Here is a 49,025-nt window from a genome sequence, read left to right on the forward strand (position 1 = left end):
GCGGGGCCGCGGTGGCCAGCAGCCGGAGGTCGCCCCGGCAGCAGCAGCCGTGCACGTCCACACGGTACACCCTGACCCCTCGGACGCTGAACGGCATGCCAAGGCGGAGGCCACAAGGCTGGCCCTTGCCAACATCGCCGCCGCCGCGCATGCAGCCCACCTGCACGACGACGAAGTGGCGGCAGCCAAGCAGGCGGCCGCCGACCAGCCCGCCGCTGCCTCCGCAGCGGAGGCTGCGAAGCGCGACGACGAAGCGCGTCAGGCTGCCGTGCTGACCTTCGGCGGCGAGAAGGTGGTGCTGCCGTTCGTTGAGCACGCTGAAGAGCCGCAGCAGAAGCCTGCCCTGACCCTGGACCGGCTTGCGGAGGCCTTCGCCCACCTTGGCCAGCCGGCACCTGCCGAAGACCAGCCCGAGCAGGCAGAACCGGAGCAGAAACCGGTGGAGCCCGTGCAATCGACAGCGCCGGTACAGGCACCCGCTGCTGCAGCACCGGCGAAGGACTACAGCGACCACACGCTGGAGCAGTCCCGGCAGCGCCGGCCGCGGCGCAACCGCAGTGCCAGCCGTGCCCAAGGAGCTGCCAACGAAACCACTGTGCAGCATCACGAAAACGTGGCGGCAGCCGGCACAGGGCATACCCACGAGGCAAAGGCCCCCGAACCGGCCGGTGCCGGCGGCTCCAGTGACGGCAATGCCGGCACCAGGAAGCCGGCCGAGACGCCCATCATCCTGGGCGTCGGAGTTCCGGCCTCGGAGCTCTAAGCGTTACCGGTAAGTAGATGCCCGGCCAGCCACAACAGTGGCCGGCCGGGCATTTTCGTGTGTAGCGCCAGCCATGCGGCGACAGTCCGGCATTTCAGTGCACGGTGCCCGGTCGCAATGTGTCACCTTCGGCCTGGGCCGGGCAAAAAAGCTAGGCTGGGGAACCGACACGGGGTGCCGCGCAGAGAGCCGGCTGAGATTCACACCCGTTGAACCTGTCCGGCTAGCACCGGCGAAGGGATGTCTCTTGTCTACGACTCTTGTAATGCCCACTGCCTCCACGGCAATATTCACTGCGGCACCAACACGCCCCGGCAGGCCCGTACCCCGGGTCCTTTCCATAGCAGGCTCCGACCCTTCCGGCGGCGCCGGTATACAAGCCGACCTGAAGAGCATCGCCGCGCTCGGCGGTTACGGGATGGCTGCCATCACTGCCCTGACCGCCCAGAACACCCGCGGAGTCCGATCCGTCCATGTGCCGCCCGCAGCGTTCCTGAGCGAGCAGCTGGAGGCGGTCAGTGACGACATCGGCATCGACGCTGTGAAAATTGGAATGCTGGGCAGTGCCGAGGTGATCGAGGCAGTGGTGGCATGGATCCGGAAGGTGCGCCCCGCCGTCGTGGTCCTGGACCCGGTGATGGTGGCCACCAGCGGCGACCGGCTCCTGCAGGAATCTGCCGAAGCGGCACTGCGCGGGCTCCTTCCGCTGGCGCACCTCATCACCCCCAACCTGGCAGAGCTCGCCATGCTCGTTGGGGGCCAACTGCAGGACACCTGGACCGGGGCCCTGGAACAAGGCCGCGCCCTCGCTGCTGCCACCGGCGCCACTGTGCTGGTCAAGGGCGGCCACCTGATCGGTGACGAGTGCCCCGACGCGTTGGTCAACACCACAGGCCTTCTGTCCGACGAAGTGGTGGTGGTGCCGGGGGAGCGGGTGGCAACGCGGAACAGCCATGGCACTGGCTGTTCACTGTCCTCTGCCATGGCAACGGCGCAGGCACGGCTGGGGGACTGGGAGGTTTCCCTCCGTGAAGTCAAACCCTGGCTGGCCGGCGCGCTGGAGGCATCCGGAACACTGGAGGTGGGAACAGGCAACGGGCCGGTGCACCACTTCCACCACCAGCAGCCGCTGCTTTCCGAAGGGAGCTTCGCCGCCATACTCTGGCGTGAGGCGCAGCAGGACCTGGACGACATCCATGCCCTGGACTTCATCCGCAACCTGGCCTCGGGCAGCCTGGGCGAGAAGGAGTTCACGTACTACCTCGCCCAGGATGCCATCTACCTCAACGGCTATTCGCGCGTGCTGGCCAGGGCCAGTGCACTGGCACCCACCGAGGCGGAGCAGCTCTTCTGGGCGGCCTCTGCCCGGCAGTGCCTGGAAGTCGAGTCGGAGCTGCACCGCTCCTGGCTGAGCACGCGAACCGTGCAGCCCGGGCTTGGCCCTGTTACGAAGTCCTACGTGGACCACCTGACGGCGGCATCGGCGTCGGGCAGTTATGCGGTCGTGGCGGCGGCCGTTTTGCCCTGCTTCTGGCTCTACGCCGAGGTGGGAGCAGCGCTTTACGCCCAGTTCGTTGCCGCCGGTGAACCGCCGGCGCACCCGTACGCGGACTGGCTGCGCACCTACGCGGACGAAGACTTCGCAGCTGCCACCCGCAGGGCCATTGCGATCGTGGACGAAGCGGCACGCTTGGCCTCGGCCGCGGACCGCGCCGCCATGGTCACGGCGTTTAAGCAGTCCTGCCGCCTGGAAGTGGACTTCTTCGACGCGCCGCGCCTGTACTCCTGACGCACTGCCCGTTGCCTTGCCGGTACTATGGTGGGGCACGGTGCGGACGCCGGAGTTGAGCTGTGGCACCTATCACAGTCCACCCGCCGGAACCAGCCTCATTTGCGGCCGAAGGCAAAATTAGCGTATTCTAGATCTTCGGTGCTTACGCCAACACTTGGGTTATGACCCCACGGCGTTGAGGCACAGCGAGAAACCAGGCTTTTACAGGTCGGTTCCGCACGCAAATTTAGTAATAAACGTCGAGAGAAGTGAGTTCCCAAGTGGTGTACGCGATTGTCCGCGCAGGCGGCCGCCAAGAGAAGGTTTCCGTTGGAGACTTCGTTACCCTGAACCGCGTCGCCGGTGGAGCTGGCAGCACCATTCAGCTGCCCGCACTGCTCCTGGTTGACGGTGACAAGGTCACCTCTGCCGCTGCTGACCTGGCCAAGGTAACTGTTACGGCTGAGATCCTGAACGACCTCCGTGGTCCGAAGATTGTGATCCAGAAGTTCAAGAACAAGACCGGTTACAAGAAGCGCCAGGGTCACCGCCAGGAACTGACCAAGGTCAAGATCACTGGTATCCAGTAACCTTCGTTACTGTTCAGGTTTTTCAGCAGATCCCCAGAATTTAGAGGCAGGCATTTCAAATGGCACATAAAAAGGGCGCGAGCTCCACTCGCAACGGTCGTGATTCCAACGCTCAGTACCTCGGCGTAAAGCGCTTCGGCGGCCAGGTTGTTTCCGCCGGCGAGATCATCGTCCGCCAGCGCGGCACCCACTTCCACCCGGGCGCCGGTGTTGGCCGTGGCGGCGACGACACCCTGTTCGCACTGACCCCGGGAGCTGTCGAGTTCGGCACCCGCCGCGGTCGTCGCGTCGTCAACATCGTTGCTGCTGCAGCTGCAGAGTAACAAATAGTTCTGAAGCGGTGGAGCGGGCCAGTTGGTCCGCTCCACTGTTCTTTTAACCGCATTACAATCGTCTTGGCGCCCCGCGGCGTCCAGGAAACAGCACTGAGGAGATCCACGTGGCCAGCTTTGTAGACCGGGTAGTACTGCACGTATCCGGCGGTAGCGGCGGCCATGGGTGCGTCTCTGTCCACCGCGAGAAGTTCAAGCCGCTGGGCGGTCCCGACGGCGGCAACGGCGGCAACGGCGGCGACGTGATCCTTCGCGTGGACCACCAGACCACCACCCTCCTGGACTACCACCACGCACCCCACCGCCACGCCAGTAACGGCGGCCCGGGCATGGGCGACTGGCGCGGCGGAAAGAACGGCGAGACGCTCATCCTCCCCGTCCCGGACGGCACCGTGGTCAAGTCCAAGGACGGCACCGTCCTCGCGGACCTGGTCGGAGAAGGTGCCGAGTACGTAGCCGCAGCAGGCGGCATCGGCGGCCTGGGCAACGCTGCCCTTTCATCGCAGAAACGCCGCGCTCCGGGATTCGCCCTGCTCGGCATCGAAGGCGAAGCCAGCGATATTGTCCTGGAACTCAAGTCGATCGCCGACATCGCCCTGGTGGGCTTCCCGTCTGCCGGCAAGTCCAGCCTCATCGCCGCCATGTCTGCAGCCAGGCCAAAGATCGCCGACTACCCCTTCACCACTCTTGTTCCCAACCTTGGCGTCGTCCAGGCGGGGGATGTCCGCTTCACCATCGCCGACGTCCCGGGCCTCATCGAAGGCGCCAGCGAGGGCAGGGGCCTGGGCCACCACTTCCTGCGGCATGTTGAGCGTTGCGCCGCGCTGGTCCATGTCCTGGACTGTGGCACCCTCGAATCGGACCGCGACCCCCTCTCTGACCTCGCCGTCATCGAGGCCGAACTGGAAAAGTACGCCGTTGACATGAGCTACGCCGGGCAGGACGGCGAAGTTGTTCCGCTGAACCACCGCCCCCGCCTGGTGGCGCTGAACAAGGTGGACCTGCCCGACGGCAAGGACATGGCAGACTTTGTGCGCCCGGAACTTGAATCCCGCGGCTACCAGGTATTTGAAGTGTCCGCCACCAGCCATGAGGGCCTGCGCCAGCTAGGTTTCGCCATGGCCGGGATCGTCAAGGCCGCCCGTGATGCTGTGGCCGCTGCGCCGCCCAAGGTCCAGCCGGCCGTGCTGCGTCCGCGTGCGGTCAACGAGTCAGGCTTCAGGATCCGCCGTGAGGAGAAGGGCCTCGAGCCGTTGTTCCGCGTCATTGGCGAAAAGCCGGAGCGCTGGGTCAAGCAGACCGACTTCACCAACGAGGAAGCCATTGGCTACCTTGCTGACCGCCTCGCAAAGCTTGGCGTGGAGACGGAACTGTTCAAGCAGGGCGCCAAGCCCGGCGACACCGTGGTCATTGGCGAGGACGACGGCGTCGTCTTCGACTGGGAGCCCACCATGATGGCAGGCGCGGAGCTCCTCGCGTCCCCGCGTGGTACCGACGTCCGCTTCGCTGACCTGGGCGACCGTCCCACCCGTGGCCAGAAGCGTGAAGAGCAGCAGGAACGCAAAGACGCCAAGGCCGCCGCCCGCGCGGAGTTGGAAGCGGAACGCAAGGCCGGCATCTGGACCGAATCAGTGAGCAGCCGCAGGGTGGCCAAGCCCCTCAAGGAGAGTGGACTGGACGCAGGCAATGAGTTCTAGGGCTGCAGCCGTGGAACCGCTGGCCCGGTCCGTGGACAGGAGCGTACTCGCCAAGGCAGGCCGCATTGTGGTCAAGGTGGGTTCATCGTCGCTGACAAGCATCAAGGGCGGCATCTCCGAGGAGTCCCTGACGGCCCTGGCGGACGCCCTGGCTGCCAAGCGGAATACGGGAACCGAAATCATCCTTGTATCCTCCGGCGCCATCGCCGCCGGCCTGGCTCCGCTCGGCCTTGCCAAGCGTCCGCGCGACCTGGCCACCCAGCAGGCGGCCGCCAGCGTGGGCCAAGGCCTACTGATGGCCCGCTACACCCAGGCGTTTGGCGCACATGGCGTCACCGTCAGCCAAGTCCTGCTCACCGCCGAGGACCTGATGCGGCGCAGCCAGCACACCAATGCATTCCGTGCCCTGGACCGGCTGCTCAACCTCGGGGTGGTACCCGTGGTGAACGAGAACGACACCGTAGCCACACACGAGATCCGGTTCGGCGACAACGACCGCCTCGCCGCCCTCGTGGCGCACCTGGTACGGGCGGACGCCCTGGTGCTGTTGTCCGACGTCGACTCCCTGTACGACGGCCCGCCGTCGCTCGGTGCAAAGAGGATCGCGCTCGTTGAAGGTCCCTCTGACCTGGAAGGCGTCTCCATCGGCAGGACAGGCAAGGCAGGCGTCGGAACCGGCGGGATGCTGACCAAGGTGGAGGCGGCAACCATGGCTGCCGGCTCGGGCATCCACGCCCTGGTCACGTCAACGCCCAACGCCGCAGCTGCGCTGAACGGCGAGGACGTGGGCACCTGGTTCACGGTCAACGGGGCCCGCAAACCCGTCCGCCTGCTGTGGCTGGCGCACGTGGCGTCGGTGCATGGCCGCCTGGTCCTGGACGACGGCGCCGTGAAGGCTGTGCGCCACCACCGCACTTCGCTGCTGCCTGCGGGGATCTCCGCGGTGCATGGAGACTTTGAAGCGGGCGACGCCGTCGAGATCGCCAGTGCCGACGGCACCGTGGTGGCCCGCGGACTGGTGAACTACTCGTCTGCCGAGCTGCCCCAGATGCTGGGCAGGTCCACCAGGGACCTTGGCGAGGCGTTGGGCAGCGGCTATGACCGTGAAGTTGTTCACGTAGATGACCTCGTGCTGGTTTGAGCTTCGGGCTCGCCTAAACTTGGAACATGACTGAGGCCCTGATCCACAAGACCGCTGAAAACTCCGGAGACACTGCTGCGCCCGCAAGCGTTCCTCCCGTCGAGTCACCCACAGCACCGGTCCCGGCTGAGGTTCCGCTGTCCGCCGGTGACGTCGAAGCAGCTGTCCACGCAATCGCTGACCGTTCGCGTCAGGCAGCGCGCCGGATGGCCATGGCGAATCGTGCCTGGAAGGACCGGGCGCTCCGCGCTGTAGGCTCGGCCCTGAAGGAGAGCACAGCGGCCATACTGTCCGCTAACGCAAAGGATGTGGCAGCAGGAAAGGCCAACGGCACCTCCGCCGCCATGCTGGACCGGCTTACACTGACCGAAGCGCGGATCGCAGGGCTCGTGGCTGCCCTGGAGAACCTCGCCGGCCTGCCCGATCCGGTAGGCAATGTGGTCCGCGGACAAACCCTCCCCAACGGTCTGCGCCTTCGGCAGGTCAACGTACCGATGGGCGTTGTGGCTGCCATTTACGAGGCACGGCCGAATGTCACCGTGGACATCGCCGGGCTGGCCCTCAAGAGCGGCAACGCCGTGATCCTGCGCGGCGGAAGTGCTGCGGAGGCCACCAACCAAGTTTTGGTGCGCCTGTTGCGCGAGGCACTCGAATCCGTGGGCCTGCCCGCCGACGCCGTCCAGACAGTTGACCAGTACGGCCGCGCGGGGGCCAGCGTCCTGATGCGTGCCCGCGGCAGGGTTGACGTACTCATTCCCCGCGGCGGCCGTGAGCTGATCCAGACCGTGGTCACGAACTCCGCCGTTCCTGTCATCGAGACGGGGGAGGGGAATGTGCATATCTTCATTGACGAGTCTGCCAATGAGGACATGGCCGTGGAGATCCTCCTGAATGCCAAGACACAGCGGCCCAGCGTCTGCAATACCGTTGAGACCCTGCTGGTCCACTCCGGCTCAACGGTGCTGCCCGCCGTCGCCGATGCCCTGCGCAAGGCCGGTGTGCGGCTGCACGCCGACGAGCGCGTCCGGGCTTCGCTTCCCGCATCGATTGAATCGGAACCGGCCACCGACGAGGACTGGGGCACCGAGTACATGGACCTTGACCTCGCTGTTGCCATGGTGGACAGCCTGGACGAGGCCGTAAAGCACATCCGCACATGGTCAACCGGTCACACCGAGGCCATCCTCACCAACGACCTCGCCAACGCCGAGCGCTTCATCGCCGAAGTCGATTCCGCCGCCGTCATCGTCAACGCCTCCACCCGGTTCACTGACGGCGGGGAACTTGGCCTTGGCGCGGAGGTGGGAATCTCCACCCAGAAGCTGCACGCGCGGGGCCCGATGGGGCTGACCGAACTCACCACCACCAAGTGGATCGTGCAGGGCGAGGGCCAGGTCCGCGGGTAGCGACGCGGTAACATAGACCAGAAGTCAGAAACGGCGGAGCTTTCCGTTGCCACAATCGTTTGAACCCAAGGGGAGAAAATGCTGTTCCAGCAGATTGCCACGACCATCGCCGAAGGCGAAGAACATGAACTCGCCCCGCTGTGGGCCGAGCCGTGGGTCTTCGGAGTGGTCATCTTCGCCATTCTGCTGGTGATGATGTTCATTACCCTGTCCTACTCGAACCTTGGCAAGCGCCACGCTGCCACCGAGGAGCATGCGGATCCGCACCGCCAGCACCCGAACAAGCACGATCACGGGCAGGGCCACTAACATTTCCCGCGTTCTTCACCACAACGGTGCCAATGGCAGGCTGCGCCTGGGCGTCATGGGCGGGACTTTTGACCCCATCCATCACGGCCACCTGGTGGCAGCCAGTGAAGTGGCGGCCGAGTTCGACCTGGACGAAGTGGTTTTTGTCCCCACGGGCCAACCGTGGCAGAAGTCCCACAAGCAGGTCAGCGAACCCGAGCACCGCTACCTCATGACTGTCATCGCCACGGCGTCCAACCCGCGGTTCACGGTCAGCAGGGTGGACGTTGACCGTCCCGGCCCTACCTACACCATCGACACGCTGCGTGACCTTCGGGCCCAGCGCCCGGACGCGGATCTCTTCTTTATCACCGGCGCCGACGCCCTTGCGCAGATCCTGTCGTGGAAGGACATCGACGAGTTGTGGTCACTGGCCCACTTCGTTGGGGTGACCAGGCCGGGGCACGTGCTGGACGGTATGGGCCGGAAGGACGTCAGCCTCCTTGAGGTGCCCGCCATGGCCATCTCATCGACGGACTGCCGTTCACGGGTGGCCGCGAACAACCCTGTGTGGTACCTCGTGCCGGACGGGGTGGTCCAGTACATCGCCAAGTACGGCCTTTACCTGGACGCCCCGGCGGCTGCCAATGCTCCAACCTCCGAAGCAAGCGAACCAGCCAGCACTGAATGAGTTCTCCATGAGCCAGGAACAGCCCCCCATCCGCAGCCGCCGGGAACTCCGGCAAGCCAGGGATGCGCAACAGCCATCCGTGTCCACGGCCACGGATCAGCTTTCCCCTGCCACGAAAAAACCCACGGCGAATCGTCCTGCCCCAGGCGCTGCAGCGCCGGCTCCTGAACAGACGCACACCCAGCGTTCCTCGCAGATCCGTGCGCGGGACCGGGCGGCACTGCGCACCATCAAGGAATTGGAAGAAAAAGAGGGCCAGCTGGCAGCCGGAGGTCCGCCCACACGGCGCCAACTCCGCCTGCAGCAGCTCAAGGAACAGGCGCTTACCGCTGCCAATCCCATCGTTGCCCCTGCCGCGCCCGCTGACCCGGGCGCCAAGATCCCCGCATCCCCGGTCTCCCGCGAGAAGGCGGCGGGGGAGCAGGATTCCCCCGCCGTAACCGGGGCGCCTTCCCTGATCTCGGATGCCCCTCACGGGATGACTGTGGAGCAGGCGCTGGCAGCGAGGGCGCTGATCGCCGAACAGGCCAAAAACCAGATCGCGAAGATGGAGCACATCGCCTCCCTCGATCCCGAAGCCGTGGATCCCGAGATCCTGGCGGAACAGATCGCCCTGGCGGAACGCGCTGCCGTGCTGAACCGGCGGGCCATGGCCAAGCAGAAACTTGCCGAGCAGACCGGCGTACCTGCCCCGGCCAACGATCCTTCGTCCGATCAGGAACCTGCACCCCAGCAGCAGGGACAGAAGGCGCCGGCCGTTCCCGCGCAGCGGCCGGCACCCTCGACAGCCAGCAACCTGGCCATGGTCACCCCACTGGAATTCGTCCAGGTGCCGGGCGTCGACCGGCCGGTCATGAAACCGCCGGCCACCAGCCACGTTCCGGTCACCACCCGGCCCGGCACAAAAGTCCCGCCGCCCGCCACCAAGAAGCGGCGCCCCGCCGGCGGACCCCGGCCGGCAGCGTCCGACGCCGGATCCGGCCGTTCGCAGGTCATTGCCCGGGCTGAGGCCGCCGCCAAGGCTGCTGCCCGGCCCAAGCCTGCTGTCCTGCCACCGGCAGTGGTGGCGGAGAGCCACGCCGAGGAGGCCTTCGAGGACCTGCCCCGGGTCCCGGCCCGGTCGGCCCACGGACTGGACCCGCTGGACGCGGCCACGGCGGGGCTGGCCCGCGCCACGCGCAACCGCATCCTCCAGTTTGCTGTCCTGGCCTTCGGGATTTTGGCCCTCGTCGCGGGCATCTTCCTGATCATCAGCGGAATGTCCCGCTAACCGGCGCTGCCGGCACCACAAGCTTTTTAACCAACAAGGAGTCCCGTGACTGCATCAGATTCATCCATCATCACAGCCCGTGTTGCCGCCAAGGCAGCTGCGGACAAGATTGCCCAGGACATTGTGGCCCTGGACGTGAGCGAACGTCTCGCCCTGGCCGACGTTTTCCTCATTGCCTCTGCTCCCAGCGAGAGGCAGGTCAACGCCATCGTTGACGGAATTGAAGAAGAACTCGCGAAACAGGATCTCCGCCCGACCCGGCGCGAGGGGCGTTCCGGCGGCCGTTGGGTCCTGCTTGATTACTCGGACATCGTCATCCACGTCCAGCATGAAGAAGACCGCGTCTTCTACGCGCTGGAGCGGCTGTGGAAGGACTGCCCCGTGGTGGACCTCCAGCTCGGCGACGACACCTCGGCGAAAGCTGCCGCCTCCACCGATTCGGAGTAGCTGCGCGGGGACCAGCCCGAATATGCCCGATTTGGAATTTTCGGAATTGCTGTTCTAAGATATTTGAGTTGCTCCGGGGAAACCCGGAAGAAAAGCTCGTAGAGCGGCAATAGTTCGGGGCTGTGGCGCAGCTGGTAGCGCACCTGCATGGCATGCAGGGGGTCAGGGGTTCGAGTCCCCTCAGCTCCACCAATAATCCGCCGGAATCAACAGATTCCGGCGGATTTCTTCGTTCTGGCCGGCGACTGTATCGCTCCTGCGCCACTGGTGGCGCGCCGCCACACACCAGAACGTGCCGATTGGCGCGCGGCGCGAAAGTGCATTAAGCTGATCAGGTTGCTTCGGCGGGCCTTCTCCCACTCAAGCAAAGTCCGGGGCTGTGGCGCAGCTGGTAGCGCACCTGCATGGCATGCAGGGGGTCAGGGGTTCGAGTCCCCTCAGCTCCACCGGTCATCCTCCCGCCAGGGAGGAAGCAAAAGGGAACCATCCTCCGGGATGGTTCCCTTTTTGGTTCCTCAGCAGTTACGGCGCCCTTTCCTTACAGCCACTGCGTCCTGCGCAGCGGCGGCGGGTCGCCGCCAGGCCGCTGGACCAGAACCTGGTTGACGCCCGTCAGTCCGTTTTCAAAGCCGAGGGCACTGGAAGCCATGTACACCCGCCACACCCGGGCCCGTCCGCGGCTGGTCAGCTTCACTGCCTGGTCCCACTGCTCCTCCAGCCGGCTGACCCAGGCACGCAGGGTGAGCGCGTAATGCCGGCGTAAAGCCTCCACGTCCAGGATCTCGAAGCCAGCTGATTCCAGGGCAGTGGACATCTCGCCCAGGCTGATCATCTCGCCGTCCGGAAAGACGTACCGGGGGATAAAGGAGTGCGGGTCCGGGTCCGTGGGGCCGGCGTTCCAGGAAATGGCGTGGTTCAACAGCCGGCCGCCGGGGCGCAGCAGGCTGAACAGCGTGGCGGCGTAGCGCTGCATCTCTGCCCGTCCCACGTGCTCCGACATTCCAATGGAGCTGATGGCGTCGAAGGGCTGGTCCTGGACATCGCGGTAGTCCTGCACCCGGATATCAATTCGTTCGGTAAGGCCGGAATCTGCGGCACGCTTGCGTGCAAGGATGGCTTGCTCCTGGGAAAGGGTAACGCCCACCACCGAGACGCCATACTTTTCCGCAGCATGCAGGGCGAAGCTGCCCCAGCCGCAGCCCACGTCCAGCACGCGCATCCCCGGCTTAAGCCCCAGCTTGCGGCACACGAGATCCAGCTTTGCCTCCTGGGCGGCGTCCAAACCCTCGGCAAGCCGGTCGCCGGCTGGAATTTGGCCGTCCTCCTCTTCAGGCCAGACGGCGCAGGAGTAGACCATGGACGGCCCCAGGACCAGGGCGTAAAAGTCATTGCCGACGTCGTAATGGTGGGAGATGGCGGCGGAATCCCTGCGACGGGAGTGAAGCCTGCCTTTGCGGGCAACCCGCGCTTCCTCCGCGGGAGGAGCAGGATTGGGGCCCAACGCCCCCAGCCGCACAGCGGTACGAAGCAGCGTCCAGAGTTCGCCCACGGTGAGCGGCCGGAACGGACCGGGTTCAGCAAACTTACCGGCCGAGCTCAATGCGTTGTAGGCGGCAAACACGTCCCCGGGCGCATCAATGTCACCGGAAACATAGGCCCGGGCCAGGCCCAGCTGTCCCGGCGACCAAAGCATCCACCTCAGTGCACGCCGGGAACGGAACTCCAGGACAGGCGCCCCCTCCGGTCCTGCCTCGGAACCGTCCCAGGCCCGCAACCTCAGTGGTATCTCCTCAGTACCGAGCACGATGGCCAGGGCCTTGGCGAGCCGTGCTGCCTTTCCGGTTCTAGTGGTCATGTGGTCCTCCTGTCTCATGCGCCAAGACTAAGGCCGGAAAGCCCGGTCCGACTATCATGGGTGGGTGAATCCTGCCCGAGCCGACGTTGTTGTCATCGGCGCGGGCCAGGCGGGGCTTTCCGCCGCCTACCATCTGCAGCGCCGGGGGCTTGACTTCGCAGTGCTCGACGCCGAGGAAGGTCCGGGCGGCGCGTGGCGGCACCGGTGGAAGAGCCTCCGGATGGCAACCGTGAACGGCATCAGCGATCTCCCCGGCATCGCCAAGCCCGCCGTGGACCCCAGGGAACCGAGCTCGGAGTTCCTGTCGCGCTACTTCCGCGCTTATGAGGAGGAACTGGGCCTGTCCGTCCAGCGGCCTGTGAAAGTAAGGTCTGTCAGCCGCGAAGACACGGACCCTGCCGGCAGGCTGCTGGTCAGCACGTCCAACGGTGAGTGGAGCGCTGCCGCTGTCATCAACGCCACCGGCACGTGGACCCGGCCGTTCTGGCCCATCTATCCCGGGCAGTCGACGTTCCGGGGCAGGCAGCTCCATGTAGCCAATTACGTCTCGGCCGGGGAGTTCGCGGGCCGGCATGTGATTGTGGTTGGCGGCGGGATTTCCGCCGTCGGGCTCCTGGACGAAATTTCCCGTGTCACGTCCACCAGCTGGTTCACCCGGCGGGAGCCGGTGTGGCGGGACGCCGAATTCGACGCCAGGGCCGGCCACGATGCCGTGGCACTGGTGGAGGAGCGCGTGCGCCAGGGCCTGCCGCCGCAAAGCGTGGTGTCGGTGACCGGCCTCATCTGGACGCCCGCTCTCCGGGCAGCGGCAGCACGCGGAGCGCTCAACCGGCAGCCGATGTTCACGTCCATCGAACCCGACGGCGTCCGGCTGGCCGACGGGCGCTTCCAGGCGGCGGATGTGATCCTGTGGGCCACCGGGTTTCGGGCCGAACTTGAGCATCTCGCGCCGCTGCACCTTCGTGGACCGGGAGGGGGAATCGCCATGGACGGCACACAGGTGGCAGCCGAGCCACGGGTCCATCTGGTGGGCTACGGGCCGTCGTCGTCAACCATCGGTGCCAACCGGGCAGGCCGCGCTGCGGTAGCTGCCATTCTGAAACTGCCGGGGATCCGGCCGTCCGCCAGGACGGTAAGTTGGGGCTGACGGCGGGGCCCGGGCCAGGGACAACAGGCCAGGACAAACACTACAAGGCGGCAGGAACAGTGGCACTAAAGACTCTTGAAGACGTCCTTCCGGTACTTCGGCGGCGGCCGGATGTCGAAGCGCCCAACCTCCAGGCATGGGATGCCACGGACCGGCTGCTGCTTGATTCGGCCGCCGCGCACGTGTCCGCCGGAAGCACTGTGGCGGTCATCGGTGACCGCTACGGCGCCCTGACCCTGGGCGCCCTTGCAGTCCTCGATCCCGGCGCGGTCCGGGTGCACCAGGACCTCATCACCGGTGAGCAGGCGTTGCGGCTCAATGCCGCCACGGTGCTCGGAAATGAGGCAGGGGGTGGGCTGCCCTTTGCACAGCTTCCCCTCGGACCCGAACTCCTCGAGGACGCAGGGACGGTCCTGCTGCAGCTGCCAAAGACCCTTGCGGAGCTGGACGAAATTGCGGCAGCAGTGGCCACCTACGCCTCACCGGAGGTGGTGCTCCTGGCCGGCGGCCGCGTAAAGCACATGTCCCTGGGCATGAACGCCGTCCTCGAACGCCACTTCGGGTCCGTCACGCCGCAGCTCGCCAGGCAGAAGTCCAGGGTGATCGTGGCCACCGGCGGGCAGGGGAGCGGGGATCCGGAGCGCTTTCCCGTCGTTGAGCACTTGGCCGAGATCGATCTTGACGTTGCAGCCCACGGCGCGGTTTTTGCCGGGCCTCGGCTGGATATCGGTACCCGGTTCCTGCTGACGTTCCTGCCGTCCATGCGGCCCGCGCAGCACGCCATCGACCTGGGCTGCGGCACGGGAATCCTTGCCGCGATGTACGCCCGGCAGCATCCCCGCTCCACAGTGACCGCCACCGACCAGTCAGCCGCCGCCGTGGCCTCCGCACTTGCAACGGCCCGTGCAAACGGCCTGGCGGGGCAGGTCCGCGCCCTGCAGGACGACGCCATGGGCACCCTGCCGGAAGGGAGCGCGGACCTGATACTGCTGAACCCGCCCTTCCACGTCGGCGCCGGCGTCCATGCAGGAGCGGGGCTGAAACTGATCGAAGCAGCGGGCCGCGTGCTTGCCCCCGGCGGGGAGCTGTGGACCGTTTTCAACCGCCACCTGGCCTACCTCCCCACGCTTGAGCGGCACGTCGGCCCCACCGTCGTGAAAGGCCAAAACCCCAAATTCACGGTGACCTTAAGCACCCGCCGCAGCCTGCGGTGATCATTCTTTAGTGAGCAGGCACAGCCAGAAGAGAAGGCTCGCCAAAGCTGCGCCGCGCCGTCGGCCGCTCCTATGGGTCTGCGCCTGTGCGTAACGTACGATTCAGACATCAGTAACTATGTGCCGGAGACGAAGGGGACGCCGTGACTGAGATCCGCCAATCCTCACCAAGGCGCGGCACCAACCTGCCCCGGATGGGTGACTTCAACCTGACGGTGATCCTCGACGCCGTCCGCCGCTCATCCGGCGGGCTCAGCAGGGTGGAACTTGCCCAGATCGTGGGCCTTTCGCCGCAGACCATCTCCAACATTTCCCGCCGCCTGCTGGACCAGAACCTTATTGTTGAGGCAGGCAAGGAGGGCAGCGGTCCCGGCAAACCCCGCACCATCCTCCGCCTTAATCCGGGCGGCATGTTCGCCGTCGGCGTGCACCTCGACCCCGCAGTGACCACGTTCGTGGTCCTGGACCTCGTGGGCGCGGTGGTCCAGCACTCCCGGATCAAAACACCCGGCGGAAACGATCCTTCCGCCGTCATTGCCACCATCGCCGCCGAGATCTCCCAGCTGGTGGAGGATTCCGGTGTGGACAGGGACAGGATCGCCGGCCTTGGCGTGGCGGCCCCCGGCCCCATCGACCTTGATAACGGCACCGTGGTCGACCCGCCGCTCCTCCCGGGCTGGGACCGGGTGGAACTGCGCAACGCGCTGTCGGAAGCCACCGGCTACTCCGTGCTCATGGACAAGGACGTCACCAGTGCGGCCGTTGCGGAAACTTGGGCCGGCGGCGCGAGCGGAGCCGGCAGCTTCATCTTTATGTACATGGGCACCGGAATTGGCTGCGGGATCGTCCTTAATGACGAAGTGGTCCGGGGCACGTCCGGCAACGCGGGGGAGATCGGCCACATCGTGGTGGATCCGGACGGTCCGCCGTGCGACTGCGGCCTGCGCGGGTGCGTAAAGTCTTCCTGCATCCCGCAGGTCCTCGTGGCCGAGGCCGAAGCCGCAGGCATCCTTGACGGCTCCCGGTCGGGCAACAGCGGGGCCGAGATCCAGCAGAGCTTCTCCGCGCTGTGCGACCTTGCCGACCAGGGTAATGAACAGGCGCTTGCGATCATCGACAAGTCCGCGGTACTGGTCGCACGGGCCGCTTCCGTGGTGACAAATACCCTGGACGTGGAGCGGGTGGTGTTCGGCGGACCGTTCTGGAGCCGCCTCGCAGAACGCTACCTTGAAAAAATCCCGGCCCTGCTCGACGCCAACAGTGACACCCGGCTGATCCATCCCATCGAGGTGGTGGGGACCGGCGTGGGGGAGGACGTGGGGGCCATTGGTGCGGCGTCGTTGGTTTTGGAACACACGCTGGCTCCCCGCGCCCAGAGGCTCCTGCTGGAGAGCTGAGGGGGTGCCTTGCCCTTGCCTGGGGCCGGGCACGGATCTAGCATTTGCGTATTGCCGCGGCTGGGGGGCCCGCAGACAAAGGGCCCCGCAGCCATTGATTGAATGGAGCACCATGCGCCGCCCGGCCCTGAAGACCTTGTCCCTGATCGCTTCCGCACTGGTCGTTTTGACGGCATGCACCCCCGGTGCTTCCGAGGATGGATCAAAAACGCTCAAGGTGGTCTATCAGAAGACCGACTCCTTCACCGCCCTGGAGACCATGTTCCAGGCAGCCAAACAGGAGTTCGAGGCTGCAAACCAGGGAGTGACGGTTGAACTGCAGCCGATCCAGGGGAACGACGACGACTACGGCACCAAGCTGGCCCTCGCCCTGAGGTCGCCCGCCACCGCGCCGGACGTCTTCTACGAAGACACCTTCAAGGTCCGTTCCGACGTCGACGCCGGCTACCTCCTGAAGCTGGACAGCCACCTTGAGGGCTGGGAGGACTGGGACAAATTCGACGACGGCGCCAAGGCGGCGGGGCGGGCGGACGACGGTGGGACGTACGCGGTGCCGCTGGGAACCGACACCCGGGCCATCTGGTACAACCGGAAGGTCTTCGAAGCCGCCGGGATCACCCTCCCCTGGCAGCCGCGCACCTGGCAGGACATCCTGGACACTGCACGGAAGATCAAGGCGAACGATCCCTCGGTGGTCCCGTTCAACATGTATGCCGGCAAGGGCACAGGTGAAGGCACCGTGATGCAGGGATTCTACGAACTGCTCTACGGAACCGGGTCCTCGCTGTACGACGAGGAAACAAAGAAGTGGGTAGTGGGTTCCGCCGGTTTTACCGACTCCCTGGCTTTCCTCAAGACCCTCTATGACGAAGGACTCGCCGTTACCCCGGCAGAGGCACTGGATGCGAACGTCTGGAAGAAGGTGTTCGGGGAATGGTTCCCGAACGCGAAGCTGGGCGCCACCGTGGAAGGCTCCTACGCGCCGTCGTTCTGGCAGGACGGCGGCAGCTACGAATGGCCGGGCTATGAGCAGGACATGGGTGTCGCCCCGTTCCCCACGCAGGACGGCGGTGACCCCGGAGCGGTGAGCATGTCCGGCGGTTGGACGTTGGCCATCGGCGCCGGGACGAAGGAGCCCGACCTGGCGTTCAGTTTCCTCAGCACCGCGATGAACCGCGATAACTCGCTGGCCTTCACGCTCGACAGTTCGCAGATCGCCGTCCGCAGTGACGTGGCGGAGGACGCCGGCTACCAGTCCGCAAACCCGTTCGTGAAGGACGTCTCCGAACTCGTCTCGGTGACGCGCTACCGCCCTGCAACATCCGATTACCCTCGAATTTCCGCGGCAGTCCAGGAGGCAACGGAGGCCGTGATTACCGGTGCCCGGTCACCGGAACAGGCGGCGGCGGATTATGATGCTGCGGTTGCGGATATCGTGGGTGGCGACAACACCGTCCGGAAGTAAGCGGTGGCGGCCCAAAGCGGGGGACGCGGGCTGCTGCGCTACCTGCCAGTCCTGCCTGCCGCCGTGCTCCTGGCGGTTTTTCTCGCCGGTCCCGTGCTGTGGGCTTTCCACGCGTCCTTCACCAATGCGGGCCTGACAGGCCGCAACGCGCGCAATCCCGACTGGATCGGGTTGGAGAACTACCAGCGGCTCCTGGTGGATCCCGTGTTTCCCCTTTCCCTGGGGCTGACCGTGCTGTTCGTCCTTGGCTCCGCGGTCCTGGGACAGAACCTGCTGGGGCTGGCACTTGCCGTGCTTATGCGCCGCGCGCGCCGGGCCGTGTCCGCCCTGGTTGGAACAACGGTGGTGGCCGCCTGGGTGCTTCCCGAAATCGTCGCTGCCTTTGCCGCCTATGCCTACTTCAGCCGGGACGGGACGCTTAACCAGCTGCTGGGCGGCCTGGGGCTGGACCAGCCCGACTGGCTCTATTCCTGGCCCATGGTGGCGGTAGTGCTGGCCAATATCTGGCGCGGTACGGCCTTTTCCATGCTGGTGTACCGGGCGGCCCTGAATGACATTCCGTCCGAAGTGGCCGAAGCAGCGCAAATGGACGGCGCCGGGGGCTGGCAACGGCTTGCCTACATCACCCTGCCCATGATCCGGGGGAGCATCGCCACCAACCTGATGCTGATCACGCTGCAGACGCTGGCGGTGTTCACCCTGATCTGGGTGATGACCGCCGGTGGCCCGGCCAATCTGAGCAGCACGTTGCCCATCCTGGCCTACCAGGAGGCCTTTAGGTTCGGCGACATCGGTTACGGCACTGCCGTAGCTACGGTGCTGATCCTCATCGGAGCGGTCTTTGGCGCCGTCTACATCCGGCTGCTCCGGGAGTCGAACCGATGACCGCGCCCGCCAAAGCCTCAAGGGTTGTTCCTCCCGGCGAAGCCACCGGCCGGACGCGTACCCGTGGGCCGTACCGCAGCAGTACTCCCGCAGATGTGGCCCTGCTGCTGCTTGGTGCGTGTTTCCTTCTGCCGCTGCTCTGGCTGGTCCTGGCCTCACTGGACGCCGACGCCAGCCACGAAACCCGGGTGCCGGCCCAGGCCGGGCTGGAAAACTTCGCCGCCATCATGACACCCGCGCTGCTGCTCCAGCCGCTGTGGAACAGCCTGGTGCTCTCCACCGGCACCGCCGCCGTCACCCTTGTGGCAGCCGTGCTGGCCGCCTATCCGCTCTCCCGCTACCGGTCCAGGTTCAACACTCCGTTTATGTACACGGTCCTGTTCGGCACCTGCCTGCCCATCACGGCCATCATGGTGCCGGTCTATGGACTGTTCGTCCAGCTGGAACTGCTGGACTCGATGCCGGCCACCATCCTTTTTATGGCCAGCACAGCCCTTCCCATGGCTATCTGGATGACCAGGAACTTTATGGATGCGGTGCCGGCATCCCTGGAGGAAGCGGCGTGGGTGGACGGCGCGTCGAGGATGACCGCACTGCGCACCATCGTCCTGCCGCTTATGCGGCAGGGCCTGGGCGTGGTGTTCATCTTTGTGTTCATTCAGGCCTGGGGAAACTTCTTTGTCCCCTTCGTGTTGCTCCTGTCCGAGGCGAACCAGCCCGCCGCCGTGTCCATCTTCAGCTTCTTCGGACAGCACGGAGCAGTCGCTTACGGCCAACTGGCCGCGTTCTCCATCCTGTACTCACTGCCGGTCCTGGCCCTGTACGTCATTGTTGCCAAGGGTGCCGGCAGCCCGTTCGCCCTCTCCGGAGCGGTGCGGGGCTGAGCACACGCCACAGCACAAGCCCGGCGCCTTCCTAGTCGATATCCTCAAGGACCACCCCGAAGGGGATGCTGTCGTCGAGGTGGGCCTGGTGGCCGGTAGAGCCGGGGTTGTAAACAACCCGGACGCCGTGCAGCTTGTCCGCCGCTGACTGCTGCAGGACAGGCTTGACAGTGTCGATGAACATCTCGCTTTTGTCGGCGAGATACTCCTTGTAACTGGCTGGAAGCTCGCTCATGTCAAAAGGATAGACCCGGGGCGCCGCGGTGGGGAGGGGCCGCGTTGCCGGAAGGTCCGGACCGCCCCTGGTAACGGGGTGGGCAGTGGCCGCCACGGGAAGGGCCGCCGCGGCGAATAATGTTCTGCCGCGTGAAGAAACAAGGCGTAAGACTGCGTCTTAATTCGGAGTTGAACTTGAATGCCCATCCAGCCGCTCCTAGAGTTCTATACAAGTTACCGCGGTAACGTGTCAGCGATCCTCCGTTGCGGAGGGTGTGGGTGCCCCCATGTGGGCCTGACATTTGCTCACGGACAACTTCATTCCAGGCGTAACAGTCGCGGCTGCGTCCTTGTGGAGTTCTTCCGTGTTCCCCAAACTCAATTCATTGCCGGCGTTCCGTAAAAAATTCTTTGCGGGCAGCCCTCAATGGCCCAAAGCCAAGGACGCAAATGTCACCACCAAGCCTTATTGACACACATCCGAATCTCTCCGACGCAGCCCCGGTTGCGCTTTCCTACGAGTTGTTCCCGCCCCGGTCGCCGGCAGCCGCGGAGACCCTGTGGACCACCATCCGCGAACTCGAAACCACCGAACCGGACTACGTCTCTGTCACCTACGGTGCCAGCGGCTCGAACCGGGACACCGCCGTCGAACTCATCAACCGGCTCGTGCTCGAAACCACCCTTCGGCCGCTGGCCCACTTGACCTGCGTGGGGAACACGCCGGAGGAACTTGCGGGAATCATCGGTCAGCTGCTGGATACCGGAGTACGCGGGATCCTGGCACTGCGTGGTGACCGGCCGCAGGACGGTGCACCGCCCGTTGCCGGGTCCCTGCGCTATGCGCAGGACCTGATAGAGCTCATCCGCCGTGTTGAACAGCGCCGGTCGGCGTTGTTGTGTGCCGGCAAAATTGCAGTGGGTGTGGCTGCATACCCCACCCGCCACCCGGAATCACCCAGCGAGGACCACGACGTGGAGGTGCTGCTGGCCAAGCAGCGCTCCGGCGCCGACTTCGCGATCACGCAGGTCTACTTCCGTGCTGAGCAGTACGCGGACCTCCTCACCCGAGCCCGTCGTGCGGGGGTAACCATCCCGATCATCCCGGGCGTTATGCCATTCACCAGCCTGCGCCGGGTGAAGCGGCTGGGCGAACTCAGCGGCGTGGAGCCGGCACCGGAGCTCGTTGCCCGCCTCGCTTCCACAGACAGCGACCTCGAACGCCTCCGGATCGGCGTCAGCGCCACGGTGGACCTGGCCAACGCCGCCCTGGATGCAGGAGCACCGGGCATCCACCTGTACACCTTCAACGAACACCAAAGCGCCTTGGACGTACTGGACAAGCTGGCTCTTCCGCGGCGCTCCCGTGCCGGCAGCCGGCGTGACGCCGTGGCCCGGCCGCAGCTCGCCAGCTGAACATCCCGCCCCCGGCCGCACGGCGATAGCCCCCGGCCACAAAACCCAAACTTTCAGACCCCGTCCCTACCTGAGGATTTGCCATGCCTAAAAGCAACACCCCTTTCCCGTCCGCCTCACTCCTCGGCTACCCGCGTATCGGCCGCCGCCGCGAGCTCAAGAAGGCCGTGGAGGCCTACTGGGCCGGCAAGATCGACGCCGCCGCCCTGGACGCCGCCGCCAAGGACATCCAGCTGACCATCGCCAGGCGCCTGCAGGAGCTCGGCCTGACCGAAGCCGCAGCCGTTCCCGGCACCTTCTCCTACTACGACCAGGTCCTGGACACCACGGCCCACCTCGGTGCGGTCCCGGCCCGCTTTGGCAAGCTCCTCACTGCAGAGGGACAGCTCGACGTCGACGGCTACTTCACGCTTGCCCGCGGCACCAAGGAACAGCAGCCGCTGGAGATGACCAAGTGGTTCGACACCAACTACCACTACCTGGTGCCTGAGATCGGCCCCGAAACCGAGTTCACCCTCGCCTCCACCGCCAAGGTTGACGAGTTCGCCTTCGCCCTGGCCAACGGCATCGAGACCCGCCCCTATATCGTTGGCCCGGTCACCTACCTGCTGCTTTCCAAGGCTTCCGACGACGCCCCGGCCGGCTTCGCGCCGCTGTCCCGCCTTGAGGACATCCTGCCCGTCTACGTCCAGCTGCTTGAGAAGCTCGCCGCCGCAGGCGCCGGCTGGGTCCAGCTCGACGAGCCTGCACTGGTGGTGGACCAGGACATCCCGGCCGGCGAAATCGAAGCAGCGGTTGCCCGCGCCTACGAGGTCCTCACCGCTGCCGCCAACCGCCCGCAGATCCTCGTTTCCACCCCGTACGGTTCGCTTGACGGCCAGCTCGGCACACTCGCTGCCACCAACATCGAGGCACTGCACATCGACGTCTTCAAGGGCGCCGTTCCCTCTGGCGCCGCCCTGGCCGGCCTGGGCAACAAGACCCTTGTTGCCGGCGTCGTTGACGGCCACAACATCTGGCGCAACGACCTTGCCGCTTCCGCCGCAAAGCTGGAGGAACTGAAGGCCGCCGCCGGCACGCTCGCCGTCTCCACTTCCACCTCTACCCAGCACGTCCCGCACGACGTGGCCGAGGAAACCCAGCTCTCCGCGCAGCTCCGCAGCTGGCTGGCGTTCTCGGACCAGAAGGCCGTGGAGGTCAAGACCCTCGCGTCCTACCTGGCCGACCCCGCCTCCGCCAAGCCAGCCATCGACGAGGCATCCGCAGTGATCGCTTCCCGGGCCACCGCCGAAGGCGTCCGCCGGGCAGACGTCCGGGCCCGCACCGGTGCCCTTACCGCCGCTGACTTCAGCCGCTCCGAATACTCCGTCCGCGAGGCTGCGCAGGAAGAGGCGCTGGACCTGCCGCCGCTGCCCACCACCACCATCGGCTCCTTCCCGCAAACCTCGGAAATCCGTTCGGCCCGCGCCCGCAATAACAAGGGCGACCTCACGGACGAGCAGTACGGGAAGCTCATGAAGGACGAGATCAAGCGCGTTGTGGCCCTGCAGGAAGAGCTCGGCTACGACGTCCTGGTCCACGGCGAGCCCGAGCGCAACGACATGGTGCAGTACTTCGCCGAGAACCTCGAAGGTTTCGACGTCACCGTCCATGGCTGGGTCCAGTCCTATGGCTCACGCTGCACACGCCCGTCCATCCTCTGGGGCGACGTCACCCGCAGTGCCCCCATCACGGTGGAGTGGGCCAAGTACGCACAGTCCCTCACCAGCAAGCCGATGAAGGGCATGCTCACCGGTCCGGTCACCATCCTGGCGTGGTCCTTCGTCCGCGACGACCAGCCGCTGGGTGAGACCGCCAACCAGGTTGGCCTCGCGCTGCGCGACGAGATCGCCGATCTGGAAGCCGCCGGCATCAAGGTCATCCAGGTGGACGAGCCCGCACTGCGCGAACTCCTCCCGCTGCGGAAGGCCGACCACGCCGATTACCTTAAGTGGTCCGTGGACTCCTTCCGCCTCGCCACCGCCGGCGCTGCGGACGCCACCCAGATCCACACCCACCTCTGCTACTCGGAGTTCGGCGTGATCATCGACGCCATCGACGGCCTGGACGCGGACGTTACCTCCATCGAGGCCGCACGGTCCCGCATGGAGGTTGTGCACGACCTCGAATCCCACGGCTTCGGCCGCGGCGTTGGCCCGGGCGTCTACGACATCCACTCGCCGCGCGTTCCCGGCACCGAGGAAGTCACCGAGCTGCTCAGCACCGCCGTCAAGCACGTGCCGTCCCGCCAGCTCTGGGTCAACCCGGACTGCGGCCTGAAGACCCGCGGCTACACCGAGACCGAAGAATCCCTGCGGAACCTGGTGGAGGCCACCAAGACAGTCCGCGCCGAACTGCTCGCAGCAGCTAAGCAGTAGCAGCCATGTAAAGCAGGCAAACGATCGGCCGGCCACCTCGACAGGTGGCCGGCCGCCGTCGCTTAATCTACGTCAGGACCAAACGATCTCGTCGTCCACTACGCCGTCCTCATCCGCTGACGCCACCAGGACCTCGTCGGTGAAATGCTCGCCCAGGGTGAAGTCCAGAACGAAGTAGCGCTCGGGCTGGCCGGGGTAGATGCGGACGTGGCCAAGCTTCAGTGCCTTGAGGAACACTTCGTTGGTGAGCTGGCTGCGCTCGGTCACCCCAAATACCTTCTGCAAGTGCTCATCCTTGAGTGCGTTGCAGTGGAAATGGAGGTACTCCTGCGGGCTGGTGCCTTCCTGGTCCAGCTCCTCGGCGATCATGTCCCGCACCTCGTCAACCAGCTCGGGCAGGAAGCGCAAACGGTAATCGACCTTGCGCAGCGCGGCCTCGTCGAAGTGGTCATGGGCGGTGACGTTCAGGTCGATTTCCAGCGGATGGCCACGCAGTTCATGCTTGGCGGCGATGAAGTGATCCCTGCCGTGGTTGAGCTCGATCTCTCCAAAGTGCTGGCTCGCTACCTTGTTCATAGTTTCAACATAGACCCGAACTGCGGTGCATTCCAGCGTTCAGGCCTAATTCACTGCGGTGCGCATCCCGGCGAGGGTCTCAGCGAGCAAATCAACAAACAGCTGCACCCGGGCGGTTTTCCTGTCATTGATCAGCAGCGCGAATACGTTGCGGGCCAGCCGGATCTCTGGAACGTCAAGGACTACAACGCCTTCGGGCCGGTGGCGCAGTGCCAGTTCTGGAACCAGCGCGGCCCCCAGCCCTGCAGCAGCCATCTCGAGGCTTGCATGGAAATCGTCACTGTAGGCGACCACACGTGGATGCAGGTTGCAGCCCGCGAAAAGGCGTTCAATGACCATCGCATCGCTGGTGCCGGGATGGTGCATGATCCACGGCATTTCAGAGAGGTGGTCCGCTGCCACCTTCGCGTCAGTCCGGAAACCCCAGCCGGCGGGCAGCACCACCCGGAAGTTGTCGTCGCCGATCCACTGCCGGTTGATGGTGTTCGGCCAGGCGAAACCGGTCTGCCCTACCTGGAAGACCACGGCCAGGTCCAGGTCACCGCCGGTGCGCAGCCCCTGGATGGTCTGGCCCGGTTCCGCCACGGAGACCTTCAGGTCAATGCCCAGGTTCTTCCATGCCGGGTTCTTCAGAATCCTCGGCAGGACGTAGGTTGCCAGGCTGGGAAAGATGCCGAGCCGTAGTTCCTGGTTGGCTGTGTCCTGCGTCTTGGAGGCTGCGGCCATCAGTGCCTCCATGTCCGTGAGTACCTTGGCGGCGTGGCGCGTCATCACGACGGCGGCTTCCGTGGGCACCACGCTGCGCGCGGAGCGCTGGAAGAGGACGACGCCGGTATCCCGTTCCAGCGCAGACATCTGCTGGGAGACAGCCGAGGCCGTGTAGCCAAGCGTTGATGCGGCGGCGGCGAACGAGCCGAGCCGCGTGACCTCCAAAAGGGTCTTCAGGTGTACCGGATTTACCACCTGCCCACAGTACTCCGCCGCCCAGCGCTGAAGAAGCCGGCAGGCACAGTACCCATCCGCGGCCGCTCCGGCGTCGAATTGCCCTCTGTATACCCACCCTTGGCAAATGTTCAGCAGAGGAGCATAAGTTGTCACCTGACCCAGCAGCATCCGGAGGCCGACGACGGCGCGTGGCCGTCATTGGCAGCGGCGTGGCCGGTTTGACCGCCGCCTACGTCCTCAACCGGGAGGACGACGTCACCCTTTTTGAGGCGGACCCGCGGCTGGGCGGGCACGCCCACACGCACGATCTTCCGCAACCGGACGGGTCCGCTGTCGGCGTCGACACCGGCTTCATCGTCCACAACGAGCGGACCTACCCCACCCTGCTTCGGCTGTTCGCTGAGCTGGGCGTTGAGACGCAGGACTCCGAGATGAGCATGTCCGTCCGCTGTGACGGCTGCGGGCTGGAGTACGCCGGAGCCCGCGACGGCGGCCGGGGAATCATTGCCAGGCCCTCCAGCCTGCTGCGGGGACGGTACCTGCTGATGCTGCTGGAGGTGACGCGCTTTTACCGGAAGGCGCGGGCCCTCCTGAAGACAGAGCCCATTCCGGCCACCAGTCCGCATGCCGCGCATTCGGAGCTGACCCTCGGTGGGTTCCTGGAACGGGAAGACTTCAGTCCGTACTTTATTTCCCATTTCATGACCCCGGTGGTCAGTGCGGTCTGGTCCTGCGACCCCACCACCGCGCTCGCCTATCCGGCCCGCTACCTCTTCACCTTCCTGGCCCATCACGGGATGCTGGGCGTGAAGGGTTCGCCGCAGTGGCGCACCGTCACCGGCGGTTCAGCCCGGTATGTGGAGAAACTCGCAGCCACGCTGACTGATATCCGGCTCAACACTCCTGTTACTGCCATCCGGCGCCTGCCGGAAGGCGTGGAGCTCGCAACAGAGCACGGGCTGGAAGACTTCAACGCCGTCGTGATTGCCACCCACCCGGCCCAGGCACTCGCGTTCCTCGCTGATGCGACGCCGGCTGAGAAGGAGGCGCTGGGCGGGATGCCCTACTCGGTGAACCACACCGTGTTCCACCGGGATCCGGCTGTCCTGCCTGCCGCCGGCAACGCGAAGGCATCCTGGAACTACCGCCTGCCGTCCTGCGGCGCCCGGCCGGACAAGGTCCTGGTCACCTACGACCTCACCCGTCTGCAGCGGCTGGACCCGGTTGATGGCCGTCCGTACCTGGTGAGCCTGGGGGAGTCGGAGCTGATTGCCGGTGATGCGGTGCTTGAGCGCATGGTGTACGAGCACCCGCAGTACACGCCGAAATCGCTGCAGGCGCAACAGGCAATAGCCGCACTCAGCGACCACCGGATTGCCTACGCCGGCGCGTATTTGGGATGGGGTTTCCATGAGGACGGTGCACTTGCCGGTGTCCGCGCGGCGGAATCGCTGGGCCGCTCCTGGCCTGGTGCCCTGGCCGCTGAGCCGCGTGAGGCTGCCGACAGTGCGGAGCGGGAGCTGCTTTCCGCCGCGGATCCCTCATGAGCGCGGCAATTTACCGCACCTCCATATCGCACGTGCGGCGAACCCCTTTCAAGAACGCGTTTACGTACCGCAGCTATAGCTGGTTCGTGGATGTCGACTCGCTTCCGCGGCTTCCGCTCCCGCTGCGGCCGCTGGCCGTATTCCGCGCCGGGGACCACCTGGGCGATCCGGAGGGCACCATCCGCGGCAACGTGGAACGATACCTGCGCACGCAGGGGATAGAGCCCGACGGCGGCGCTATCCACATGCTGGCCAGCGCCAGGGTTTTTGGCTACGTCTTCAACCCGCTGTCGCTGTTCTGGTGCTACCGGTCCACCGGGGAGCTTGAGTGCGTGGTGGCCGAAGTCCACAACACGTACGGGGAGCGCCACTGCTACCTTCTCCGGACGGATACCGCCGGGCGGGCTGCTGTCCCCAAGGCCTTTTATGTTTCGCCCTTCAACAACCTGGATGGGCAGTACCGCATGAAGCTGCCCGCACCGGGGGAGCGCCTCGGGGTCTCCATCGTGCTGGACCGTGAAGGCCACCGCCCGTTCGTGGCCACCATGGACGGCACGCGCCGGCCGGCCACGGTTCCGAACATCCTGGCAGCGGCCCTTGCTGTTCCGGCCGCTCCGTTGCTGGTATCCGCGCTCATCCGGGTGCAGGGCATCAAACTCTGGGCCAGGCGCCTGCCTGTCGTCGCCCGACCGCACCACCCCTCACCGGAGGCAGTTCAATGACACTGATAGACGACAACGCAACAACTGCAGCTCCTGTTCTCGCTAAAGCGAGGGACAAAGCTGGACTTTCGGACGTGGCCGCCACGCACTATGCCGACGCCCGGACTGCCACCGGAGTCCCGGCGTCGCCCGCCACCATCGATCCCGGCGTGTGGCCGGAAGTTGCGCAGCCGCCGTCGGGCGTCAAAGCAGCGGTGGCAGGCAAGGCCGCAGGCCTCCTCTTCAAAGGGGCCGTAAAGCGGCTGCCCCTGCGTGTTGAGTACCCGGACGGCACGGTACTGGGCACCGGCGGCGCCGGCGGCCCGGTGATGGTGATGGTCCGGCCGGAGGCGTTTGAAGCCAGGATCGGCGACAACGGCCTGATCGGGCTGGGCGAGTCGTTCATGGCCGGGGACTGGGAGGCAAGCGACCTGGCGGGTGTCCTGGAAGTCTTCGCCGCCTCGGTGGATACGCTGATTCCCGCCCCGCTCCAGAAGCTGCGGGCCCTGTACCTGCCGCGCACGCCGCGGCAGGAACGCAACGCCGAGCAGAACACGCGCAGCAACATCTCGCGGCACTACGACCTGTCCAACGAGCTGTTCTCCACGTTCCTCGACTCCACAATGAGCTATTCCTCGGCGCTGTTTCCGCTGGAAGCCGGACCGCTTTCTGCTGTTGGCTGGGAGGTTCTGGCCGAAGCGCAGCAGGCGAAGATTGACAGGCTGCTGGACAAGGCAGGGGTCGGCGCCGGGACCAGGCTCCTGGAAATCGGAACGGGTTGGGGCGAGCTGGCTCTCCGGGCTGCGGCCCGCGGCGCCATTGTCTACAGCGTCACCCTCTCCAGCGAGCAGCAGGCACTTGCACAGGAGCGAATCGCGGCCGCCGGTTTTGCAGACCAGGTGACAGTGACGCTGCAGGATTACCGGGCCGTTGAGGGCGAGTACGATGCCATCGTCTCCGTCGAGATGATTGAAGCTGTGGGCTACGAGTACTGGCCCATCTACTTCCAGACCATCGACCGGGTGCTGGCGCCCGGCGGGAAAGTGGCCATCCAGGCGATCACCATGCCGCACGGGCGCATGCTCGCCACCCGGAACGCCTACACGTGGGTCCACAAGTACATCTTCCCGGGCGGGTTCCTGCCGTCCGTCCGCGCCATCGAAGGCGTGACCCAGCAGCACACCACGTTGCGGGTGCGGGAGCGGATGGGCATGGGGGACCATTACGCCGCCACCCTGCGGCTCTGGGAGGAGCGGTTCCTGGAGGGCTCGCGCGAGGTGGGCGAGCAGGGGTTCGATGCGGTGTTCCAGCGGATGTGGCTGTTCTACCTGTGCTACTCCCGGGCCGGGTTCCAGTCCGGCTACCTGGATGTGCAGCAGATCGTGCTGGACCGCCGGGAGGTCCAGCTCTAGCAGCCGCAGCTGCCGGCGCCGTGACGGAGGTGCCGGCAGCCGCGGTCGTGAGGGTTAGTGGGATTCGTCACCACAAGGGGTTCCGAAGGTCACTTCGGGGCCCCTTCCGGCTGTCCCGGGCGGCGCGCAACCTGCCCCTTGACTGCGGGCGACACGCCGTCTTTTCCTCGACACGCTGGGCGATAAATGTGGCTAAGTACTCCACAGGATGTGGATTGCGTCCGCAAAAACAGCGGAATCACGGACATTTTGAAGACCCCTCCCTGTGGATTAAAGGTGCATTAAATGACATACTTGTAATACATCATCTTGGGGTTCCAAAGAGGCGTCTGCACTAGATGTAGTATCTAGGTACAGCTTGGGCGGGAACACCGGACGAGCAAGTTTTCAGTAAAGGGGACAGGAACCATGACCGTAACGGTTTACACAAAGCCTGCTTGTGTTCAGTGCAACGCCACCTACCGGGCGCTCGACAAAAAGGGCATTACCTACCAGAGCGTTGACATCTCCCAGGACGCCGAGGCCCTCGAGCGCCTGAAGGCACTGGGCTACATGCAGGCTCCTGTTGTGGTCACGGACCAGGACCACTGGTCAGGCTTCCGCCCGGACAAGATCGAGGAACTGGCGCTTTCCGCAGTTTCCTCCGTGGCCTAGGGGTCACACTTTTTTCTGCCGGCAATCAACAACCAGCTGAGGTGATTCCCACGGCAGCACCAGCAGCCCAGGAACTCGACACAGCATCGGAATCCCGCACTTCCCAGGATGTTCATGCGGCTCAGCGCGTGGCGGATCCCGGGGCGGTTCCGCCAGTTGTTACAAGCAGCCAACTCATCTTTTTTTCCTCGGCATCCGAGAACACCACCCGCTTTGTTTTGAAGCTTGGCCGCGAGGTGGCCCGGATTCCGTTGTTCGCCAAGGACGCACCCCTCCTCGCCACCCGGCCGTTCGTGCTGGTGGTGCCCACCTACGGCGGCACCGGGGGAGAGGGTTCTGTCCCGAAGCAGGTCATCCGCTTCCTGAACATTCCGCAGAACAGGCAGCTGCTCCGTGGGGTGATCGGCGCCGGCAACACAAACTTCGGGGACAACTACTGCCTGGCGGGAGACATCATCGCCGCCAAGTGCGGAGTACTGCACCTCTACCGCTTCGAATTAATGGGCACGCCAGAAGACGTGGCCCGCGTAAACAATGGATTGGACACGTTTTGGACACGACTGTCGCAGACACAGAAGTAACCAGGGCCCAGAAGCCCGAGATGCCCGCCGCCTATAAGGGCCTGGGTTATCACGAGCTGAACGCGATGCTGAACCTGTACGGCCCCAGCGGCGAGATCCAGTTCGAAGCGGACCGCGAAGCCGCGCACCAGTACTTCCTGCAGCACGTGAACAACAACACCGTGTTCTTCCACGACCTGGAAGAGAAGCTTGAATACCTGGTCAAGAACGACTACTACGAGCGCGAGACGCTTGACCAGTACACGATGAACTTCATCCGTGACCTGTTCAACCGCGCCTACAAAAAGAAGTTCCGCTTCGAGACCTTCCTGGGCGCGTTCAAGTTCTACACGTCCTACACACTGAAGACGTTCGACGGCAAGCGCTTCCTGGAGCGCTACGAGGACCGCGTGTGCATGGTTGCCCTGCACCTGGCCCGCGGCAACGAGCAGCTTGCCCTGCAGATGGTGGACGAGATCATCGAGGGCCGCTTCCAGCCGGCCACGCCTACGTTCCTGAACGCCGGCAAGAAGCAGCGCGGCGAGCTGGTTTCCTGCTTCCTGCTCCGCATCGAAGACAACATGGAATCGATCGGCCGGTCCATCAACTCCGCGCTGCAGCTGTCCAAGCGCGGCGGCGGCGTGGCCTTTGCGCTGACGAACATCCGCGAAGTGGGCGCGCCCATCAAGCAGATCGAGAACCAGTCCTCAGGCGTCATCCCCGTGATGAAGCTCCTCGAAGACAGCTTCTCCTACGCCAACCAGCTCGGCGCCCGCCAGGGTGCCGGTGCCGTGTACCTGCACGCCCACCACCCGGACATCTACCGCTTCCTGGACACCAAGCGCGAGAACGCTGACGAGAAGATCCGCATCAAGACCCTCTCGCTGGGCGTCGTCATCCCGGACATCACATTCGAGCTGGCCAAGCGCGACGAGGACATGTACCTGTTCTCCCCGTACGACGTCGAGCGTGTCTATGGAATGCCGTTCTCTGACGTCTCGGTCACCGAGAAGTACTACGAGATGGTGGACGATTCCCGGATCAAGAAGACCAAGATCAAGGCACGCGAGTTCTTCCAGACCCTCGCCGAGATCCAGTTCGAATCCGGCTACCCGTACATCATGTTCGAGGACACCGTGAACCGGGCCAACCCGATTGACGGCAAGATCATCATGTCCAACCTGTGCTCGGAGATCCTCCAGGTTTCCCAGCCCACCACGTACAACGATGACCTGTCCTACGCTGACACCGGCAAGGACATCTCCTGCAACCTGGGCTCGCTGAACATTGCCAAGACGATGGACTCGCCGGACTTCGGCCTGACCATCGAGACGGCTATCCGCTCACTCTCGGCCGTGTCTGACATGTCCAACATCACCTCGGTGCCGTCCATTGCCAAGGGCAATGACCAGAGCCACGCCATCGGCCTGGGCCAGATGAACCTGCACGGCTACCTTGCCCGTGAGCGGGTGCACTACGGCTCCGAAGAGGGCCTGGACTTCACCAACATCTACTTCTATTCGGTGGTGTACCACGCGGTCCGTGCCTCCAACCTGCTGGCAATCGAAACCGGACAGACCTTCGGCGGCTTCGAGAAGTCCAAGTACGCGTCCGGTGAGTTCTTCGACAAGTACACGGAGCAGGAATGGCTGCCTCAGACCGAAAAGGTCCGCGAGCTGTTCAAGAACGTGCACATCCCCACGCAGGCCGACTGGATGGCGCTGAAGGCTTCCGTTATGGAGCACGGCATCTACAACCAGAACCTGCAGGCTGTTCCGCCGACGGGCTCGATCTCCTACATCAACAACTCCACCTCCTCGATCCACCCGGTGGCGTCCAAGATTGAGATCCGCAAGGAAGGCAAGCTGGGCCGCGTGTACTACCCGGCGCCGTACCTGACGAACGACAACCTGGAGTACTACCAGGATGCGTACGAGATCGGCTACGAGAAGGTCATCGACACCTATGCCGCCGCCACGCAGCACGTGGACCAGGGCCTGTCCCTGACGCTGTTCTTCAAGGACACCGCCACCACGCGCGATATCAACAAGGCCCAGATCTACGCCTGGAAAAAGGGCATCAAGACCATCTACTACATCCGTCTCCGCCAGCTCGCGCTGGAAGGGACCGAGGTTGAGGGCTGCGTCAGCTGCATGCTTTAGTCTTCAACTAATTGTGCCAGTACGACGGCGGGTGCCCGCCCGCCGTCGTACGCTTTAACTTAGAGAAACCACCCAAAACATAGGGGATGACATGACCGAGAAGGTCAAGCTGCTTAGCCACGTCGAGGCCATCAACTGGAACCGCATCCAGGACGACAAGGACGTGGACGTCTGGAACCGTCTCGTCAACAACTTCTGGCTGCCGGAGAAGGTGCCGCTGTCCAACGACGTCCAGTCGTGGAACACGCTGACGCCTGCCGAACAGCAGCTCACCATGCGTGTGTTCACCGGCCTGACCCTGCTGGACACCATCCAGGGCACCGTCGGCGCAGTCTCCCTGATTCCGGATGCCCTGACTCCGCATGAAGAAGCCGTGTACACCAACATCGCCTTCATGGAGTCCGTGCACGCCAAGAGCTACTCCTCCATCTTCTCCACGCTGGCCTCCACCAAGGAGATCGACGAGGCATTCCGCTGGTCCACCGAGAACGCGAACCTTCAGAAGAAGGCGCAGATCGTCATGGACTACTACCAGGGCGACGACCCGCTGAAGCGCAAGGTTGCTTCCACGCTGCTGGAGAGCTTCCTGTTCTACTCCGGCTTCTACCTGCCCATGTACTGGTCCTCACGCGCCAAACTGACGAACACGGCCGACCTGATCCGCCTGATCATCCGTGATGAGGCCGTACACGGCTACTACATCGGCTACAAGTTCCAGAAGGGTCTTGAAGGCCTGTCCGAGGAACGCAAGCAGGAGATCAAGGACTACACGTTCGAGCTGCTGTTTGAGCTGTACGAAAACGAAGTCCAGTACACGCACGATCTGTACGACGGCGTCGGCCTGGCCGAGGACGTCAAGAAGTTCCTGCACTACAACGCCAACAAGGCCCTGATGAACCTCGGCTACGAAGCCATGTTCCCGGCGTCCGTGACCGACGTGAACCCGGCAATCCTCTCGGCGCTGTCGCCCAACGCTGACGAGAACCACGACTTCTTCTCGGGATCGGGTTCGTCGTACGTGATCGGCAAGGCCGTTAACACTGAGGATGAGGACTGGGACTTCTAGTCTCCTGCTGCCCGCATAGCCTCACGATGTCCGTGGCCTCCACTACGGCAGCCGCTAATTCCTTCATGTAGGCCTGCTTTCGTGCCGGATTGGCTTGATCTCATCTAGAGGGGACGCATCTTCTTTCCTATGAATAGCGCCCCGTCCGGGGCCGCCATTAGTGGCTATCCGGACGAGGCGCTTTCCTACTTCGGAGTCACTTCTTCGTTGTACGCATGCTGAAGGTGTTGTTGGAATGCTTCACTTTTTCGTAGCCGCCGAACGCGTTGGCTGAGCCAGTCTTCTGCTGGAGGCGCGCCGGAGAAACCGTGCGGGGTACGGCTCCCGCTTTAGCTGCGCCATTGGAATTCTTGCTGGTCATCATGATCACCTCCTTACGTTTTCGTAGGATTACGCACGAGCACTTCAGGCTGCTCGATAGCCGCTGGGGCTCGCGTCATGGGCGCGATCGACGACTCTGAAGATCATTTGTTTGGCCTTCTCAACGGACGCAGCACAGCCGGCCGAAACTGTCGCCATCCCAGTCCTGCCGATACTTATCCGAGAGTTCGACGCGGCCTCGATCTGGCGAATGCTAGAGCCCCCAACCCCGATGACGATTCCAGTTTGACCAGCCGGGATCTGAAACGTCTGCACTACGTCAGCCCACGCCGTCGTCTTTACTGTCGCTGCCTTTGCTGTAATCCAGGGTTCTGCCACTACCCAGACCTTTAGGATCCGTCCATCAATCTGGGCTTCGAGGCGAACGCTGTCATTATCCCGATCCGGGATCTGTCGACTGGGCTTGGCAAGAACCTCTTCGATGTGGTGCTGCTGCACCTGGCGTTCGAGCATCCGTTCCTTTGCATGTTTCGTGTAAACGGGCGGTACAGCAAATCGGGGCTGGGATGACCGTTGGCTTTTCAGGTAAGTGAATAGCCAGAGAGAAAAAGCCGCGAGAATAGCGGTTCCGATAAGTAGCGCCGCAATGGTTGTGTTCATGTCCTGCGTTCCTTCCGTTCCGGATGCGTCAGTTGACGCTGGTTCCACGATCGAACGGGGCATCGCTAGGCATCAACCGCCCGTATGCCTAGCGATGCCTTGGCGCAGATTAAGTGCGACAGGTGACAAAATCTAGTCATGGGAAACGCGGAGCTGCGTGTAAACGGCACACTCACACAAGCAATCAAAGACGTTTTGGGATACTCTCCGAACTCAGTGGAGCCAGTGGTGGTTCTTGCCGCCTATCTGCATAGTTTGGTCGCTAGATACGGCCTGACGGACAGTCAGCACCTTGACCCCATCGAGTTCGAGCGCCCCGTGTTACCCTTGGAAGCCCGAGAATTTGTCGACAACTTTCTCGATTCTGCCAACACCGAATCGCTGAGAAATTCGCTTTATAAGGCTTCCGTGAACCTCGCTGATGACGGAACGGTGCGTAGCGCTCTCAATAAGAACCGCTCCCTGAGCCAGCGTGAGGTCCTTCTCCTAGCTCAGGTGGCTTGGAATCTGGAACACAACGACCAACGCCCTTTGCTGCCGTTACTTCCGGATGAAATCCTCAAGGATGGGAAGAAGGTCAAGGCGGACATTTTCGCCCCCGGCATCGGCAAGGACTTTGCGACGATGCATTGGACGGATCGCGGAAACCAAGCAGGAGTTCAAGGTAAGTCTTCCGGTGACACTTTCCGGAGGCAGACGGCTAGGCTCGCCGTACTAGCCGCACAGTGGTTCCTCGACTCTCATACGAAGCCAGCGCCAATAGTTGGCGGAGCGAAAATGCTGAACGGCACCAAGCCCGGAATCAGAAGGCTTGTTTGGCCATCGACAGGTGCTTACCAGATGGATGATGTCGGCCTCCCCAGCTCTGCGGTCCAAGCACTAGCTGATGCGCTACCGCCAGAACCAAAAGGATCGTCAACCGAGCAGATACTTGTTGGGAACTTTGCGGAGGTGGGGGGCCACTATCAGCCTCGTGCATTTGACAGCGAGATTGACCGCGCTTGGGGCGACGGCGGCGATCGGCGTGTTTGGTTGCGTGGCGGGCCTGGTTTGGGGAAATCCTATGCGGCTCGCAAGATCATGCAGGAAGCGCTCGGGAGTTTAGACGACGAGCGCCACAACTTGCTGATTTGGGTGGAGTCCGCCGATGCCGTGGCCGTAACCCGAGAATTGGCACGGGCAGCGGAACGACTTGATGGTGGCCCCAAAAACTCCGGCGCAGCAAACGCCGGGGATCGCGAAGACCAGCTTGCGCGCGGGTTACTCGATCATCTGAGAACGACCGACATGCGCTGGCTGATCGTCTTCGACGACGCGAACGCCGCAGAGCTAATTGAGCGCAAATTGGTCCCACCCGGGAGGAATCCGAGGGGACGGGTTCTCATCACAACATTGAGCGCCTCCCATCTGATCAGCGGCTCTGGCCATCAGGTCGAAGCGGAGCTGTTCTCTCGGGACGAGGCTGAAGAATTTCTCAATACCCGCCTGCCCGAGACGTCCGTGCATGACAGGGCCGGGTTGTCCGACACAGTGAGGCACCACCCGTTGGCGCTGTCCATTGCGGCTTCCACAATTGCCGCCAACAGGATGCCTGTCTCTGACTGGGTCCAAGAGTTCCATGAGTCCCCGCGAATGGATGAAGCGGCGGATTATTCTGATGCTGGAGGCTATCCAACGCTCATTGGCGCCACTTGGAAGGTCGCACTAGACAAAGCTGCTCAAGACATGCCGAACGGTGTGGTGGAACGGACAGCAATGGTCGCGGCCCTGCAGGATCCAGATGGACACCCCACGTGGCTCTGGCAGCGGGATAGTGTCTGCGAGTGGGTTGCAGGTGAGGCAGATCTGCCGGCAACCAGGACGAGAATGCATCCCGGGGTCAAACGCCTCGTTGACTACGGAATCATCCAGCTCACAGGAAGCTGGCAGGTTGGCCGCCTCGCGATTCATCAATTGGCAGCTCGCGCCATCCGTGAGGCCTCAGCCCCCGAGGAACTTGCCCTAGCTGGCGCCGTCCTGGCCGAGCAGTGGCTGCGTGAGCTCACGTCGAATCCAGCCAATGCACAGCCCCAGAATATTCGGGCGGCCGTAGGACCCATCGCGGCGTTACCCAAGCTGAACGCTTTGACGCGAAGCATGGCAACCGCGCTTGTGGGGTTCTCCGCGCCATCGACGGACCAAACAAGTATCGAGCGAGATCTGTGGGAACTGGAACTACTGGAACCGCACCTAGTCCGTGGCGGTGCTGTAGGGCGCGCCGATCTGGCGGAGCGCTTAGCGAACATTGGACGCGCTCAACGAGAACTGGGGCGACACTCGGAGGCCCACAAGTATCTGGATGCCGCTTCCTCGATCTACCGCGACCTTGCGGAACTCCCGGATCTCAACGACAATTTGCGGGCAGAATACCTCGTCTCCCTGGCAGACATCGATGCAGAAATGGATCAGCCCGGACTGTCTCGAGAACGTCGTAGAAAGGCTGCAAAACTGCTACAACGATGGGCCGCACGAAAGTCGACGAGCGACGCCTCGATTTCGGACAGGTTGGCACTGGCCGAGATTTATCAGAACCTGTCGGACGATAACGAATCCCGGGCGGCGCTCGATAGCGCTCTGTCACTCTGGGAGAGCCGACCGCCCGCCGGCGCAGTTGAAGATAGTGATGCGGATGAGGAGGCATCAACGCTCGCAAAGCTTGGGCAGCAGCTGGCAATAGCAGGACGACTCACCGAGGCGAAGGGTTATTTGCTTCAGGCAGCCCGCCTCAGCGAAAAGACGGAATTGGGCCGCTGGGTTCAGCTCGGGCGTATCCACACGAGGTTGGCGTACGTGTGCTCCCAGTTGGGCGAGTGGCGGGAAGCTGAAAAGTGGTTCGAGCGAGCGGAAGGCGACCCTCTTCTCCTTGCCAGCGTTCAGTTGCACCAGGGGCGAGTAAGAGAGGCACAAGCCAACGTCAATTCTTCAGCGTCGAGATTCTCTGCCCGCTCAAGTCAGAACCCCGATCGGGATGATCGGGAGGTTGACTCGAAGATTCGCGAATGGATGAAGGATGAACTCCCCGTCTTGCTCGCTTTTTTGTCTGTAAGGGCGATGAAGCACGAGCGGTGGGAGGATGCAGCGGGCTTGGTAGAAGGAAGGCTCGAAATCACTCGAGCCAAGTCTGACGCCTCCCCCGGGGAAGATCCCATCGAACTCTCCAACGCCTACCTCCAAGCCGGATTTACCTCTTTAAGGGCTGGCCGCTTTCAGGTGGCTGCCACGCACTTCGCGAGTGGGGCTAACATCGCGGAATTGCTTTGCCAGATGTCTCCCGCAGACCACAAGAGACGGTTGGAGTACGGGCAATCACTCTATTGGCTGGCTTCCTCTCACGCGAGCGCTGACCGACCGGATGCTGCGGTGAGGCACGCGCGAAGAGCCATCGAAGTCCTTGAAGGGGTCGAAGGACTGGAAGATGAAGCACGGATACTCTCGAGCGCAGCTAGTTCAGTTCTCGGGCGGGCCCTCCTCCAGAAGGGCGATGCGGACGAAGCCGTCGTGTTTTTGACAAGAAGAGTGCAATCCTGCCAGGCGTCACTTGCTGAGACTTCCGATGACCACGATTCAATGAGAACGCTCGGTGATGCCCTTCAAGAATTGTGGAAGGCTCTTTTTGCCGCAGGCCGATGGCAGGATTCCATTCAACCTCTAATGGACACCATCTCGATCTATCGGGCCATGTCGAGTGGAGCCAGGGACCAACGCAACAGCATGGCGGTTGCTTTTTTCATGCTTGCCTACGCCCACACCCAGCTACTGGAGCATTCCGAAGCCGCTACCGCCGCTGAACAGTCAGCCAACGTGTGGCAGGCACTAGTTGACGGCGACCCCAGCGACAACGAACTCCAAGTCTCGCTCGCACACGCGCTTGGTCTCCTAGGAGAATCGTTAAGCGCACTCGACCGTCGTCATGAGGCCGTGCAGGCAATTACCCGAGCTGTTGGCCATCTCCAGTTGCCGGCTGAGCTAAACCCAGATGACCACATGCAACACCTCACACAACTTCTCGATCGCCTCGGAACTTACCTTCGCGACCTAGAACTCTCCGTCGAGGCAGAGGAAACACAGGCACGTCTGGACGATCTTCGACGGCGGTTCCCGAAAGCTGCCGAGGACGCGTGAGTGCCAGCCGAACCGCCTGGCCAACAAAATCAGGCAGCGCCCCTGGCAGTGGTGTAGTTTCCCGGGCTTGATGTGTCGCTCCGGCGATGTGAAAAGCCATCGTGCGAAGGTCAGCGAGAACGACCAAGAACTCACAGAAGGACACGTACGCACGATGGCCCTTAACCTCGATCGGGACCAACGAGACGAACACCGAGGCGCAGCCCGGCGAGCTCCGGCTGGAAGAGGAAGCCAGCCGCCGTCTGGCCAGTGACCGGCGCATGCCGTTCGACGACCTGGTAGCCGAACTCCGCCTCGAGTCCGATGCAAAAAGGACCAACTAGCTTGACCACGGGACGATGCGGCCGGGCTCATGCCGCCGCGTGAGCGCAGGGGAGGGGAATGGTCCTCGGGACCAAGTAGCCTGTCCATCTACATCTCGCTTGTTTCGTATGGAGCAGATGTACATCTGGTGCTAGCGGATGTACATTTGTTTCATGTCGACCATCAACATCACTGACGCGCGATCACACTTGCCCGAGCTCATCGAAAAGGCCGAGTCGGAGCCGGTATTCATTGAGCGTCGCGGACATCGGGCAGCAGTCTTGGTATCGCCAGAGCGATATGAGCAGATGCTTGATGCTTTGGAAGAAGTCGAGGACATTGCGGCATTCGATGCAGCCATGGCGGAAGAAGGCGAGAACATTCCCTGGGTACAAGTGAAGGCGGATCTGGGCTGGGCATGAGCCCCTACCGGATTGAGCTGAGACCTGCGGCCATCCGCGCACTAAAAAAAATTCATCCCGAGGACAAAGAACGCATTCAAGGTGCCATCGCGCTCCTCGGCCAGGACCCGCGGCCGCCCAAAGCAATTGCCTTGAGCGGCCGTCCGGGCTATCGGGTCCGTGTTGGTGACTACCGGATCATCTATACGATCGAGGATGACGTTTTGCTCGTTGTGGTTGTGACCGTAGGGCACCGCCGCGACGTCTACAACAAGTAGGAAACCGTCCAATTTCCCGCGGGGTCAGGACATGACCGGCCGCTGCCGGTTTACCCGTTCGACGCCCCGGATGATGAGTTCCCCGGCTACTCCTAACCCAATCAGGGCCAACAGGTTTCCATTCCGCATGGAACTTCCAGCGATGTAGCTATTCTGGGCTGCTTGAACCACCGCAATGTCGTTCAAGTACCACCCGTTGACCACACTTTGCTGCGGTGCCCCCTTGGTCTCGCCTGCGTTTAGTTCATTCGTGACGGCAGCCTCGGTAAGGTCCGCTCTCCAGTCTGACGGATTGCTGCCGCTATGAATCGCAGGGTTGTTGACGATCCACGTGATGATCAGCAGCAGACCCAGCACTGAGCCCAAAACGATCCTGGCCCCGTTGGCCGACCGGAGTTTCGATAACTTCAGACGCTTGGCCCTCAGTTGCGGTGCATGGTCCGGCGCCGGCGGCACGTCCGGAACCGCGTTCCCCTTGGATGCTTCGTAAGTAGTCATATCCCCATTTTCATCGTGCTGTTCCAACCACCTGTTGGCGGAAATTTCGTGGGCTACGCCCGTGCTTCGGCAAACCTTGGCGCCATGGACTCCATCTGCTCCATGACGAGTTTGATGGCCTCCGGCTGCTTGTCCGGCGGATAGCCGAACCGCACCAGGAGCCGCTTGATTGAGGACCGAAGCTTCGCCCGGACGTCATCGCGCACCGTCCAGTCTGTCCGGACGTCGCGGCGCATCACCGAGACAAGCTCGCGGGCAATGTCTGCGAGTACGCCTTCGCCCTGGACGTCCACCGCCGACTCGTTCTGGGCAACGGCGTCGTAGAACGCCAGCTCATCCGAGTTCAGCGGGGGAGTGAACTGTTCCCCGCGCTTACCTTCCGCTGCTACCTCACGTGCTAGCTCCACGAGCTCGGCAATAACCTCGGCCGACGTCAGCTGTTGGTTCGTGTACTTCTTCATCAGCTCCGTGATCCGCTCCGAGAACGCCCGCTGCCGGATCACGTTATTCCGGGTGGATGAAGCAGACTCATCGGCGATCAGCTTCCGCAGCGCCTCGATGGCCAGCTGCGGGTTCCGTGCCTTCTGCGTCTTGGCGATGAATTCCGGCGTCAGGTCATCCAGGGACGGCTTGGGCATGCCGGCAGCGTCGTAGATGTCCAGCACTTCACCGGAGGACGTTGCGGACGCAATCAGGTTCCCCAGCAGCCGCTGGATGTCCTCGGGAACCGGCTCGCCGCTGGCCTGCCGGTCCGCGGCGTCGTACTTCGCTATCCAGACGCGGATTTCCTCGTACACCTGAATCTCCGGCCGCAGCTCAACCAACGTCTCGGACCCGGAGCACAGCGCCCACGCACGGGACAGCTGGCTGGAGAACTTCCGGTACTTCGCGGCCAGAGAATCTTCCCCGTCCGCGGACAGGTTGCCCGGCGTCGCAGGATTGCGCAGGTAGCTGACCGCGCCGGTCACGGCGTTCAGGAACGACTTCGGCCCGCCCTTCATCAGCACGGACTTCCAGTCGTAGCCGGCCAGCAGGGAACGCAAAGTCTCCACCAGGGAAACCGTCAGCCCAACAGCCTCCTCAATGTTCTTGCCCACCGGCTTGTTCGCCCGGTCCGACTGCGTGTACTCGCCCAGCGCCTTTGCCAGGTTCTCCGCGAGCGGCGCGTACGCCACCAGCAGCCCGTCTTCCTTGCCGCGGAACGTGCGGTTCACTCGCGCCAGGGTCTGCATCAGCAGCGCGCCCTTGAGCGGCCGGTCCAAGTACAGGGTGTGAAGCGGAGGAGAGTCGTAGCCGGTGAGCATCATGTCCTTGACGATCACGAGCTCCAGCTCGTCGTCGACGTTCTTGAGACGTTCCTTGACCTGAGCATTCAGCGAATCCCGGCGCACGTGGTCGGATACCGGCGCCACGTCGGTCGCGTCGCCGGAGTACACCACCTTGATCCTGCCCTTCGAGAGATCGTCCGAATGCCAGTCTGGACGCAGCTCCACGATCGCGGAGTACAGCTTGGCGCAGATTTCCCGCGTCCCGCCCACGATCATCGCCTTGCCCGGCGCCTCGATGAACTTGCCCATCCGCTCGCGCCGGTTCTCCCAGTGCGCCACCAGATCCTCGGCCAGCGCAGCGATGCGCTGCGGCGCACCATAGACTGCGTTGACGACGGCGACACTCGCCTCGATGCGCGCACGTTCCGTATCGTCGAGCCCGAGGGTCAGTTCGTCGGCTGACTTGTCCAGGTCCTCCTCCGTGACGCCTTCGGAAAGCCCCACCTTGATCAGCCGCGGTTCGAAGTACACGGGCACGGTGGCGCCGTCCTCCACAGCCCGCGATAGGTCGTAGATGTCGATGTAGTCGCCGAAGACGTCCTGGGTGTTGCGGTCATCGAAGGAGATCGGGGTTCCGGTGAAGGCGATCAAGGTTGCATGGGGGAGCGCGTCGCGCAGATGCCGGGCGTAGCCGTCCAGGTCGTCGTAGTGCGAGCGGTGGGCCTCGTCCACCACCACGATGATGTTGCGCCGGTCGGACAGCAGCGGGTGGTCGGCGCCGGCGTCCTTCTCGGACTTGCTCCGGCCGAACTTTTGAAGCGTGGTGAAGTAGATGCCGCCCGTGGTCCGGTTGCTCAGTTCGTCGCGCAGCTCGGAGCGTTTCCTGATCTGCTTGGGCTGCTCGGCCAGAAGCAGGCTGCGGTCAAAGCCTTCAAACAGCTGCCCGTCGAGCTCGTTCCGGTCCGTGATGACCACGACGGTGGGGTTTTTCAGCTTGGGCGCGCGCGCCACCATGTTCGCGTACAGTTCCATTTCCATGGACTTGCCTGAGCCCTGGGTGTGCCAGACAACCCCGGCCTTGCCGTTGCTCTCGACCGCTTGGATCGTGCTGGCGACAGCCTTTGTGACCGCATAGTACTGGTGCGGTTTGGCGATGCGCTTGGCCAGGCCGCCGGAGCCCTGGTCGAACGCGGTGAAGTTCCGGACCAGCTGCAGGAAACGTTCCTGGTTGTAGAGGCCGTCCAACGCGGTGTCCAGCGCAGTGACCGCATCGCCGTCGAGCATGTAGCCCTGGGGGACGGGGACGCCGTCGTCGTCTACGTTCCATGGTGAGAAGTGATTAAAGGGGGTGAACGGCGTTCCGTACTTGGCCTGGATCCCGTCGCTGGCGAGCGTGAAGACGCAGAAGCGGAACGCCATGGGGAATTCGCGGAGGTAGGTCTGGAGCTGGGCGTGGGCGCCGGGGAGGTCGGCGTGGGCGCTGCCGGCCTTCTTGAGTTCGATGATGCTGACGGGCATGCCGTTGCAGTAGAGCACGACGTCGAAGCGCCGTTTGTAGTCGCCCTGCACCAGGGTGACCTGGTTGACGGCGAGCCAGTCGTTCTGGTCCGGTGCTTGGCTGAGCAGCCGGATGGTGGGGTTGGCCTCGTTGCCGTCTGAATCGATGTATGTGAGCCGGTAGCCGTCGACGAGGCAGTTGTGGATGCGGTGGTTCTCGGCCATAGCGTCGTTCGATTTGGGCGAGGCGATTTCCGCCAGGGCCTGCTGCAGGTACTGGGCGGGGACCGTCGGGTTGAGGCGCTGGAGGGCGGCGAGCAGGCGTGGCCGGACCAGCAGCTCAGCCCAAGAGTCACGTTCCCCGGAGCCGGGCGCGATGGCCTGGCCCTCCATCGGCTTCCAGTCCAGCTCGCCGAGCCGCTCCTTTGCGGCGCCCTCCCAGTCGGCTTCAGAAAAGGCTACTGCTGGTGCTGTCACGGTGATCCCCCAAAGTGATTGTTTGTTCAGCTTACTTAGACGCTTGGTCAGCAGGCGGAATTCATAGGCTCAATAGTGCAACAAGCTGTTGCACTATTGAGCGGCATCGCCCCCTCAGTTGCGCAAGAGGCACTTGCACAATTGATCCCTCGTCTTTTACAGTGCCCTCGCCTCAATAAGCGCCTATACCCCGGCGTTCTCAAGCACCTTCTCCGCGTCCTTGACCCGCAACTTGCCGGACATGAGCTGGGGGAGGAGTGCGTTGCGAGTGTCGGCCAGGGTCCGGTTCTCTTGGTCCAGCGAGTGGAGTTGTTCCCGCAGAGGTTCAGCGAGTTGCTCAAAGGAACGCTGGCTTGCGTCGTCAGCCAGTGGCACTAATGCTTCCCTGAACTTGTCGGCGCGCACGGCTGGATAAGCGCTGCCCTCGGCAACGGTCTCCAAGTAGGACGTGAACGCGGGCTGACGCGTTACCTCGTAGAGGTACGCCCAGCCAACGGTCCGCGCAGTCAGGACGGCCAAACCAGTAGAACCTACCAGTAGCGGGTCGTCGGACAGGTTCAGGGCATGAGACCGCCGATTTGGGCGCACGGTAGACCAAAGTGTGTCGCCCTTCCGGATAGCCCGGCGAGCTCGAGACGGTGCACCGTCCCAAGCTGTTGCCGGTGGGAACGTATAAGAACCGACCCCCACTGAGGCGATGTCCACATATCTGAGCTCGCCGCCAGGGGTAGGCGTCAGCGTCAACCTGTTCACGTCAGCAATCTCGCAAAGTCGAACAATTGGGGTCTCGGCATCCACGCTTGACTCAAATCTCGTCGCCAGCAGTTCATCCGCCGTGACCGAGAGTTTGGTGTTGGCAACGATCTTGTCGTCGAGGGCGCCCAGCACCTCCGCGATGGCACGCTGCTCGCTCAGATCGGGAATTTCCACAGTCAGGGATTTGAGCTGCCCAAGGTTGAATCCCGGGATTGTGCTGCCGATCGCCCGCGATTGAACTTCGAAGACCATCTTCGGTTGGTTCAGGTTGTAATACAGGAACAAAGGATCAACTTTGGACAGATCCGGCGTCAGCTTCATCTGTTTGTTCGAGACTATGTACTCCGCGAAGCTCGCATTCGAGTCGAGCAACCCGATCTGGCCGACAGTGCCCCAGCAAGTGAATATGAGGTCACCACGTCTCGCGACGGATCGTCTAAAGGTGGCAGCGAGTTCAGGATCGAGGTAAACAAGGTCGGTTTCATTGAGTTTTGTGCCGACATCTTCGCTGAGATTACTTCCGCGGAGCATCGGAACGCCATTCGGCCGGAAGTTCTTCGACGACACGGCCGACCCGAATGGGCCTGTAGCCAATGCTGATTCTTGGCCGGAAGCGATGTTTTCAATCGTCACTGTTCGCCAGGTCACGAAACCCGCCCCAGCTGCTCGCGCACAACCCCAGCCAGCCGCTCCGACTCCTCGAACTGCTCAAACAGCTCCTTGGACAACCGCGCGATCTTCTCCTCGATCGGCTCGCCGTCGTCCTCCACGTCGGCCGCTCCGACATAGCGCCCGGGCGTCAGCGCATAGTCCGCTGCCTTGACCTCGGCAAGGCTTGCCGAATAGCAGAAGCCGGCCTCGTCGTCGTACGTCAGCCCTGCCTCGACTGCCGAAGACGTGCCGCGCCAGGCGTGGTACGTGTTGGCGATCTTGGCGATGTCCTCGTCGGACAGGGCGCGCTCGGCGCGGTCCACCATGTAGCCCAGGTTCCGGGCATCGATGAAGAGCACCTGCCCGGTCCGGTCCACCGAGCCGCGCGGGCCGGCGGTCTTGTCCTTCGCAAAGAACCAGGTGCACACCGGAATGCCTGTGCTGCGGAACAGCTGGGTGGGCAGGGCCACCATGCAGGAGACGAGGTCGGCCTCCACCAACTGCGCGCGGATCTCACCTTCGCCGCCGGAGTTGGAGGACATGGAGCCGTTGGCCATGACCACGCCGGCGCTGCCGCCGGGCGCCAGCTTCGAAATGATGTGCTGGATCCAGGCATAGTTGGCGTTGCCGGCCGGCGGGACGCCGTACTTCCAGCGCGGGTCAGACTCCGAACGGGCCCAGTTCTTGATGTTGAACGGCGGGTTGGCCATGATGAAGTCCGCGCCGTTGTTCCCGGTCAGCTCCGGGTGCTGGTCGCGGGCGAACGTGTCCCCCCAGCGCGAGGCCAGGTTGGCGTTCAGGCCGTGGATGGCCAGGTTCATCTTCGCCATCCGCCAGGTGCGCTCGTTGAGCTCCTGGCCGTAGACCGAAATGTCCGAGCCTTCCAGGTGGTGGGCAGCCAGGAACTTCTCGGCCTGCACGAACATGCCGCCCGAACCGCAGCACGGGTCATACACCCGCCCGCGGTGGGGCTCCAGCACCTCGACCAGCACCCGGACCACGCCGGCCGGGGTATAGAACTCGCCGCCGCGCTTCCCTTCGGCCTTGGCGAACTTCTCCAGGAAGTACTCGTACACCTCGCCGAGCAGGTCGCGCGCCTTGCTGGCGCCCTGGCCGGTGAAGCGGGCGGAGTTGAAGAGGTCCAGCAGCTCGCCCAGGCGGCGTTGGTCCACGTTGTCCCGGTTGTAGATCCTGGGGAGGGTGGCGGCCAGGGACTTGTTGTCGGCCATTATGAGGTCCATCGCCTCATCGATCAGCAGCCCGATGGACTTGGGCGCCGCGCCGTCCACCGCGTCCAGGCCCTTGGCGTGCTCCGCCAGGTACGTCCACCGCGCCCGCGGCGACACCCAGAACACGCCGCGACCGGTGTACTCGTCCACGTCGTCGATCAGCTGGGCGATCTGCTCCTCGTTGAGCCCGTCAGCCTCCAGCTCGGCCTGGATCTGGCCGCGCCGCTCCTCGAACGCGTCCGACACATACTTCAGGAACACCAGCCCCAGGATCACGTCCTTGTACTGCGAGGCGTCCATCGAACCGCGGAGCTTGTCAGCCGCCTTCCAGAGCGTGTCCTTGAGTTCCTTCATGGTGGACGGGGCGAGGTCCGCCTTCACTTTCGGGGGCATGATGCAGTTCCTTCTTCTGGTCCGGCGGTGGAAATGGGGTCTGTCAGGGTGAGGCTTCCGCCCGCTACGCCGTCCGTAATCAGGGTAGCGAGTTCTTCCAGTTGTTTGAGCCGTTCGCGGGCTTGGGCCTGCTCGTGTTGCAGGGCCTCCAGGGCGTTGGTCAGCGGCTGGCGCTGGGCTTCCGCTGTGCGGCGCAGCCGCCAGTTGCGCCAGGCCTTGTCCTCCTGGTTCAGGGAGTTGATGTCACGGGCGACGACGTCGGGCACCAGGCCGCCCGGGTCACCGCGGTCTACCCTCAGGATCCGCGCGGGGAAGACGACGACGGCGCCGCCGTCCGCGTCGACGATGGCGGCGGGCCGCGGGCTGGTACAGAAGACCACGTCGCCTGGTTCGGTCAGGCGGCCTGCCGGGTACTTGGCGGCGAAGTCGAGCAGGGAGATGAAGCGTGCGTTGGTGTTGTGGGGATCCAGCAGTTCCTCGCGGCCCAGGATCCTGCTCCCGGCCCGGCCGTTGAGGTCGGCCTCCTCAAGGCGGACACCCTTCACGTACCTGAGGTTGCCGGTATTCATAAGCTCCTGGACCGTTGCGGACGGGAGCGGATCGCCGGCCGCCGCGGGCTGGACCGCCGGCAGTGCAGGCGGCTCGGCCTCCCCGGAGCAGAGGACCCGGACGAGTTCCTCGATTTGCAGCGCTGTCTCGATGCCGCGCGCCGCCGTCGTACTTTTGGCCGGCGGGACGCCGACAAGCGATCCGTGGCTAGCGAGCAGGATGCGCGTCTGCACCAGACGGGCGAACCGGAAGGAGTGAGCACGGATGGTGGCGCGGCTGCCCATGGAGGCGACGGCGTCGCTGATCAGGTCCTGGCTCACATCGAGGGTGAGCGGGGTGGTGCTCAGGTCCGCCACCATGGTCCAGCGGTCGGCGATGGGCACTTCCGCGAAGGACGGACCCAGCACCCACAGGGCCTGCGGTTCGCGCGGCTTGGCGCGAAGAAGACCCGGCTGGAGCCGGACGATTGCACGCACCCGGCCGGAACGCAGGAGACCCGCGCGCAGGTTCCCGGCCTCGCCCTGCAGGGGGTCGCACAGCACTCGGGCGGGGGCAATGACCACTGCCCGCTGGGAGTCGTCCATCTGCAGGACGATGTTCTCGATGCCCAGCAGGATGCCGGTGGTGTCCAGTGCAGGATCGCCCGGAGCCGGATATTGGGCCACGTGCACGGCGGGACCACTGACGGTGAAGGCGCCTTTGGCGTCAACCTTGACCGGTGCGCTGTCCGCGCCGTGCACTGCCAGGCGGCGGCGGGCAAACCGTGAGGCGCCGCCGTCGTGATCTGCTGCAAGAAAGGTGACCGTGCCTGATTCGCCGGACTGCTGCACGATGCTGAGCATCACGTCGCTGCCACCCGGCGTGGAGTCCACGAACAGCGGCTTCCGGTCCAGGGTTGCGGCGAGCTCCAGTGCCGTGTTGCTGACAAGGTTGAGCGCAGCGTCCGTCAGGGCAGTGTCCGATTGCTCCCGCAGCCCTGCCTTGAAGCGGTGGGCGAGCAGTTTCTCGAACGCTGCCGGCGCGCTGAACGCACTGTCTGCAAGCCGGTCGGCGAAGTTCGCCAGGCCCGGCAGTGCAGTACCCAGGGCCTCCAGCTCGGAGTAGAGGAAGACGTCGTCCGGGTCAGCCTCATCGGCGGAGTCCAGCAGCTCGGCGGTGCTGGTTCGGCTGAGGATCTGCCCGGTGATGACCTTTAGGGCGAGGAGCGAGGTGAGGCCATCGAAGGTCTGCCGACTGTCCCGGGGCGCTCCAGCTGCCGGGGTGGCCAGCCTCGCGAACACGGCGGCGTCGTTCGTAGCTTCCGGGTTGTTCCCGCGTCCAGTGGCTTGGAGCCAGGCGGTTACCTCGTCGGCGTCGAACAGCTCGATTCCGTTGGCGGTCGCGGCGGCCGCTGGGAATGGCAGCGGTCCTCCACTGCTTCGCCTGCGCCACATGGAGACAACCGGCCGCTGGACCTGCGCAAGGGAAGCTACGTCGGAAAGGCTCATGTGCAGTGAGCCGGTAGCTGTGTCCATGGCTGCCCCCTTCAGTCGGAATCGTTCCATCAGCCTAACGGGATGCCGTGACACTGACGCCTGTGCACTGATAACCCGGGTTATCAATCGTCTGCGGCGGCTGCGCCGCGGACGGCCCATAAGTTCGTCCTGCAGCCAAGAAGGAATCTTCCGGAGCTGCGGCGGCGGCGGGAAACCGTGCATTGGGGGATCGGTATCCCGCCGCCGTTCAGCGGTTATCCACGAACAGAGGAAGAGAAGATGTTGAACAGCGACATCGGCCCGGCAGACATGCCGGAGAGCAAGACCGTAGTTGAAACCGAGTCCGGTCAGCCCGCCCACGTGACTAAACGAAGCCGGAAGAAGCCCATTCTTGTGGCGAGCGCTGCCGTCGTACTCTTTGCCGGCGGAATTGCCTTCGGAACTGTCCTGCCGGACCCGAAAACCAGCGAGGCGTATGTGTCCCTCGCAGATGAGAAGTCGACGGTGGAGATTGAGCGCGACGCCGCACTGTCCAGCTACGCCACGCTGAAAGGCAAGTACGACACCCTCGAGAGGGGTATGGCGTCCCGCGAGTCCAAGGTTGCGGCGCGGGAGGCCGAGGTTGGAAAAGCCGATGCCGCGGTCAAGTCCGCTGAAGCGACGGTGAAGGCCCGCGAAGAGGCCGTCACCGGGGCGGAGAAGACCAAGGCCGCCAACACAGTTGGGGACGGAACCTGGACTGTTGGTACGGACATTGAGCCGGGCACCTATCGGACGGCCACCGACGTCGGCTCCTCCTGCTACTGGGGCATCTATGCCACCGGCAGCAACGGCAGCAACATCATCGACAACGACCTCCCCGGCGGAGGGCGGCCCTCCGTGGCACTCTCCGCCGGCCAGGATTTCAAATCCACCCGCTGCGGCAAATGGGAAAAGCAGTAGCCGTCTCCGCAGCATCCACCGCATCACCGAAAGGCACCACCATGACCCACCCTAACTTCGCCCCTGTCCCGCCCGCTCCTCAGGGCTCCATGCAGCGGCCGTTCTTCAAGAAGAAGCGCTTCGTCATCCCGGCCGGCGTGCTGCTCCTTGGCATCATGCTTGGCTCCTGCTCCGGCGGGGGAGCGGGCACTGCCGGCGGTGGCAGTGTTCCGGCTGCTTCCGCCGAGGCAGCTCAGCCGGCGGCAGCACCG

At 64.0% G+C, this 49,025-nt stretch carries 41 protein-coding genes, 2 tRNA genes, 2 pseudogenes and 1 riboswitch; of the genes and pseudogenes, 34 read left to right on the forward strand and 11 right to left on the reverse strand.

Going from position 1 to position 49,025, the window contains the following annotated elements; genetic code table 11:
- The 13 genes and pseudogenes from AC5RV1_RS17470 to AC5RV1_RS17530 form a co-directional block, all read left to right on the forward strand.
- Positions 1 to 763 (forward strand): annotated as a pseudogene (locus AC5RV1_RS17470) (ribonuclease E/G); the annotation flags it as partial.
- A gap of 160 nt (positions 764 to 923) precedes the next feature.
- A riboswitch (TPP riboswitch) is annotated at positions 924 to 1,021 on the forward strand.
- Between the two features lie 7 nt (positions 1,022 to 1,028).
- Positions 1,029 to 2,552 (forward strand): bifunctional hydroxymethylpyrimidine kinase/phosphomethylpyrimidine kinase, encoded by a 1,524-nt coding sequence (gene thiD, locus AC5RV1_RS17475; protein WP_493995430.1) that lies wholly within the window; start codon positions 1,029 to 1,031, stop codon positions 2,550 to 2,552.
- A gap of 263 nt (positions 2,553 to 2,815) precedes the next feature.
- Positions 2,816 to 3,124: a 50S ribosomal protein L21 gene (gene rplU, locus AC5RV1_RS17480; protein ID WP_142045052.1), complete on the forward strand. Its 309-nt coding sequence runs from the start codon at positions 2,816 to 2,818 to the stop codon at positions 3,122 to 3,124.
- A gap of 59 nt (positions 3,125 to 3,183) precedes the next feature.
- Positions 3,184 to 3,447, forward strand: coding sequence for a 50S ribosomal protein L27 (gene rpmA / locus AC5RV1_RS17485; RefSeq protein WP_009372867.1), 264 nt, complete (start codon positions 3,184 to 3,186; stop codon positions 3,445 to 3,447).
- Between the two features lie 116 nt (positions 3,448 to 3,563).
- The gene (gene obgE / locus AC5RV1_RS17490) at positions 3,564 to 5,153 is read left to right on the forward strand and encodes a GTPase ObgE (RefSeq protein ID WP_493995431.1); all 1,590 of its coding nucleotides are present in this window, start codon (positions 3,564 to 3,566) and stop codon (positions 5,151 to 5,153) included.
- Positions 5,143 to 6,294 (forward strand): glutamate 5-kinase, encoded by a 1,152-nt coding sequence (gene proB / locus AC5RV1_RS17495; RefSeq protein WP_493995432.1) that lies wholly within the window; start codon positions 5,143 to 5,145, stop codon positions 6,292 to 6,294. The genes obgE and proB overlap by 11 nt, the downstream gene beginning before the upstream one ends.
- A 26-nt stretch (positions 6,295 to 6,320) precedes the next feature.
- Positions 6,321 to 7,700, forward strand: coding sequence for a glutamate-5-semialdehyde dehydrogenase (locus tag AC5RV1_RS17500; protein ID WP_493948918.1), 1,380 nt, complete (start codon positions 6,321 to 6,323; stop codon positions 7,698 to 7,700).
- A 78-nt stretch (positions 7,701 to 7,778) separates the two neighbouring features.
- Positions 7,779 to 8,009: a hypothetical protein gene (locus tag AC5RV1_RS17505; RefSeq protein WP_163164071.1), complete on the forward strand. Its 231-nt coding sequence runs from the start codon at positions 7,779 to 7,781 to the stop codon at positions 8,007 to 8,009.
- The gene (gene nadD, locus AC5RV1_RS17510; RefSeq protein WP_256248899.1) at positions 7,954 to 8,679 is read left to right on the forward strand and encodes a nicotinate-nucleotide adenylyltransferase; all 726 of its coding nucleotides are present in this window, start codon (positions 7,954 to 7,956) and stop codon (positions 8,677 to 8,679) included. The genes AC5RV1_RS17505 and nadD overlap by 56 nt, the downstream gene beginning before the upstream one ends.
- 7 nt (positions 8,680 to 8,686) lie before the next feature.
- Entirely contained in the window at positions 8,687 to 9,949 is a 1,263-nt protein-coding gene (locus AC5RV1_RS17515) for a hypothetical protein (RefSeq protein ID WP_493995433.1), read from the forward strand.
- Positions 9,950 to 9,994: 45 nt separating this feature from the next.
- The gene (gene rsfS, locus AC5RV1_RS17520; protein ID WP_493948916.1) at positions 9,995 to 10,396 is read left to right on the forward strand and encodes a ribosome silencing factor; all 402 of its coding nucleotides are present in this window, start codon (positions 9,995 to 9,997) and stop codon (positions 10,394 to 10,396) included.
- A 116-nt stretch (positions 10,397 to 10,512) separates the two neighbouring features.
- A tRNA-Ala gene (locus AC5RV1_RS17525) sits at positions 10,513 to 10,588 on the forward strand.
- 181 nt (positions 10,589 to 10,769) lie between these two features.
- Positions 10,770 to 10,842, forward strand: a tRNA-Ala gene (locus AC5RV1_RS17530).
- A 92-nt stretch (positions 10,843 to 10,934) separates the two neighbouring features.
- On the opposite strand, the gene AC5RV1_RS17535 is transcribed toward AC5RV1_RS17530, so the two are convergent.
- A complete protein-coding gene (locus AC5RV1_RS17535; RefSeq protein WP_493948915.1) occupies positions 10,935 to 12,251 on the reverse strand; it encodes a class I SAM-dependent methyltransferase in 1,317 nt (438 codons plus the stop codon).
- A 64-nt stretch (positions 12,252 to 12,315) separates the two neighbouring features.
- Here AC5RV1_RS17535 and AC5RV1_RS17540 point away from each other — a divergent pair, with 64 nt between their 5' ends.
- The 6 genes from AC5RV1_RS17540 to AC5RV1_RS17565 all read left to right on the forward strand — a co-directional run bounded on the left by AC5RV1_RS17540 (position 12,316) and on the right by AC5RV1_RS17565 (position 19,243).
- Positions 12,316 to 13,398, forward strand: a complete 1,083-nt coding sequence (locus tag AC5RV1_RS17540) for an FAD-dependent oxidoreductase (RefSeq protein ID WP_493995434.1) — start codon at positions 12,316 to 12,318, stop codon at positions 13,396 to 13,398.
- Between the two features lie 59 nt (positions 13,399 to 13,457).
- Entirely contained in the window at positions 13,458 to 14,612 is a 1,155-nt protein-coding gene (locus tag AC5RV1_RS17545) for a class I SAM-dependent methyltransferase (protein ID WP_493995435.1), read from the forward strand.
- A gap of 194 nt (positions 14,613 to 14,806) precedes the next feature.
- Positions 14,807 to 16,009: an ROK family protein gene (locus AC5RV1_RS17550; protein ID WP_493995452.1), complete on the forward strand. Its 1,203-nt coding sequence runs from the start codon at positions 14,807 to 14,809 to the stop codon at positions 16,007 to 16,009.
- 112 nt (positions 16,010 to 16,121) lie between these two features.
- The gene (locus AC5RV1_RS17555; protein WP_493948975.1) at positions 16,122 to 17,474 is read left to right on the forward strand and encodes an extracellular solute-binding protein; all 1,353 of its coding nucleotides are present in this window, start codon (positions 16,122 to 16,124) and stop codon (positions 17,472 to 17,474) included.
- 3 nt (positions 17,475 to 17,477) lie between these two features.
- Positions 17,478 to 18,359: a carbohydrate ABC transporter permease gene (locus tag AC5RV1_RS17560; protein WP_493995436.1), complete on the forward strand. Its 882-nt coding sequence runs from the start codon at positions 17,478 to 17,480 to the stop codon at positions 18,357 to 18,359.
- A complete protein-coding gene (locus AC5RV1_RS17565) occupies positions 18,356 to 19,243 on the forward strand; it encodes a carbohydrate ABC transporter permease (RefSeq protein WP_493948911.1) in 888 nt (295 codons plus the stop codon). The genes AC5RV1_RS17560 and AC5RV1_RS17565 overlap by 4 nt, the downstream gene beginning before the upstream one ends.
- 31 nt (positions 19,244 to 19,274) lie before the next feature.
- Here the strand turns inward: AC5RV1_RS17565 and AC5RV1_RS17570 are convergent, their stop codons facing one another.
- Positions 19,275 to 19,478, reverse strand: a complete 204-nt coding sequence (locus AC5RV1_RS17570; protein WP_493948910.1) for a hypothetical protein — start codon at positions 19,476 to 19,478, stop codon at positions 19,275 to 19,277.
- Positions 19,479 to 19,909: 431 nt separating this feature from the next.
- On the opposite strand from AC5RV1_RS17570, the gene AC5RV1_RS17575 reads away from it, so the two are divergent.
- Both AC5RV1_RS17575 and metE read left to right on the forward strand, forming a co-directional pair.
- Positions 19,910 to 20,875, forward strand: a complete 966-nt coding sequence (locus tag AC5RV1_RS17575; protein WP_493995437.1) for a methylenetetrahydrofolate reductase — start codon at positions 19,910 to 19,912, stop codon at positions 20,873 to 20,875.
- Between the two features lie 83 nt (positions 20,876 to 20,958).
- Positions 20,959 to 23,292 carry a 5-methyltetrahydropteroyltriglutamate--homocysteine S-methyltransferase gene (gene metE / locus AC5RV1_RS17580; RefSeq protein WP_493995438.1) on the forward strand — a complete coding sequence of 778 codons (2,334 nt, stop codon included), beginning with the start codon at positions 20,959 to 20,961 and terminating at the stop codon, positions 23,290 to 23,292.
- Positions 23,293 to 23,364: 72 nt separating this feature from the next.
- On the opposite strand, the gene AC5RV1_RS17585 is transcribed toward metE, so the two are convergent.
- Positions 23,365 to 23,868 carry a DUF2004 domain-containing protein gene (locus AC5RV1_RS17585; protein ID WP_163164053.1) on the reverse strand — a complete coding sequence of 168 codons (504 nt, stop codon included), beginning with the start codon at positions 23,866 to 23,868 and terminating at the stop codon, positions 23,365 to 23,367.
- Positions 23,869 to 23,913: 45 nt separating this feature from the next.
- A complete protein-coding gene (locus AC5RV1_RS17590) occupies positions 23,914 to 24,831 on the reverse strand; it encodes a LysR family transcriptional regulator (RefSeq protein WP_493948907.1) in 918 nt (305 codons plus the stop codon).
- Positions 24,832 to 24,959: 128 nt separating this feature from the next.
- On the opposite strand from AC5RV1_RS17590, the gene AC5RV1_RS17595 reads away from it, so the two are divergent.
- From AC5RV1_RS17595 to nrdF, 7 genes are all read left to right on the forward strand, one after another.
- The gene (locus AC5RV1_RS17595; RefSeq protein WP_493995439.1) at positions 24,960 to 26,360 is read left to right on the forward strand and encodes an NAD(P)/FAD-dependent oxidoreductase; all 1,401 of its coding nucleotides are present in this window, start codon (positions 24,960 to 24,962) and stop codon (positions 26,358 to 26,360) included.
- On the forward strand, positions 26,357 to 27,082 hold the full coding sequence (locus AC5RV1_RS17600; RefSeq protein WP_493995440.1) for a DUF1365 domain-containing protein: 726 nt from the start codon (positions 26,357 to 26,359) through the stop codon (positions 27,080 to 27,082). The genes AC5RV1_RS17595 and AC5RV1_RS17600 overlap by 4 nt, the downstream gene beginning before the upstream one ends.
- Positions 27,079 to 28,473, forward strand: a complete 1,395-nt coding sequence (locus AC5RV1_RS17605) for a class I SAM-dependent methyltransferase (protein WP_493995441.1) — start codon at positions 27,079 to 27,081, stop codon at positions 28,471 to 28,473. Before AC5RV1_RS17600 ends, AC5RV1_RS17605 begins: the two co-directional genes overlap by 4 nt.
- Before the next feature lie 408 nt (positions 28,474 to 28,881).
- Positions 28,882 to 29,127, forward strand: coding sequence for a glutaredoxin-like protein NrdH (gene nrdH, locus AC5RV1_RS17610; RefSeq protein WP_013601222.1), 246 nt, complete (start codon positions 28,882 to 28,884; stop codon positions 29,125 to 29,127).
- Positions 29,128 to 29,255: 128 nt separating this feature from the next.
- Positions 29,256 to 29,708, forward strand: coding sequence for a class Ib ribonucleoside-diphosphate reductase assembly flavoprotein NrdI (nrdI, locus tag AC5RV1_RS17615; protein ID WP_493995453.1), 453 nt, complete (start codon positions 29,256 to 29,258; stop codon positions 29,706 to 29,708).
- Positions 29,709 to 29,728: 20 nt separating this feature from the next.
- Positions 29,729 to 31,849: a class 1b ribonucleoside-diphosphate reductase subunit alpha gene (gene nrdE, locus AC5RV1_RS17620; protein WP_493948973.1), complete on the forward strand. Its 2,121-nt coding sequence runs from the start codon at positions 29,729 to 29,731 to the stop codon at positions 31,847 to 31,849.
- A gap of 91 nt (positions 31,850 to 31,940) precedes the next feature.
- Complete coding sequence (gene nrdF, locus AC5RV1_RS17625) at positions 31,941 to 32,915, forward strand: class 1b ribonucleoside-diphosphate reductase subunit beta (RefSeq protein WP_493948903.1); 975 nt, start codon at positions 31,941 to 31,943, stop codon at positions 32,913 to 32,915.
- Between the two features lie 196 nt (positions 32,916 to 33,111).
- Here the strand turns inward: nrdF and AC5RV1_RS17630 are convergent, their stop codons facing one another.
- Both AC5RV1_RS17630 and AC5RV1_RS17635 read right to left on the reverse strand, forming a co-directional pair.
- Positions 33,112 to 33,279 carry a hypothetical protein gene (locus tag AC5RV1_RS17630; protein WP_493995442.1) on the reverse strand — a complete coding sequence of 56 codons (168 nt, stop codon included), beginning with the start codon at positions 33,277 to 33,279 and terminating at the stop codon, positions 33,112 to 33,114.
- A gap of 41 nt (positions 33,280 to 33,320) precedes the next feature.
- The gene (locus tag AC5RV1_RS17635) at positions 33,321 to 33,896 is read right to left on the reverse strand and encodes a KH domain-containing protein (RefSeq protein ID WP_493995443.1); all 576 of its coding nucleotides are present in this window, start codon (positions 33,894 to 33,896) and stop codon (positions 33,321 to 33,323) included.
- 138 nt (positions 33,897 to 34,034) lie between these two features.
- Between AC5RV1_RS17635 and AC5RV1_RS17640 the strand changes: the two genes are divergently transcribed.
- The 4 genes from AC5RV1_RS17640 to AC5RV1_RS17655 all read left to right on the forward strand — a co-directional run bounded on the left by AC5RV1_RS17640 (position 34,035) and on the right by AC5RV1_RS17655 (position 39,039).
- Positions 34,035 to 38,057 (forward strand): tetratricopeptide repeat protein, encoded by a 4,023-nt coding sequence (locus tag AC5RV1_RS17640; RefSeq protein ID WP_493995444.1) that lies wholly within the window; start codon positions 34,035 to 34,037, stop codon positions 38,055 to 38,057.
- A 101-nt stretch (positions 38,058 to 38,158) separates the two neighbouring features.
- Positions 38,159 to 38,380 carry a hypothetical protein gene (locus AC5RV1_RS17645; protein WP_493995445.1) on the forward strand — a complete coding sequence of 74 codons (222 nt, stop codon included), beginning with the start codon at positions 38,159 to 38,161 and terminating at the stop codon, positions 38,378 to 38,380.
- A 153-nt stretch (positions 38,381 to 38,533) separates the two neighbouring features.
- Positions 38,534 to 38,782, forward strand: a complete 249-nt coding sequence (locus AC5RV1_RS17650) for a type II toxin-antitoxin system Phd/YefM family antitoxin (RefSeq protein ID WP_142037365.1) — start codon at positions 38,534 to 38,536, stop codon at positions 38,780 to 38,782.
- Positions 38,779 to 39,039, forward strand: a complete 261-nt coding sequence (locus AC5RV1_RS17655; protein WP_104998170.1) for a type II toxin-antitoxin system RelE family toxin — start codon at positions 38,779 to 38,781, stop codon at positions 39,037 to 39,039. The genes AC5RV1_RS17650 and AC5RV1_RS17655 overlap by 4 nt, the downstream gene beginning before the upstream one ends.
- 24 nt (positions 39,040 to 39,063) lie before the next feature.
- Here AC5RV1_RS17655 and AC5RV1_RS17660 read toward each other — a convergent pair whose 3' ends face one another.
- From AC5RV1_RS17660 to AC5RV1_RS17680, 5 genes are all read right to left on the reverse strand, one after another.
- On the reverse strand, positions 39,064 to 39,537 hold the full coding sequence (locus AC5RV1_RS17660; protein ID WP_493995446.1) for a hypothetical protein: 474 nt from the start codon (positions 39,535 to 39,537) through the stop codon (positions 39,064 to 39,066).
- A 53-nt stretch (positions 39,538 to 39,590) separates the two neighbouring features.
- The gene (locus tag AC5RV1_RS17665) at positions 39,591 to 42,779 is read right to left on the reverse strand and encodes a type I restriction endonuclease subunit R (protein ID WP_493995447.1); all 3,189 of its coding nucleotides are present in this window, start codon (positions 42,777 to 42,779) and stop codon (positions 39,591 to 39,593) included.
- Positions 42,780 to 42,962: 183 nt separating this feature from the next.
- Positions 42,963 to 44,168 carry a restriction endonuclease subunit S gene (locus AC5RV1_RS17670; RefSeq protein ID WP_493995448.1) on the reverse strand — a complete coding sequence of 402 codons (1,206 nt, stop codon included), beginning with the start codon at positions 44,166 to 44,168 and terminating at the stop codon, positions 42,963 to 42,965.
- A gap of 11 nt (positions 44,169 to 44,179) precedes the next feature.
- A complete protein-coding gene (locus AC5RV1_RS17675; protein ID WP_493995449.1) occupies positions 44,180 to 45,808 on the reverse strand; it encodes a class I SAM-dependent DNA methyltransferase in 1,629 nt (542 codons plus the stop codon).
- The gene (locus AC5RV1_RS17680; protein ID WP_493995450.1) at positions 45,793 to 47,871 is read right to left on the reverse strand and encodes a hypothetical protein; all 2,079 of its coding nucleotides are present in this window, start codon (positions 47,869 to 47,871) and stop codon (positions 45,793 to 45,795) included. The genes AC5RV1_RS17675 and AC5RV1_RS17680 overlap by 16 nt, the downstream gene beginning before the upstream one ends.
- 240 nt (positions 47,872 to 48,111) lie before the next feature.
- Between AC5RV1_RS17680 and AC5RV1_RS17685 the strand changes: the two genes are divergently transcribed.
- The gene (locus tag AC5RV1_RS17685) at positions 48,112 to 48,774 is read left to right on the forward strand and encodes an Rv1352/Rv1906c domain-containing protein (protein WP_493995451.1); all 663 of its coding nucleotides are present in this window, start codon (positions 48,112 to 48,114) and stop codon (positions 48,772 to 48,774) included.
- A gap of 41 nt (positions 48,775 to 48,815) precedes the next feature.
- Positions 48,816 to 49,025, forward strand: a pseudogene (locus AC5RV1_RS17690) (DUF4352 domain-containing protein); the annotation flags it as partial.

It is taken from the genome of Arthrobacter sp. Hb9-2, assembly GCF_059091165.1.

Coding starts and splice junctions, on each gene's coding strand:
- AC5RV1_RS17630 (WP_493995442.1), bottom strand. CDS start 33,279: ATGATGACCAGCAAGAATTCCAATGGCGCAGCTAAAGCGGGAGCCGTA.
- AC5RV1_RS17605 (WP_493995441.1), top strand. CDS start 27,079: ATGACACTGATAGACGACAACGCAACAACTGCAGCTCCTGTTCTCGCT.
- AC5RV1_RS17600 (WP_493995440.1), top strand. CDS start 26,357: ATGAGCGCGGCAATTTACCGCACCTCCATATCGCACGTGCGGCGAACC.
- AC5RV1_RS17500 (WP_493948918.1), top strand. CDS start 6,321: ATGACTGAGGCCCTGATCCACAAGACCGCTGAAAACTCCGGAGACACT.
- AC5RV1_RS17550 (WP_493995452.1), top strand. CDS start 14,807: ATGGGTGACTTCAACCTGACGGTGATCCTCGACGCCGTCCGCCGCTCA.
- AC5RV1_RS17575 (WP_493995437.1), top strand. CDS start 19,910: ATGTCACCACCAAGCCTTATTGACACACATCCGAATCTCTCCGACGCA.
- AC5RV1_RS17640 (WP_493995444.1), top strand. CDS start 34,035: ATGGGAAACGCGGAGCTGCGTGTAAACGGCACACTCACACAAGCAATC.
- rpmA (WP_009372867.1), top strand. CDS start 3,184: ATGGCACATAAAAAGGGCGCGAGCTCCACTCGCAACGGTCGTGATTCC.
- nrdF (WP_493948903.1), top strand. CDS start 31,941: ATGACCGAGAAGGTCAAGCTGCTTAGCCACGTCGAGGCCATCAACTGG.
- AC5RV1_RS17635 (WP_493995443.1), bottom strand. CDS start 33,896: ATGAACACAACCATTGCGGCGCTACTTATCGGAACCGCTATTCTCGCG.
- AC5RV1_RS17685 (WP_493995451.1), top strand. CDS start 48,112: ATGTTGAACAGCGACATCGGCCCGGCAGACATGCCGGAGAGCAAGACC.
- AC5RV1_RS17535 (WP_493948915.1), bottom strand. CDS start 12,251: ATGACCACTAGAACCGGAAAGGCAGCACGGCTCGCCAAGGCCCTGGCC.
- AC5RV1_RS17565 (WP_493948911.1), top strand. CDS start 18,356: ATGACCGCGCCCGCCAAAGCCTCAAGGGTTGTTCCTCCCGGCGAAGCC.
- thiD (WP_493995430.1), top strand. CDS start 1,029: ATGCCCACTGCCTCCACGGCAATATTCACTGCGGCACCAACACGCCCC.
- metE (WP_493995438.1), top strand. CDS start 20,959: ATGCCTAAAAGCAACACCCCTTTCCCGTCCGCCTCACTCCTCGGCTAC.
- nrdH (WP_013601222.1), top strand. CDS start 28,882: ATGACCGTAACGGTTTACACAAAGCCTGCTTGTGTTCAGTGCAACGCC.
- AC5RV1_RS17675 (WP_493995449.1), bottom strand. CDS start 45,808: ATGCCCCCGAAAGTGAAGGCGGACCTCGCCCCGTCCACCATGAAGGAA.
- AC5RV1_RS17515 (WP_493995433.1), top strand. CDS start 8,687: ATGAGCCAGGAACAGCCCCCCATCCGCAGCCGCCGGGAACTCCGGCAA.
- AC5RV1_RS17505 (WP_163164071.1), top strand. CDS start 7,779: ATGCTGTTCCAGCAGATTGCCACGACCATCGCCGAAGGCGAAGAACAT.
- AC5RV1_RS17585 (WP_163164053.1), bottom strand. CDS start 23,868: ATGAACAAGGTAGCGAGCCAGCACTTTGGAGAGATCGAGCTCAACCAC.
- AC5RV1_RS17680 (WP_493995450.1), bottom strand. CDS start 47,871: ATGGACACAGCTACCGGCTCACTGCACATGAGCCTTTCCGACGTAGCT.
- AC5RV1_RS17650 (WP_142037365.1), top strand. CDS start 38,534: ATGTCGACCATCAACATCACTGACGCGCGATCACACTTGCCCGAGCTC.
- nrdE (WP_493948973.1), top strand. CDS start 29,729: ATGCCCGCCGCCTATAAGGGCCTGGGTTATCACGAGCTGAACGCGATG.
- nadD (WP_256248899.1), top strand. CDS start 7,954: ATGCGGATCCGCACCGCCAGCACCCGAACAAGCACGATCACGGGCAGG.
- AC5RV1_RS17655 (WP_104998170.1), top strand. CDS start 38,779: ATGAGCCCCTACCGGATTGAGCTGAGACCTGCGGCCATCCGCGCACTA.
- proB (WP_493995432.1), top strand. CDS start 5,143: ATGAGTTCTAGGGCTGCAGCCGTGGAACCGCTGGCCCGGTCCGTGGAC.
- AC5RV1_RS17570 (WP_493948910.1), bottom strand. CDS start 19,478: ATGAGCGAGCTTCCAGCCAGTTACAAGGAGTATCTCGCCGACAAAAGC.
- AC5RV1_RS17660 (WP_493995446.1), bottom strand. CDS start 39,537: ATGACTACTTACGAAGCATCCAAGGGGAACGCGGTTCCGGACGTGCCG.
- AC5RV1_RS17555 (WP_493948975.1), top strand. CDS start 16,122: ATGCGCCGCCCGGCCCTGAAGACCTTGTCCCTGATCGCTTCCGCACTG.